The organism is Ruegeria sp. AD11(2025) (genome assembly GCF_056542405.1).
In genome coordinates this window covers 109,399-164,043 of the sequence record NZ_JBQFZU010000003.1, presented here as the reverse complement: position 1 = coordinate 164,043, position 54,645 = coordinate 109,399, and the positions used below count along the sequence as shown (strand labels likewise).

Annotated in this window: 61 protein-coding genes, 1 tRNA gene and 2 pseudogenes (2 of these 64 cut by a window edge); 30 read left to right on the top strand and 34 right to left on the bottom strand. The window is 58.7% G+C overall.

All coding sequences use genetic code 11. The features are described 5' to 3' along the window. Window positions 1–87, bottom strand: partial view of a hypothetical protein gene (locus tag ACR1XY_RS04290; RefSeq protein WP_480590202.1) — the 5' portion only. The gene continues 72 nt to the left of window position 1, outside the view; only the first 87 of its 159 coding nucleotides appear in the window; it begins with the start codon at window positions 85–87; the stop codon falls past the left edge of the window. A gap of 1 nt (window position 88) precedes the next feature. After that, a complete protein-coding gene (locus tag ACR1XY_RS04285; RefSeq protein ID WP_480590200.1) occupies window positions 89–805 on the bottom strand; it encodes a response regulator in 717 nt (238 codons plus the stop codon). Window positions 806–939: 134 nt separating this feature from the next. Between ACR1XY_RS04285 and mce the strand changes: the two genes are divergently transcribed. Both mce and ACR1XY_RS04275 read left to right on the top strand, forming a co-directional pair. After that, window positions 940–1,344, top strand: coding sequence for a methylmalonyl-CoA epimerase (gene mce / locus ACR1XY_RS04280; protein WP_170452613.1), 405 nt, complete (start codon window positions 940–942; stop codon window positions 1,342–1,344). Between the two features lie 16 nt (window positions 1,345–1,360). Beyond that, window positions 1,361–1,636 (top strand): DUF1467 family protein, encoded by a 276-nt coding sequence (locus ACR1XY_RS04275; protein WP_480590198.1) that lies wholly within the window; start codon window positions 1,361–1,363, stop codon window positions 1,634–1,636. A 3-nt stretch (window positions 1,637–1,639) separates the two neighbouring features. On the opposite strand, the gene ACR1XY_RS04270 is transcribed toward ACR1XY_RS04275, so the two are convergent. Together ACR1XY_RS04270 and ACR1XY_RS04265 are read right to left on the bottom strand one after the other, a co-directional pair. After that, on the bottom strand, window positions 1,640–2,335 hold the full coding sequence (locus ACR1XY_RS04270) for an EI24 domain-containing protein (protein WP_480590538.1): 696 nt from the start codon (window positions 2,333–2,335) through the stop codon (window positions 1,640–1,642). After that, a complete protein-coding gene (locus tag ACR1XY_RS04265; protein WP_480590196.1) occupies window positions 2,335–2,913 on the bottom strand; it encodes a nitroreductase family protein in 579 nt (192 codons plus the stop codon). The genes ACR1XY_RS04270 and ACR1XY_RS04265 overlap by 1 nt, the downstream gene beginning before the upstream one ends. A 137-nt stretch (window positions 2,914–3,050) precedes the next feature. Here ACR1XY_RS04265 and ACR1XY_RS04260 point away from each other — a divergent pair, with 137 nt between their 5' ends. Continuing rightward, window positions 3,051–3,326, top strand: a complete 276-nt coding sequence (locus tag ACR1XY_RS04260) for a DUF167 domain-containing protein (protein WP_480590194.1) — start codon at window positions 3,051–3,053, stop codon at window positions 3,324–3,326. On the opposite strand, the gene ACR1XY_RS04255 is transcribed toward ACR1XY_RS04260, so the two are convergent. After that, window positions 3,314–3,562 (bottom strand): hypothetical protein, encoded by a 249-nt coding sequence (locus ACR1XY_RS04255; RefSeq protein ID WP_480590536.1) that lies wholly within the window; start codon window positions 3,560–3,562, stop codon window positions 3,314–3,316. The genes ACR1XY_RS04260 and ACR1XY_RS04255 overlap by 13 nt on opposite strands. Before the next feature lie 123 nt (window positions 3,563–3,685). Between ACR1XY_RS04255 and ACR1XY_RS04250 the strand changes: the two genes are divergently transcribed. The 5 genes from ACR1XY_RS04250 (at window position 3,686) to ACR1XY_RS04230 (ending at window position 5,623) form a co-directional block, all read left to right on the top strand. Then, on the top strand, window positions 3,686–4,393 hold the full coding sequence (locus ACR1XY_RS04250) for a M48 family metallopeptidase (protein ID WP_480590192.1): 708 nt from the start codon (window positions 3,686–3,688) through the stop codon (window positions 4,391–4,393). After that, on the top strand, window positions 4,390–4,758 hold the full coding sequence (locus tag ACR1XY_RS04245) for a YigZ family protein (protein ID WP_480590190.1): 369 nt from the start codon (window positions 4,390–4,392) through the stop codon (window positions 4,756–4,758). The genes ACR1XY_RS04250 and ACR1XY_RS04245 overlap by 4 nt, the downstream gene beginning before the upstream one ends. Before the next feature lie 68 nt (window positions 4,759–4,826). Further along, the gene (locus tag ACR1XY_RS04240; RefSeq protein ID WP_480590188.1) at window positions 4,827–5,078 is read left to right on the top strand and encodes a DUF6455 family protein; all 252 of its coding nucleotides are present in this window, start codon (window positions 4,827–4,829) and stop codon (window positions 5,076–5,078) included. 15 nt (window positions 5,079–5,093) lie between these two features. Further along, window positions 5,094–5,366, top strand: coding sequence for a DUF6455 family protein (locus ACR1XY_RS04235; RefSeq protein WP_480590186.1), 273 nt, complete (start codon window positions 5,094–5,096; stop codon window positions 5,364–5,366). Continuing rightward, window positions 5,363–5,623, top strand: a complete 261-nt coding sequence (locus tag ACR1XY_RS04230; RefSeq protein WP_480590184.1) for a DUF6455 family protein — start codon at window positions 5,363–5,365, stop codon at window positions 5,621–5,623. The genes ACR1XY_RS04235 and ACR1XY_RS04230 overlap by 4 nt, the downstream gene beginning before the upstream one ends. On the opposite strand, the gene ACR1XY_RS04225 is transcribed toward ACR1XY_RS04230, so the two are convergent. Next, complete coding sequence (locus ACR1XY_RS04225) at window positions 5,624–5,866, bottom strand: CDGSH iron-sulfur domain-containing protein (protein WP_480590182.1); 243 nt, start codon at window positions 5,864–5,866, stop codon at window positions 5,624–5,626. It abuts the gene before it with no gap. Window positions 5,867–6,095: 229 nt separating this feature from the next. Here ACR1XY_RS04225 and ACR1XY_RS04220 point away from each other — a divergent pair, with 229 nt between their 5' ends. Continuing rightward, window positions 6,096–6,284 carry a hypothetical protein gene (locus ACR1XY_RS04220; RefSeq protein WP_170325890.1) on the top strand — a complete coding sequence of 63 codons (189 nt, stop codon included), beginning with the start codon at window positions 6,096–6,098 and terminating at the stop codon, window positions 6,282–6,284. Between the two features lie 131 nt (window positions 6,285–6,415). Next, window positions 6,416–6,772, top strand: a complete 357-nt coding sequence (locus ACR1XY_RS04215; RefSeq protein WP_480590180.1) for a diacylglycerol kinase — start codon at window positions 6,416–6,418, stop codon at window positions 6,770–6,772. 17 nt (window positions 6,773–6,789) lie between these two features. Here ACR1XY_RS04215 and ACR1XY_RS04210 read toward each other — a convergent pair whose 3' ends face one another. Both ACR1XY_RS04210 and rimO read right to left on the bottom strand, forming a co-directional pair. Next, the gene (locus ACR1XY_RS04210) at window positions 6,790–7,197 is read right to left on the bottom strand and encodes a hypothetical protein (RefSeq protein ID WP_480590178.1); all 408 of its coding nucleotides are present in this window, start codon (window positions 7,195–7,197) and stop codon (window positions 6,790–6,792) included. A 104-nt stretch (window positions 7,198–7,301) separates the two neighbouring features. Then, window positions 7,302–8,690 (bottom strand): 30S ribosomal protein S12 methylthiotransferase RimO, encoded by a 1,389-nt coding sequence (gene rimO, locus ACR1XY_RS04205; RefSeq protein WP_480590176.1) that lies wholly within the window; start codon window positions 8,688–8,690, stop codon window positions 7,302–7,304. 96 nt (window positions 8,691–8,786) lie between these two features. Between rimO and ACR1XY_RS04200 the strand changes: the two genes are divergently transcribed. Further along, window positions 8,787–10,742 carry an AsmA family protein gene (locus ACR1XY_RS04200; RefSeq protein ID WP_480590174.1) on the top strand — a complete coding sequence of 652 codons (1,956 nt, stop codon included), beginning with the start codon at window positions 8,787–8,789 and terminating at the stop codon, window positions 10,740–10,742. 37 nt (window positions 10,743–10,779) lie between these two features. On the opposite strand, the gene ACR1XY_RS04195 is transcribed toward ACR1XY_RS04200, so the two are convergent. The 4 genes from ACR1XY_RS04195 to ACR1XY_RS04180 are packed head-to-tail and all read right to left on the bottom strand — an operon-like array spanning window position 10,780 to window position 15,341. Continuing rightward, window positions 10,780–12,276, bottom strand: a complete 1,497-nt coding sequence (locus ACR1XY_RS04195; RefSeq protein ID WP_480590172.1) for a phosphomannomutase/phosphoglucomutase — start codon at window positions 12,274–12,276, stop codon at window positions 10,780–10,782. A gap of 14 nt (window positions 12,277–12,290) precedes the next feature. Further along, entirely contained in the window at window positions 12,291–13,124 is an 834-nt protein-coding gene (gene kdsA / locus ACR1XY_RS04190) for a 3-deoxy-8-phosphooctulonate synthase (RefSeq protein ID WP_480590170.1), read from the bottom strand. 5 nt (window positions 13,125–13,129) lie between these two features. Then, complete coding sequence (locus tag ACR1XY_RS04185) at window positions 13,130–14,704, bottom strand: KpsE/RkpR family capsule polysaccharide export protein (protein WP_480590168.1); 1,575 nt, start codon at window positions 14,702–14,704, stop codon at window positions 13,130–13,132. After that, window positions 14,682–15,341, bottom strand: a complete 660-nt coding sequence (locus ACR1XY_RS04180) for an ABC transporter ATP-binding protein (RefSeq protein WP_480590166.1) — start codon at window positions 15,339–15,341, stop codon at window positions 14,682–14,684. The genes ACR1XY_RS04185 and ACR1XY_RS04180 overlap by 23 nt, the downstream gene beginning before the upstream one ends. Window positions 15,342–15,569: 228 nt before the next feature. Between ACR1XY_RS04180 and ACR1XY_RS04175 the strand changes: the two genes are divergently transcribed. After that, a complete protein-coding gene (locus tag ACR1XY_RS04175) occupies window positions 15,570–16,157 on the top strand; it encodes a uracil-DNA glycosylase family protein (RefSeq protein WP_480590164.1) in 588 nt (195 codons plus the stop codon). After that, window positions 16,150–16,938: an SseB family protein gene (locus ACR1XY_RS04170; protein WP_480590162.1), complete on the top strand. Its 789-nt coding sequence runs from the start codon at window positions 16,150–16,152 to the stop codon at window positions 16,936–16,938. Before ACR1XY_RS04175 ends, ACR1XY_RS04170 begins: the two co-directional genes overlap by 8 nt. 40 nt (window positions 16,939–16,978) lie before the next feature. On the opposite strand, the gene yghU is transcribed toward ACR1XY_RS04170, so the two are convergent. Then, window positions 16,979–17,857, bottom strand: a complete 879-nt coding sequence (yghU, locus tag ACR1XY_RS04165; protein ID WP_480590160.1) for a glutathione-dependent disulfide-bond oxidoreductase — start codon at window positions 17,855–17,857, stop codon at window positions 16,979–16,981. A gap of 230 nt (window positions 17,858–18,087) precedes the next feature. Between yghU and ACR1XY_RS04160 the strand changes: the two genes are divergently transcribed. After that, window positions 18,088–18,606, top strand: a complete 519-nt coding sequence (locus ACR1XY_RS04160) for a YHS domain-containing (seleno)protein (RefSeq protein WP_480590158.1) — start codon at window positions 18,088–18,090, stop codon at window positions 18,604–18,606. 53 nt (window positions 18,607–18,659) lie between these two features. Here ACR1XY_RS04160 and ACR1XY_RS04155 read toward each other — a convergent pair whose 3' ends face one another. Both ACR1XY_RS04155 and metF read right to left on the bottom strand, forming a co-directional pair. Then, complete coding sequence (locus ACR1XY_RS04155; RefSeq protein ID WP_480590156.1) at window positions 18,660–19,313, bottom strand: DnaJ domain-containing protein; 654 nt, start codon at window positions 19,311–19,313, stop codon at window positions 18,660–18,662. A 215-nt stretch (window positions 19,314–19,528) separates the two neighbouring features. Continuing rightward, complete coding sequence (metF, locus tag ACR1XY_RS04150) at window positions 19,529–20,395, bottom strand: methylenetetrahydrofolate reductase [NAD(P)H] (protein ID WP_480590154.1); 867 nt, start codon at window positions 20,393–20,395, stop codon at window positions 19,529–19,531. Between the two features lie 94 nt (window positions 20,396–20,489). Here metF and ACR1XY_RS04145 point away from each other — a divergent pair, with 94 nt between their 5' ends. From ACR1XY_RS04145 to ACR1XY_RS04135, 3 genes and pseudogenes are all read left to right on the top strand, one after another. Continuing rightward, on the top strand, window positions 20,490–21,395 hold the full coding sequence (locus ACR1XY_RS04145) for a LysR family transcriptional regulator (protein ID WP_480590152.1): 906 nt from the start codon (window positions 20,490–20,492) through the stop codon (window positions 21,393–21,395). A 96-nt stretch (window positions 21,396–21,491) separates the two neighbouring features. Continuing rightward, window positions 21,492–22,277, top strand: a complete 786-nt coding sequence (locus ACR1XY_RS04140) for an inositol monophosphatase family protein (RefSeq protein ID WP_480590150.1) — start codon at window positions 21,492–21,494, stop codon at window positions 22,275–22,277. A 418-nt stretch (window positions 22,278–22,695) separates the two neighbouring features. Continuing rightward, window positions 22,696–23,660 (top strand): annotated as a pseudogene (locus ACR1XY_RS04135) (DDE-type integrase/transposase/recombinase). 480 nt (window positions 23,661–24,140) lie between these two features. Here the strand turns inward: ACR1XY_RS04135 and ACR1XY_RS04130 are convergent. After that, window positions 24,141–24,482 carry a hypothetical protein gene (locus tag ACR1XY_RS04130; protein WP_480590148.1) on the bottom strand — a complete coding sequence of 114 codons (342 nt, stop codon included), beginning with the start codon at window positions 24,480–24,482 and terminating at the stop codon, window positions 24,141–24,143. Between the two features lie 345 nt (window positions 24,483–24,827). Here ACR1XY_RS04130 and ACR1XY_RS04125 point away from each other — a divergent pair. Beyond that, window positions 24,828–25,001 (top strand): annotated as a pseudogene (locus tag ACR1XY_RS04125) (IclR family transcriptional regulator domain-containing protein); the annotation flags it as partial. A gap of 27 nt (window positions 25,002–25,028) precedes the next feature. On the opposite strand, the gene ACR1XY_RS04120 reads toward ACR1XY_RS04125, so the two are convergent. Then, on the bottom strand, window positions 25,029–25,772 hold the full coding sequence (locus tag ACR1XY_RS04120; RefSeq protein ID WP_480590146.1) for a rhomboid family intramembrane serine protease: 744 nt from the start codon (window positions 25,770–25,772) through the stop codon (window positions 25,029–25,031). A gap of 42 nt (window positions 25,773–25,814) precedes the next feature. Further along, the gene (gene putA / locus ACR1XY_RS04115; protein WP_480590144.1) at window positions 25,815–29,216 is read right to left on the bottom strand and encodes a bifunctional proline dehydrogenase/L-glutamate gamma-semialdehyde dehydrogenase PutA; all 3,402 of its coding nucleotides are present in this window, start codon (window positions 29,214–29,216) and stop codon (window positions 25,815–25,817) included. Between the two features lie 102 nt (window positions 29,217–29,318). Between putA and ACR1XY_RS04110 the strand changes: the two genes are divergently transcribed. After that, entirely contained in the window at window positions 29,319–29,807 is a 489-nt protein-coding gene (locus tag ACR1XY_RS04110) for an Lrp/AsnC family transcriptional regulator (protein WP_480590142.1), read from the top strand. Window positions 29,808–29,837: 30 nt separating this feature from the next. Further along, window positions 29,838–30,401, top strand: coding sequence for a tetratricopeptide repeat protein (locus tag ACR1XY_RS04105; RefSeq protein ID WP_480590140.1), 564 nt, complete (start codon window positions 29,838–29,840; stop codon window positions 30,399–30,401). 45 nt (window positions 30,402–30,446) lie between these two features. On the opposite strand, the gene ACR1XY_RS04100 is transcribed toward ACR1XY_RS04105, so the two are convergent. The 5 genes from ACR1XY_RS04100 to ACR1XY_RS04080 all read right to left on the bottom strand — a co-directional run bounded on the left by ACR1XY_RS04100 (window position 30,447) and on the right by ACR1XY_RS04080 (window position 34,564). Then, window positions 30,447–32,336 (bottom strand): PhoX family protein, encoded by a 1,890-nt coding sequence (locus tag ACR1XY_RS04100; protein WP_480590138.1) that lies wholly within the window; start codon window positions 32,334–32,336, stop codon window positions 30,447–30,449. A gap of 78 nt (window positions 32,337–32,414) precedes the next feature. Then, on the bottom strand, window positions 32,415–32,795 hold the full coding sequence (locus tag ACR1XY_RS04095; RefSeq protein ID WP_480590137.1) for a hypothetical protein: 381 nt from the start codon (window positions 32,793–32,795) through the stop codon (window positions 32,415–32,417). Window positions 32,796–33,107: 312 nt separating this feature from the next. Continuing rightward, complete coding sequence (locus tag ACR1XY_RS04090; protein ID WP_480590135.1) at window positions 33,108–33,530, bottom strand: hypothetical protein; 423 nt, start codon at window positions 33,528–33,530, stop codon at window positions 33,108–33,110. Window positions 33,531–33,677: 147 nt separating this feature from the next. Further along, window positions 33,678–33,971 (bottom strand): hypothetical protein, encoded by a 294-nt coding sequence (locus ACR1XY_RS04085; RefSeq protein WP_480590133.1) that lies wholly within the window; start codon window positions 33,969–33,971, stop codon window positions 33,678–33,680. Window positions 33,972–34,441: 470 nt separating this feature from the next. After that, on the bottom strand, window positions 34,442–34,564 hold the full coding sequence (locus ACR1XY_RS04080; protein ID WP_480590131.1) for a hypothetical protein: 123 nt from the start codon (window positions 34,562–34,564) through the stop codon (window positions 34,442–34,444). A 524-nt stretch (window positions 34,565–35,088) separates the two neighbouring features. On the opposite strand from ACR1XY_RS04080, the gene ACR1XY_RS04075 reads away from it, so the two are divergent. From ACR1XY_RS04075 to ACR1XY_RS04030, 10 genes are all read left to right on the top strand, one after another. Continuing rightward, window positions 35,089–35,262 (top strand): hypothetical protein, encoded by a 174-nt coding sequence (locus ACR1XY_RS04075; protein WP_480590129.1) that lies wholly within the window; start codon window positions 35,089–35,091, stop codon window positions 35,260–35,262. 48 nt (window positions 35,263–35,310) lie between these two features. Then, a complete protein-coding gene (locus ACR1XY_RS04070; RefSeq protein ID WP_480590128.1) occupies window positions 35,311–35,628 on the top strand; it encodes a hypothetical protein in 318 nt (105 codons plus the stop codon). Further along, entirely contained in the window at window positions 35,616–35,894 is a 279-nt protein-coding gene (locus ACR1XY_RS04065) for a GntR family transcriptional regulator (RefSeq protein WP_480590126.1), read from the top strand. The genes ACR1XY_RS04070 and ACR1XY_RS04065 overlap by 13 nt, the downstream gene beginning before the upstream one ends. A 118-nt stretch (window positions 35,895–36,012) precedes the next feature. Continuing rightward, complete coding sequence (locus tag ACR1XY_RS04060; RefSeq protein WP_480590124.1) at window positions 36,013–36,417, top strand: SIS domain-containing protein; 405 nt, start codon at window positions 36,013–36,015, stop codon at window positions 36,415–36,417. 165 nt (window positions 36,418–36,582) lie between these two features. Next, a complete protein-coding gene (locus ACR1XY_RS04055) occupies window positions 36,583–36,786 on the top strand; it encodes a hypothetical protein (protein ID WP_480590122.1) in 204 nt (67 codons plus the stop codon). Then, window positions 36,783–37,919, top strand: coding sequence for an N-acetylglucosamine-6-phosphate deacetylase (nagA, locus tag ACR1XY_RS04050; protein WP_480590120.1), 1,137 nt, complete (start codon window positions 36,783–36,785; stop codon window positions 37,917–37,919). Before ACR1XY_RS04055 ends, nagA begins: the two co-directional genes overlap by 4 nt. Window positions 37,920–38,025: 106 nt before the next feature. Then, window positions 38,026–38,100, top strand: a tRNA-Gly gene (locus tag ACR1XY_RS04045). A gap of 128 nt (window positions 38,101–38,228) precedes the next feature. After that, entirely contained in the window at window positions 38,229–40,049 is a 1,821-nt protein-coding gene (locus ACR1XY_RS04040) for an ABC transporter transmembrane domain-containing protein (protein ID WP_480590119.1), read from the top strand. A gap of 156 nt (window positions 40,050–40,205) precedes the next feature. After that, entirely contained in the window at window positions 40,206–42,095 is a 1,890-nt protein-coding gene (locus ACR1XY_RS04035; RefSeq protein ID WP_480590117.1) for an acyl-CoA synthetase, read from the top strand. A 13-nt stretch (window positions 42,096–42,108) separates the two neighbouring features. Beyond that, window positions 42,109–43,032: an alpha/beta hydrolase gene (locus ACR1XY_RS04030; protein ID WP_480590115.1), complete on the top strand. Its 924-nt coding sequence runs from the start codon at window positions 42,109–42,111 to the stop codon at window positions 43,030–43,032. A 4-nt stretch (window positions 43,033–43,036) separates the two neighbouring features. Here ACR1XY_RS04030 and ACR1XY_RS04025 read toward each other — a convergent pair whose 3' ends face one another. The 11 genes from ACR1XY_RS04025 to ACR1XY_RS03975 all read right to left on the bottom strand — a co-directional run. Continuing rightward, window positions 43,037–43,873: an alkaline phosphatase family protein gene (locus ACR1XY_RS04025; protein WP_480590113.1), complete on the bottom strand. Its 837-nt coding sequence runs from the start codon at window positions 43,871–43,873 to the stop codon at window positions 43,037–43,039. 142 nt (window positions 43,874–44,015) lie between these two features. Next, window positions 44,016–45,653: an ABC transporter ATP-binding protein gene (locus ACR1XY_RS04020; RefSeq protein ID WP_480590111.1), complete on the bottom strand. Its 1,638-nt coding sequence runs from the start codon at window positions 45,651–45,653 to the stop codon at window positions 44,016–44,018. After that, window positions 45,650–46,465 (bottom strand): ABC transporter permease, encoded by an 816-nt coding sequence (locus tag ACR1XY_RS04015; protein ID WP_170400626.1) that lies wholly within the window; start codon window positions 46,463–46,465, stop codon window positions 45,650–45,652. The genes ACR1XY_RS04020 and ACR1XY_RS04015 overlap by 4 nt, the downstream gene beginning before the upstream one ends. Next, window positions 46,465–47,421, bottom strand: a complete 957-nt coding sequence (locus tag ACR1XY_RS04010) for an ABC transporter permease (protein ID WP_480590109.1) — start codon at window positions 47,419–47,421, stop codon at window positions 46,465–46,467. Before ACR1XY_RS04010 ends, ACR1XY_RS04015 begins: the two co-directional genes overlap by 1 nt. Window positions 47,422–47,436: 15 nt before the next feature. Next, window positions 47,437–49,020: an ABC transporter substrate-binding protein gene (locus ACR1XY_RS04005; protein ID WP_480590107.1), complete on the bottom strand. Its 1,584-nt coding sequence runs from the start codon at window positions 49,018–49,020 to the stop codon at window positions 47,437–47,439. A 120-nt stretch (window positions 49,021–49,140) separates the two neighbouring features. Next, window positions 49,141–50,829 carry a CocE/NonD family hydrolase gene (locus ACR1XY_RS04000; protein WP_480590105.1) on the bottom strand — a complete coding sequence of 563 codons (1,689 nt, stop codon included), beginning with the start codon at window positions 50,827–50,829 and terminating at the stop codon, window positions 49,141–49,143. A gap of 51 nt (window positions 50,830–50,880) precedes the next feature. Beyond that, window positions 50,881–51,984 (bottom strand): glycerate kinase type-2 family protein, encoded by a 1,104-nt coding sequence (locus ACR1XY_RS03995; RefSeq protein ID WP_480590103.1) that lies wholly within the window; start codon window positions 51,982–51,984, stop codon window positions 50,881–50,883. Further along, a complete protein-coding gene (gene dtd, locus ACR1XY_RS03990; RefSeq protein ID WP_480590101.1) occupies window positions 51,984–52,421 on the bottom strand; it encodes a D-aminoacyl-tRNA deacylase in 438 nt (145 codons plus the stop codon). Before dtd ends, ACR1XY_RS03995 begins: the two co-directional genes overlap by 1 nt. Before the next feature lie 25 nt (window positions 52,422–52,446). Beyond that, entirely contained in the window at window positions 52,447–53,115 is a 669-nt protein-coding gene (locus tag ACR1XY_RS03985) for a nitroreductase (protein WP_480590099.1), read from the bottom strand. A 91-nt stretch (window positions 53,116–53,206) separates the two neighbouring features. Continuing rightward, the gene (locus ACR1XY_RS03980; protein WP_480590097.1) at window positions 53,207–54,298 is read right to left on the bottom strand and encodes a TFIIB-type zinc finger domain-containing protein; all 1,092 of its coding nucleotides are present in this window, start codon (window positions 54,296–54,298) and stop codon (window positions 53,207–53,209) included. A 35-nt stretch (window positions 54,299–54,333) separates the two neighbouring features. Next, window positions 54,334–54,645, bottom strand: the final stretch of a protein-coding gene (locus ACR1XY_RS03975; protein WP_480590095.1) for an SPFH domain-containing protein. Its footprint extends 837 nt past the window's final position; the window shows 312 of its 1,149 coding nt (coding positions 838–1,149); the start codon falls outside the window, past its right edge; the stop codon is at window positions 54,334–54,336.

The window sequence follows — 54,645 nt, the reverse complement described above, 5'->3', positions numbered from 1 at the left end:
CACACGAATACTCCGAGCTGTTGTTCTGGTCTGGTAATAGGCCCAGATGCTCAGGATCGCGGCGGTCAGAAAGTAAGCTGTCGCCATCTCAGATCGCCTCGCGCTGTTCCAGCCGCGCCTGAACGATGCCGGCAACCTGCGCGGCCAGAGCGGTAACGGGCGTACCGCCTGCACGCGATTCCGCCAGCTTTTGCGCCGCATCGGCCAGAATGGTGTCTTCGGCATCGCGGGCAACACCACGCAGGAATTGCGCCGCATAGTCCAATGTGCGGTGATCGTTTGGCCCGGCCAGCACGTCCGCGATATGGGCCATGTCGTCCTGATAAGCCATCGGGTCTGGGCGAATGACCTCATCCCGGACTGCGTGCAGGCTGTTGGGGCGGCGATCCTCGGGCAGGCTTTCCAGGATGAACTTCTGGAAGTGAGACAGTGATTTCAGAGGTTTGTGCAAGAAACCGTCTGCCCCGGCCTGCAACGCGGAGTCCTGCGCATCATCATCGCCGGACATCCCCAGAATGGCGCCGATCCGTGGGCTGGCCTCGGTCAGTTCAGCGATCAGTTCCGCGCCGGAGCCATCCGGCAGGCCGATATCAACCAGTATGACCGAAGGGCGGTATATCTGCAGATGCCGCCGTGCCGAGGTCAGGCAATCCGCGCGCCGGATGCGGGCACCGCTGTGCAGGCACATAAGCCGGATCGCGTCACAGGCATATCGGCTGTCTTCAACAACCAGGATGGTTTGACCCAGCAGAGGCCGCGTGGCCGTCGGCTGCGCGGGAGTGGCAAAGGGGCTCGAATCGTCCATGGCAGAACTCCTAATCAGCAGATGCCCCACGCTAGGAAGTTCTGGCTAACACGACGTTAACGGCAAATTGGCGCACTTGTTCTTTGGTCGAACAGCCCCCATAACCGCTGCAACGCAGAACGGAGGAGAGTTCCATGATTGGTCGTCTGAACCATGTCGCCATTGCCGTGCCCGACCTTGAGGCCGCATCCGAGCAGTACCGCAGCGCGCTGGGTGCCAAGGTTGGGGCACCGCAGGACGAACCAGATCATGGCGTGACCGTCGTGTTCATCGAACTGCCCAACACCAAGATCGAACTGCTGTATCCGCTGGGCGATGACAGCCCGATCAACGGCTTTCTGGAAAAGAACCCAGCCGGTGGCATTCACCATGTCTGCTATGAGGTCGAGGATATCATCGCCGCCCGCGACCATCTGAAGGAGTCCGGTGCCCGCGTTCTGGGGTCCGGAGAGCCCAAGATCGGCGCGCATGGCAAGCCGGTGCTATTCCTGCACCCTAAGGATTTCAACGGCTGCCTGGTCGAACTGGAACAGGTCTGACCCAAGCGAGGCTGTCATGACGATCACCGCTGCACTGGTCCTTTTTGCCGTCATCTGGTTCATGACGCTGTTGGTTGTGCTGCCGATCCGCATCAAGACCCAGGGTGATCTGGGGGACATCGTTCCGGGCACCCATGCAGGTGCGCCGGAAGTGCATCACATGAAGAAAAAGCTCTGGATCACCACCGGGATTTCGGTGGTGCTCTGGGCGATCATTGCCGGGATCATAATCTCGGGAGTGATTTCGGTGCGCGACTTTGACTGGCTGAACCAGCTTGAGCCGCGCGAGTAAGCATCAGGACGCAGGACCAGAAAGCTTGTGATAGATATGGGTGAAGGTGGCTGCCCCGAGGATCGGGATCACCAGATTGACCAGCGGCACCGACAGTGGAATAGCCATCAGGGTGCCAGCCAGCCAGATTGTGGGCGTGTGCTTGGCGCGTAGTTTGCGCGCGCCGTCCCGCCCGATCCGACGCATGGCGGCCAGTGTGAAGTATTCCCGACCCAACAGAAACCCGTTCATCGCCCAGAAAATGAACGGGGCCAGCGGCGTGAAGATTGCGTAGAGGATCAGCGCCAGTAGATTGGCGACGATCAGCACGCTCATGAACTCCGCTGCGTCGCGCATCCCTTCGCTGAACGGGATACCGGGCACTGCGGGCAGGGTGGGATAATGCTTATCCTCGACCGCCTGTGCGACCTCTTCCAGAAACATCGAGATGATGGCTGAGGCAACGGGCATCATCAGGAACACCGGCAGGATCAGCACCAAAAAGATGCCGGAATAGTTCAACACGTCGTTCAGCCAGGGTACGGCACCGATCCAGGGCAGCGAAATCTCATCCCCGGACAGCCAGTTTGTCAGCCAGATTGCACCGGCACAGGCTGCGATCAACAGCACAATCGTCAGACCAACACCGCGCAACAGGACGGCGCGGAACCTGGGGTCTCCGATCTGGCCAAGCGCTGCGAAGAACGCGTTGAAGATCATCATTCCGAGACCCACTCGGTCAGCGCTGCCATATCGGGGCGTGGACGTTCCGGTGGGGCTTTGCCTTCGGTGGCGATATGGATCAGGCCGGCGACACGTTCGTTGTTTTGCAGCCCGAAGGCCTGCCGGCAGAACTCGGCGTCATGGACCTGCCAGCCTGACAGCCAGTTCGCGCCCCAACCGGCCGCAAGGGCTGCATTCAGAAGCGCCAGACACACGGCACCGGCGGAATAGGTCTGTTCGATGGCCGGGACTTTTTCCGATGGCTTCTGGACCTCGATCACCGCCACGGCCAGATGGCCCATGTCGAACTGGCTGCGGGCTTTTGCGATATCCTCGGGGGCTTTGTCCAGCCGCGTGCCACAGTCCTGCGTCAGCGCCGACAGACGGTCCATTGCGCCCTTCTCGAGAACGATAAAACGCCACGGCTCCAACTTGCCGTGATCCGGGCTGCGTGCGGCGGCCGTCAAAAGGGGCAACAGCTCTTCGCGTGTTGGTGCAGGAGCGACCAGTGTCTTCGCAGGGCGCGACCGGCGCGATTGTAGAAATTCCAGGGCGGCCGGGTTTTTCAAGGACATATGTTAACTTCCTTTACATGGGCAATCTGTATCTGGTTAAGCGTCTGGCGCGTTTCAAGTGCAAACAGCTGGAGATGCGGGATCAATTCCATTCCCCGGTCCGCCGTGCAAGAGTGTTTGCGAGCAAGAGGAAAAAGATGGCAAAACCTAAACTGCGCGATGTGCCGGATTTAACCGCCCATGCCACTGCCGGCGCGGCAATTCCGGTCCGGGTGACGCCCAAAGCGGCAAAGGACAGCATTGCATTGGACAAGGGCGTCATCCGCATCACCGTGACCGCTACACCCGAAAACGGCAAAGCGAATGACGCCGTGCGTCAGATACTGGCCGTTGCCATGGGAGTTGCCCCGACCGATTTGACCCTGAAAAAGGGGCAGACCGCGCGGGACAAGTTGTTTGTCTATGCGTCCTGATCCGGTCTTTCGTGGATCTGATACACGCCCTCGGGCAGGTCCAGCGCGGCAGCCAGGTCGCGCACTTGTTCGGGCGACAGGGTTATCTTCTGAATCTGGTCCGTACGAGGGTCCAATTGCTCAAGCGTCACACATTCGGCGAAGCTGTTGATGACGACATCCTCTTGCAAAGGCTTGGGGCCTTCGTCCACCAGAGTAATGACTGTCGAGTCGAATTCATGCTCAATCGAAAACATGAAGCCAAAGTGCAGGGCGTTGGGCGGCAATGCAACCCGTTCTGCTGCATTGGCGCGGTGGCAGTCCCGCGCGGGCCGCGCTATGGTTTTGATAAACGGGATCGCCGTTTCAAAGGAATATGAATGCGCCGTCTGACCTATTTACTGTTTCCTCTGGTGCTGGCGGCCTGCAGCGCCGGTGTCCTGCGTGTGCAACCGGCGGCGGAATGGTCGCAGGATTCGGGTGAATTTCAGGTCGACGCGGCAACTTTTCAGCAGATCAGCCGCGCAGTTGGCAAAGAAGCCCGTGCCGAGTGCCTGCGTCAGGCCCGGGTCATCAACTGTGATTTCACGATTCTGGTCGATTTGAACCCGCGCGCTCCGGCAAACGCGTTTCAGACGCGGGACGACAAGGATCAGCCGGTGATTATCTTTACCCGCGCGATGATTCAGTCGGCGGAAAATGCCGACGAGTTGGCCTTTGTGATGGGGCATGAAGCGGCGCATCACGTGTTGGGGCATATCGACCGGCAATCGCAAAACGCGCAGGAAAGTGCTGCGATCTTCAACGATCTGGGCAAGCTGCATGGCGAGGATGGCGAAGACCTCGAACGTTCGCAGAAGCTGGGGGCCGAGGTCGGCGTGCAGGTGAACGTAAAAGCATTTGAACTGGAGGCGGATCAACTGGGAACGATCATCACCCACAACGCCGGGTACAATCCCTTGATCGGCGCAAAGTATTTCGACCGCCTTCCTGATCCGGGGGATAGGTTTCTGGGCACACATCCCCCAAATGCAGCGCGGGTTCAGATCGTTCAGGATACAGCAAGACAGTTGGGTCTGACACAATGACGTCTTTGACACGACTGGGCGTGATCCTGACGGACCGGGGATCCAAATATGCAGTGACGGGTGCACGCGTCAGAACGCGTGCGGATGTTGACGCGGCGTTGCAGGACCTCAAGTCGGACAAGGCCTATGCCAAGGCCACGCACAACACCTGGGCGGCTGTTTTGCCTACGGGTGCGCTCAAGGCGGATGACGGCGAAAGCGGCGCGGGCATGGTGATCCTGCGTATGTTGGAACGTGCAGGGATGGATGATCACGTGGTGATCGTCACCCGCTGGTATGGCGGAAAGAAGCTCGGTGGGGACCGTTTCCGCCGCGTGCAGGATGCCACCCGGGCCTATCTGGATCACATCGGAATGGGGTCTTGACCTGAGTCAAAGGCCCGTTTGGGGCGTTGAGCTATCCTGTTCTGGACGCGTGACAGAAAGGATCTTCGATGCCCAACCGAGAAGTTCTAAAACTCCATGCCGGTCTGGTGGACCGGATGGCCTCCAAACTGGGGGTGGATTTGCAAGAGGCGGCTATCGGTGGCGACGTGTCGATCGACCAGTTGTCCGACGCTGTACTGAATTGCTCGGACTGCCCGAACCCCGGTCATTGCCTACGTTTTCTGAACCAGCCCGCCTTGGTGACCCGAACGCCGGAGTACTGTCGTAACCAGGAACTGCTCGGTAAACTTGCCACCTAACTACCGGAGAACTCGATGCCGCATCTCGGAGAGATCATGACCCATCTGCGTCTTGTCCTGCATATGGGACGGTTGACCGGAACGGATATGGTCGAGGCGCACCAGAAAGGGCACCTGACCCAGCAGGACTGGGCGGAGATGATTCAATATTGTAGGGGCTGCAGTTGGGCCAACCGGTGCCCCGACTGGCTGGATCAACATGAAACCGTTGCTGGCGCTCCGCAAACCTGTAAGAACCGACAACGGTTTTCGGCGCTCAAAGCAAGACTAGTGCAGGAAAACGCATGAAACGGGTTGCTCTGGGAGATGTTGAGAAACACTTTTGGCTCAGCCGGTCTGTGGCGAGGTGTATGAATATCTCGCTGACCGAAGCAATGGCCGAAGGTCGGTTGTCACCGGATCGATACGCTGAATTGGTGACACGCTGCCGGGCATCGAACTGCAGTGGCCCATGCGCAATCTGGTTGTCTGAACAACAATCCGAGGCCCACGCGGCCCCGGATTTCTGCGCCAATGCCGATCTGTTGAACGCGCTGAAGTCCTGATCAGACCTTGGAGTGAGTCCCGTCGCACAGCGGTGGATTTGCGCTGTGTTTGCACCCACAGAAAAAGACCTTTTTGCTGCTGTCTGCGGTGTACTTGACCGGTTCGAAGCCGGTCCCCTTGTGCGATCCATCGCAAAATGGTTGCCGTTTGGATTGGCCGCACGCGCACCAGAAATAGCTTTTTCCTTCGGTTACCTCGACCGGGAAGGGGCCTTTTTGCGCGATGATGGGGCTGTCTGACATGGGGCTACTCCGTCTTTGGCTGATGTAATCCCAAGAGTGTAGACCGATGCGTAGAAAACGGTAGCTTTTGCTCATTAATTCGCTGTTTCTGAGGGGGTTACCAGCGTGGTTCCGCCTTTACTCACAAACCTGTGATTGAATTCGTTGCAATAATACCATCAAGGCCCTATTCTATACCCGGCCCCGAATTCTTGGGCAATATCAGGAAATTAATAGAGGAACGACGGACATGAAACTAAAATTTGCTGCCGTAGGTGCATTTGCCCTTGTTTTGGCTGCTTGCTCTCAGCAGGAAGAGCCGGCACCGGTATACATCACGCCTGAGTATGACAAATACGGCACGCCGAGCTGCCCGGCAGGGACCGAGTTGGCCACGACTGAAGCTGGTCAGACCGTCTGTAACCCGGTCGCTCAATAAGAACTTCGCGGGCGGCTTATTGCCAAAGCCGCCCGCACAAATATCAGCGACATGGCCGCCGTTGGGCGGTTTTTTCTTGTCTGCCGCGCACTATTCCGGTTTCTGTTTCAGCCATAAAAAGTCGAGGGCAGATGAGAACATTTTTTACCCGTCTCAAGGACCGCACCCGTTGGAGCTGGCAGGGCGTCGTCGCCACATGGCATGCAGAATACTCGTTCCGGTCGTGGGTCTGGGCGAACCTTGTGTCCGCAGCATTGGCGCTGTGGTTGCCGTTTGCCGATGGATTACGCGCATTGATACTGGCTTTGGGGCTGCTTGTTCTGGTGACCGAATTGCTCAACACCGCGATTGAGCGTGCCGTTGACCACACCTCAACCGATCACAGCGAACTGGCCGGTCAGGCAAAGGACGCAGCCAGCGCAGCAGTTGCCTTGACGGCTGTTGCCACAGGGGTGGCCTGGATAGTCGGGTTGGTCAGCCTTTTCTGAGGCAAGCCGCAGCTTTCCTACCAGCCAAAGCGGTAACCCCGCCGCTGAATGCCATAGTTTTGTGGAATGTGGTAAGGCGAGGTGTGTCTCTTTGGGAACCCTCGCGCCGAGCGGTGGTGTCGTTTCGTCGGTTTCAGGTAATACGCTTTGGGCTTGGTCTTTTGGTAGTAGACCTTGGGTTTCGCCTTGTGATGATAAATCTTGGCCTTAGGTTGATGAACCCTGGCCTTGGAATGGTAAGCCTTGGGCGCGCCATAGAATCTATGCACGTGGTGCTTGCTGCGAAGATGAAGGCTCAGCTGTTTGGAGCCGATGATAATGAACCCGCCCGAGCTGACGCTATCGGCAATGGCGGGCACAGGACAAAGCTGGGCGGCAAGGATCGCTGCTATGCATTTCAGGCCGAAGGGGCGCGGACAGGACATCGAACCCTCCTTCACACAAGGCGGAATGTCCTTTCATCATCCACGAATCGCGTTGTAAACGCCAATAAACTTGGCTCACGCTTTGTACAGACAGGGTGAATGGATCAGACCAGTTTGCCCCACAGGTCGTATTCGCCGGACTCATCGACCTCGACCGAGACGATATCGCCGGGTTTGAGGGTTTCAAAGCCTTCGTCGATGAACAGATTGCCATCAATTTCGGGCGCGTCCGACTTGGTCCGGCAGGTGGCGGACTCGTCATCGACCTCGTCCACGATTACATTGATCGTCCGGCCAACCTTTGCGGCCAGCTTGGCCTCAGAGATTGCTTGCGCCTTTTCCATGAACCTTTCCCAACGATCCTGCTTGACCTCGGTCGGAACGTGATCAGGCAAGTCGTTCGACCGCGCACCATCCACGTTTTCGTATTGGAAGCACCCCACACGATCCAGTTGCGCCTCGTCCATCCAGTCCAGAAGGGTCTGGAACTCGGCTTCGGTCTCGCCGGGATAGCCAACGATGAAGGTCGACCGCAAGGTGATGTCGGGGCAAGTCGCGCGCCACGCGGCGATTTCGTCCAGCGTCCTGGCGGCCGCAGCAGGGCGGGCCATGCGCTTTAGCACGTCCGGGTGGGCGTGCTGAAAGGGAATATCCAAATAGGGCAGGATGTTGCTGCCCGCATCCGCCATCAGCGGAATCAACTCGCGTACATGCGGGTAGGGGTAGACGTAATGCAACCGGACCCAGGCATCGAGTTGCCCAAGCTCACGCGCGAGATCCGTGATGTGGCTGCGCACCTCACGGTCTTTCCACGGGTTCACATCGTATTTGCGGTCGAGCCCATAGGCCGAGGTGTCCTGCGAGATCACCAGCAATTCACGCACGCCATTGTCGACCAGCTTTTCAGCCTCGCGCAGCACCGCATGAGCCGGACGGCTGACCAGTTTGCCGCGCATGTCCGGGATGATGCAGAACTTGCACTTGTGGTTACAGCCCTCGGAGATTTTTAGGTAGCTGTAATGGCGCGGGGTCAGTTGCACGCTGGCGGCGGGCAGCAGGTCCACGAAGGGGTCTGGGTCGGGTGGAACAGCGATGTGTACAGCATCCAGTACCTGTTCGTACTGATGTGGCCCCGTCACGGCCATGATACGGGGATGATGTTCGCGGATGTAATCCGGCTCGGCCCCCAGACATCCGGTCACGATGACCTTGCCGTTTTCCACTAAAGCTTCACCAATAGCATCCAGAGATTCAGCCTTTGCGCTGTCGAGGAACCCGCAAGTGTTCACAATCACGGCATCAGCCCCGGAGTAATCCGGCGAAATACCGTATCCTTCTGCCCGCAGGCGGGTCAGAATCCGCTCGCTATCGACCAGCGCCTTGGGGCAACCCAGTGACACCATACCAATGGTCGGCTGGTTCAGGCGCGGCGTGTCGGTGATCCGGGCAGTAGGTGCCAGGTCGGGGCGGAGGTTTGGAGGGTTCGAGCTCATGGCGCGGCATATAGTGGGGAAAGCTTCCCCTTGCAAATGGGGGCTAGGCTTTGAATGATCTTTTCAACGCATGCCCAATAAGCGGAGAGCAGAAAAATGAAGTGGCTGTTGCGCATTCTATTCCTGTTTGTGATCGCCTTCGGCCTTGTCATCGGCGTATTGTTGCTGATGCCGGGCGACAAGCTGGCCGCGATCCTGGTAGAACAGGTCAAAAAGGAGACGGGCCGCGAGTTGACCCTGTCCGGGGATGTTAACCTGTCTTTTTGGCCGGTTCTGGGGGTTGAGACCGGCCCTGTTACGTTCGGCAATGCGCCTTGGGCAGGGCCGGACCCGATGCTCAGTGCCGAAAGCCTGGCGGTTGGGGTTGATGCTGCCGGATTGTGGAATGGTGATTTCCGGATACGACGAGTCATTGCAGCCAAGCCGGTCCTACGGTTGGAACTGTCAGACGGGCGTGGGAATTGGGAGCTAAGCGCCCCAAGCCCTCAGCCGACCTCTGGTGGCGGCACTGCATCTTCCGAAGCGACTTCGCAAGGGGTGGTGACTCTGGACCGCTTGGAACTGACCAACGCGCGCCTTCTTTATATCGAGGATGGCACGACGACGTATGATTTTTCGAATGTTGATCTGTCTGCCAACTGGCCTGACCCAACGGCACCTATGATAATAGAGGCGCGGATGGCCGTTCCGGGCGGCAAGGTGAAGGTGAATTTGGAAATCCCGGATCTGCCCTCCTATGCCTCGGGCGCTGTAACGCCGCTGCAACTGGCCCTGACAGCGCCGGGAGGGGAGTTCGGGTTTGACGGCCGCGTCAACATTGCAGGTGAGATGGACGGCAATCTGGAGGTTAAGACCAAAAGTACAGAAAAGATGCTGGCCGCATTCGGGCAGGACGGTGTTGGTGTGCCACTGGGGTTGGGTCGTGCCGCCGATGTGTCAGGGCATATGACCTATACGGGTGATGGCCGGATATCGTTGCGAAATTTGGTGGCGCAGCTGGATCACAACCGATTCACCGGTGAGGCAGATATCGAGATTTCGGATCCACCCAAAATCACAGCACGGCTGAAGGGCGGCGATATCGACCTGTCCCGCTACAACGACGCACCTGCATCGACCGGGGGTGGATCCGGTAAGACTTCAACGCCGGAAAGCGGTTGGTCAACCGATCCAATCGATGCTTCAGCCTTGGCCTTGGCGAATGGAGAGATCCGCCTGACGGCTTCATCCATTGCCGTACCAGAGCTGACGTTGGGGCCAAGTGACCTGACGCTCAGCCTTGATCGGTCCCGGGCGGTGCTGCGGATGAGTCCGGCCACTATGTTTGCGGGTCAGGTGAACGGGCAGGTGGTTGCCAATAACAGGAACGGTCTGTCCGTCGGCGGTAAGCTGAACGCCCAAGGCATCGACCTGCAACAAGCCCTGTCCGCAGTGGCCGGGATAAACCGTTTGACGGGTGCAGCTTCAGGTGAGTTCGAGTTTTTGGGCGTCGGGCAGACCGAGGACCAAATTATGCGATCCCTCAGCGGCCAAGGTAGCCTGAATGTAGGACAGGGTGTAATTTCGGGCTTTGACCTGGACCGCCTGATGGGGCGGGGCAAGGGGGCCGGCGGGACGACGGTGTTCAACAGTCTGACAGCCAGCTTCATCATCGATCGGGGTATTCTGACCAATAATGACTTGTTGATGTCGCTGGATAATTTCAGGGCGGACGGAACCGGGCAGGTCAATATAGGGGCGCAAACGATTGACTATCTGTTCACGCCTACCGCTCTCAGGGCCAATTCCGGGCAGGGCCTGTCGGTACCGGTTCGTGTTGTAGGACCGTGGAGCGATCCGTCCATAAAGCCTGACCTGACCAAAGTGATCGAAGCCGCAGCCGAGGGGCAACTCAAGGATCTGGAAGACGATGCCAAGCAAAAGGTGCTGGACAAGGTCAGCGATGAACTGGGCACCGTGGTGACCGACACCGAAAGTGCCGAGGACGCTTTGAAAAACAAGTTGGAAGAAGAGGCCAGGAAAGGCCTGCTCAAACTATTGGGCGGAGACTAAAACGGGGCGCCCGCAGGCGCCCCAATTCTGTTTCGGATCAGATAGTCTGGTCGTAATCGCCGACGCCGGGTTCGGTACGGATCACGGCATCGATATCGGCGAAGATGGCACGCATTTCGTCTTCACTGTCGCTGCTTTCGCAGACCACAACTAGGTTGGGTGTGTTCGAAGACGCGCGCACCAGACCCCAGCTGCCATTGTCCAGAATGACCCGCGCGCCGTTGACGGTGACGACCTCCTTGATCGCGCGACCCGCAAACGCCTCGCCAGCGTCCGCCTTGGCGACCAGCTTGTCCACCAGTCGCTTGAGAATGTCGTACTTTTCGGTGTCGGCGGCATAGGGAGACATGGTCGGGGTCGACCAGGTTTTCGGAAGCGCCTTGCGCAGGTCCGACATGCTCTTGTCCGGATTGCGATCCATCAGCTTGCAGATTTCAACTGCGACCCGCATGCCGCAGTCGTAACCGCGCCCGATCGGCTCGGCCAGGAAATAATGTCCCGATTTCTCGAACCCGGCCAGAGCGTTGATTTCCTTGACCCGGCGCTTCATGTGGCTGTGACCGGTTTTCCAGTAGTCCGCCTTGACGCCATGCGCCTGCAACTCGGGGTCGCTGGCGAACAGGCCAGTCGATTTCACGTCGGCCACGAAGGTCGCGTTGGGATACAGCTTGGCCAGATCGCGGGCCATGATCACGCCGACCTTGTCGGCAAAAATCTCTTCACCCTCGTCATCCACCACGCCGCAGCGGTCGCCGTCACCATCAAACCCCAGCGCCAGATCGGCGTTGCTGGATTTCACGGTACCGGCCATGTCGTGCAACATCTCCATGGCTTCGGGGTTGGGGTTGTAGTTGGGGAAATTGTAATCCAGCCGGTTGTGGCTTGGCACCACTTCAACGCCCATCCGTTCGAAAATCTCAGGGGCAAAGGCCGAGGCCGTGCCGTTGCCGGTTGCGCATACAACCTTGAGCGGGCGGGACATCTTGAAGTCCCCGACCAGATCGGCGATGTAAGCCTCTTTCACGCCATCGACGAATTCGTACGAGCCGCCCTCGTGCGGAACACCTTCGCCGTTCAGAACGATATCGCGCAGTTCCGACATCTCGTCCGGGCCGTGGGTCAGAGGGCGGTCAAAGCCCATTTTGACGCCCGTCCAGCCGTTCGGGTTGTGGCTGGCCGTGACCATGGCGACCGCGGGCACATCCAGATGGAACTGCGCGAAATAAGCCATGGGGCTAAGCGCCGGGCCGATATCCTTGACCTGAATACCGGCCTGCATCAGGCCCAGGATCAGCGCGTTCTTGATCGCCAGAGAATAGTCGCGATAGTCGTTGCCGACTGCGATCACAGGCTCGATCCCGCGTCTGCGCATCTGTGTGCCCAGGCCCAGACCCAAAGCCGTCATGCCAGGCAGGTTGATCTCTTCGGGGTATTTCCAGCGGGCGTCGTATTCGCGAAATCCCGTAGGTTTGATCATCGCGTCGCGCAGAAAGCTCCAGGTGTTCGGGGTCACCTCGGGAATGGGTTTGGTCATACTATCGCTCTTAATTAAATCTGAATTGGGTTGGCTTTGGCCAATGCATCAAAGCGCATCAATGTGTCAATTAATTGAGGCATTTGGTCCAGATAGATCATGTTCGGACCATCGCAAGGCGCGTTGTCCGGGTCCTGATGCGTTTCCATGAACACAGCGCCAGTACCAACAGCCACCGCAGCCCGCGCCATGACCGGAGCGAACTCCCTCTGCCCACCGGACGAGCCGCCTTGCCCACCCGGTTGCTGCACCGAATGAGTGGCGTCCATCACCACCGGGTAACCTGTTTGGGCCATCTGCGGCAGCGAACGCATGTCGGCAACCAGCGTATTGTATCCAAACGACGAGCCGCGTTCCGTCAGCAGGATTTTCGTGTTCCCGGTGCTTTCGATCTTGGCCACGATGTTTGGCATTTCCCACGGGGCAAGAAACTGACCCTTCTTGACGTTTATCACAGCACCGGTGTTGCCCGCAGCCAGAAGCATATCGGTTTGGCGGCACAGGAAAGCAGGGATCTGCAGTACATCAACCGCATCGGCTACAATGGCGCACTGGGCCTCGGTGTGAACGTCGGTCAGAACCGGAATGCCCATCGTTTTACGAATGTCGTCCAGAACCTTCAGCCCGGCATCAATCCCCATACCGCGCGCGCCGGACAATGATGTCCGGTTGGCTTTGTCATAAGAGGCCTTGAAGACATACTGCGCACCGGCGGCATCGCAGGCCTCTTTCATTTTGCCGGCGATCATCTGGGCATGATCCGCGGTTTCAAGCTGGCAGGGACCGGCAATGATCGTCAGAGGCAGATCATTACCGACCGTGAGATCGGAGATTTTTACATGTTTCATGTGTCTTACGAGGATACCTGTTCACGAAGGACTGACGCGGTAAGCGAGATCATCAGGTAGATACCAGCAAACAACAGGAAAGCCAAAATCGTATTTTCGAACTTGCGCGGATAGGTCGGTTCTTCGCTGGCGACGGGGTTCACCGAAACAGTCAGGTAACGCACTTTGCGGTTTGCCTCGGTACGCGTGGTTTCCATCTGCTCCATTGCGGTTTGCAGCATCATATCGCGTGCCACAAGATCGGCCTGGGCCATCTGAATCCGTACACTCAATCGCGCCAAGGAGTTTTCGCCCGCCGAAACGTCCAGCATTTCTTCGTTCAGCTCAGCCAATACGACCTCAAGCCGTTTGATGTCCGCGCGGACACCGTCAACCTTGGCCTGGTTCGGCCGCAGGTTGTCCAGAAGGGCCGCCAGCTGCAGTTCCTTTTCCTGCAACTCGATTTCGATCGCATTGATCCGCGCCCGCAGGCCGGCCAGGACGTTTTCCGGGTCCAGCACTGCCCCCTGCAGCTGCAACTCGATCAATTGTTCCTGCGCTTTCCTACGTTCTTCCTGCGCCAGTTCAAATCCGGCCCGGGCATCGCGCATCTGGTCTTCGCGCTTCAATTCCGTCAAACCGTTGATGGTTTCCTCGGCGTAGGACAGCAGAAGAGAGGACAGCTCGACCGATATTTCCGGGCGTGGGGCCGCTACCTCCATACGGATGATGCCGTCACTTGGGTCATACCCGATGGTGATCATCCGTTTGTACAGTTTATAGGTATCCTCCAGCGTCGCGTTCTGAGGCAGGCGCTGAATCGGGTCTATCCACTCCTGCTTGAAAATCTCCGAGAAATTGGTGTCGTTCTCAAGCCGAACCAGCGCGTCTTTGGATTCCAGAAACTCCTGTGTGGCGACCGAGTCTTGCGCAGTGGCGTATTGGGTGCCTGCCAGGAACCCGCCAAAGGACGCGCCACCGCCATCTGCCTGCAGGATCGAAAAGGCCGAGTCGCTTGCGTACATCGGTGTCGCTACCCGGTAGAAATATACGCCGACGATCACGGTCGGAAGCAGAACAAACACCGCCAGCCGAGCAAAAAGCGCAAACAGTTTGCGTCTGCGTCGGCGTGCGATGTCCTTTTGGATTTCACCGATTTCCAGATTGCGCCGTTCCGCAGGGCTCAACTCGGGGCCCGGCAGGGTTTGGGGCGTTTCCTTGACCGTCTGCGGCAGCTGGATGGTGATTTTGTCCCTAGCCTTGTCTTCCACATCTTTTTTTTCGGCCGCCAAGTCCAGCAGATTGGCTCTCTCGAAGGGGTCGATGCCCTTTTGACGCAGCAGTCGCACCGCGTCGTAATCCGACGTCGCCGCAAGGCCGTTTTTCTGGGCCAGGCGCCGCGCTACACGCAGTTGCCGCCCGGTCAGGCCCTCGCGCTTGATCGCATCGATATCGGTCGAGGGCTGAGGATCATTTGCAACCTCAGGTGATTGTGTTGCTTTTCTGATGCGCGAAATAGCATCGGCACGCGCGGCCGCTGAGCTCGCGCCCTGACGGTCGCGTCGCCAGCGATATTTCTTAGCCTTGGGCTTGGTAGTCATATAGCTGTCGTGCCTCTTCCAAGGTTTCGAACATGTAAAGCTGGCCGTCCAGAAGAACGGCAGCCTGCTGTGCAAATTTCTCAAGAACGGTGGGGCTGTGCGATACAATGACCAGGGTCGTGGTGCGCAACCGCTCTTTCAATATGTCGCCCGCCTTTCGGTTGAATTCCACATCCGTTGTTGCCGGCATCCCTTCGTCAATCAGGTACATGTCGAAATCCAACGCCAACATCAGGGCAAATGTAAAGCGTGCCCGCATACCGGATGAATAGGTTCCAAGCGGTTGGTCGAAGTATTCACCCAGGCCACAGAGCCATTTACAATACGCTTCGACATAATCAGGGTCCATTCCATAGATTTTCGCGATGTAGCGGGCATTTTCCAGGGCGGAAAGTTTCTTTGCCACGCCGCCGGAGAACCCCATTGGGAACGAGATTCGGCAGGATTTGCGGATTACACCCTCGTCGGGTTTTTCCAGTCCGGCCATCATGTTGATCAGCGTGGTCTTGCCGGTGCCATTGGGGGCCAGAATGCCAATGGATCGGCCAAGCTCAATCCGGAACGAGACCCGGTCCAGGATCACCTTGCGGCGTGTCCCGGTCCAGAAGGACTTGCTGACATTCTCGAACTCAAGCATTCAAAGCCTGCTGCTCTTGCGTTTGTTGCACCGATCCGGCCGGTGAAGGAACGGAAAACTTACCGATCCATGTTGGCTACATTATGTCGAATTACGAAACAAATGATCAATGCGCGTGAAAGCGACCAATCGGCACTGTGACTAATGCATCGGTTGGACCGGGGCAACGCGTTGACTATCTTTCACTTCGACCGTCAACCAGTTTGATACAGGGAATCTTGCGATCTGATGAATTCGCTGCAGAAAGAGATTGAAGCCTGTCGCATCTGCGCGGACAGATTTCGGGCCACGCAAACCGCGCATGAACCGCGCCCAGTGGTCTGGTTTCGACACGGCACCCCGCTGCTGGTTGCAGGGCAGGCGCCAGGCGCGCGGGTCCATGCCTCGGGCCGTCCGTTCACCGACCCGTCCGGTGACCGCTTGCGCGACTGGCTGGGGATCGATGCGGCGGTGTTCTATGACCGTGCCCGTGTGTCGATCGTGCCGATGGCGTTCTGCTTTCCGGGGTATAACGAACGCAAAGCCGACCTGCCGCCTCCGCCGGTCTGTGGGCGAACGTGGCACAACAGGGTGATGGACGAGCTGGGGCAGGTACCGTTGACCATTCTGGTCGGTGGGCACGCGCACAAGTATCACCTTGGTGCACGCGGTTCGGTTACGGATACGGTGCAGCGCTGGCAAGACTATGCGCCGCAGGTCTTTCCCTTGCCTCATCCGTCCTGGCGGAATACGGCATGGTTGAAGAAAAACCCGTGGTTCGAGGCCGAACTGTTGCCGGTTCTGCGCGCGCGGGTGCAAGAGGTTCTGAATGACTGACACAACCGCCCTTGATACCGCCCACGCCGCTATGGAAGCCAATCGACAGGACGACGTAGCGCGGTTGCGCTTCTTCGAACGGCTCGCTGACAGCGAACTGTTTTTGTTGCTGGCCGAAGAGGCACAGGGTGAAAACATCACGCCCGAGCTGTTCGATGTCGCCGATGGCCGGTTCGTTCTGGCCTTCGACCGCGAGGACCGGCTGGCCCGCTTTGCCGAACGCCCGGTGCCCTACGTGGCGCTTTCGGGGCGGGTTCTGTCCGGGATGCTGGCGGGGCAGGAGGTCGGTCTTGGGCTGAACCTAGAGGTCGCGCCGTCCTCGATGCTGATCCCGGCCGAAGCGCTGGGCTGGCTGGCTACAACTCTGGAACATGCGCCGGAAGAGGTGCAGCAACGTCTGGCCGAATTCCTGCCTCCGACCGGCCTACCGGATGACTTGCTGAAAGCGCTGGACACGAAGCTGGCCACCGCCGCTGGCTTGGCCGAGGCCGCGTTTCTGGTTGGAACTATATCAGAGGATGGAGGCGCTGGCCATCTGCTGGGCATTGTCGGCGCGGTTGAGGGGGCCGAGCCTGCGCTGGCCAAAGCAGCTTCGGAGGCGCTGACCTTTTCCGGTATCGAGGCCGGGGCGATGGATGTCGGGTTCTTTGGCCCGCATGACCCCGCCGCGGCGGTATTGGCACGAGTCGGTCTGAAGTTTGACCTGCCGCAGCCCGAACAAAGGGTAGTTCAACAGATCACACCGGGCCGCGACCCGGACAAGCCGCCAATTCTGAAATAGGCAAACCCCGCAACCCGTTGGGTCGCGGGGCCGCGTGTTGTTATTCTGCGGCGGCTTCGAGTTTGTCCTGCGTGCGGGTTTCAAAGTCGCTGGCGTCGTGGCGCTCGTGCAGCTGAGTGTGCGGCTCACCAAACGCGCGGTTGACCATACGACCCCGCTGAACTGCAGGGCGCGCATCGACGGCCTTGGCCCAACGCATCACATTTTTATAGGACTCTACATCCAGGAACTCGGCCGCGCTGTACAGACGGCCCAGAACCAGCTGGCCATACCAGGGCCAGATCGCCATGTCAGCGATGGTATAGTCTTCACCCGCGATATAGGTGTTCTCGGCCAGTTGACGGTCCAGAACGTCCAGTTGACGCTTGGCTTCCATGGCGAAGCGGTTGATCGGGTATTCCCATTTCTCGGGCGCGTACGCGTAGAAGTGGCCGAACCCTCCGCCCAGATAGGGCGCGCTGCCCATCTGCCAGAAGACCCAGTTCATCACCTCAGTCCGCTTGTGGCCGGATTTCGGCAGGAAGGCGTCGAATTTCTCGGCCAGGTGGAACAGGATCGAAGCGCTTTCGAAAACGCGCACAGGCGCGTCACCCGAGCGATCCCACAGCGCGGGGATTTTCGAGTTCGGGTTCGCCTCGACAAAGCCCGAGCCGAACTGGTCGCCCTCGCCGATATTGATCAGCCATGCATTGTATTCAGCACCTTCATGACCCAGCGCCAACAGCTCCTCCAGCATGACGGTCACTTTGACACCATTCGGGGTCGCCAGCGAATACAACTGCAGCGGATGGCGTCCGACTGGCAGGTCCTTGTCATGGGTAGCACCAGCGATGGGGCGGTTAATATTGGCAAATTGGCCACCGCTTTCGCTATCCCATGTCCAGACTTCGGGGGGCGTATATGGGGATTGCTCGGTCATCTGTCGTCTTTCTCAGCAAAGTTCAAGTGAATTGTCCGTCCGCCATAACAGCTAATGTTGCAATGCCCCGAGTCCAACCCCGGATGTGAAAGAGGTTTTGTAACAATCGGGGGCGAACTTCTCACGTTTTTTCATCCGACCTCACAGCGGCGCGAGCAGGACTGCCCATCGGAGCGAAAATACCTATTCTCTCTGCAACGCCATACCCAAAGGACAAAAGGATTGACCCTATGAAACGCTTTGCCCTGACTTTCGCGACTGCTCTGACCCTTGCCGCTCCGGCTTTTGCCGGGGATCAATATGTGGACGGCACCGGCTTTGCCGTGTCAGGTTATGACGTAGTCGCCTATCGCGGACTGGATCAGGTGCCAGTTGGCCAGTCCCAGCCCGAAGCGGTGCGCGGCCATGCGGATATCACGGCGGATTACAACGGTGCGACCTGGGCGTTTTCGTCTCAAGAGAACCGCGACAAGTTCCTTGAAAACCCGGCTTATTACGCACCGCAATACGATGGCCACTGTGCCTATGGCGTCTCGAAAGGCGGTAAGGTTCCGGCGAACCCGAACCTGTGGCGGATCGTTGATGACAAACTGTACCTGAACATTACGGATGTTGTTGTCGGGTTCTGGGAAGAGGATGTCCCTGGGAATATCAATCTTGCTGAAGGAAACTGGCCGGGGATCGAAGCCGATGGCGCATCGACAAGCGTTATTCCAAAATTCACCTCGGAAGGTCCGGTTGCGAACTAAACCGACACTGGTCAAAGATAAGCCCGGTCTTCACAAGGCCGGGTTTTTTCCATTCAGCTGGCCAGCCAAAAGTCATCCCGCATTTGCTGATCCGCATCAAACTTGATGCGCACGCTTTTTGCTCCGGGGAATTTTCGTGCTGTGATCGTTTCCGGAACCACGACCTCACCCGCGCCGGAATCATTGGACTGAAAGCTTAGCACTTCGGTTTCCAATCGCCGGGCTGCAGCCAGAAACGAGGTCGGCAGCGCCACACGGTTCGACCCTTCCTGCACCGGGGTCGGAACGAAATAAGTCAGATGACGGCCATAGAAACCGACCGCATCAGGGACATGGTCCGCTTCTGCGATGCCGTGTGGGTCTGGGTTTGGATCGGCACCGTCCGGGCTGTGTGCCAGAGCGGTGTTAAGCAATACGCGACAGGCGTCTATGTCGGTGCTTTCCAGTTCGATCACGCGTTTGCGCAACTTCGGCCGTCGGGGCGCGCCGGCGGTTTTCCCTTTGGTGGTCAGTCCTTCGCGGCGCAGAAAGTCATACGCCTCTTTGGCACGTGCAAAACGGGTGCAGTCGCCATTTCTATGATCTGGATGAGCGCGAAATGCGATGTGGCGCCAGGCATCCCGGATATCGTCGGAACTTGCTGTCTGGTCCAATCCCAGAGCCGCCAATGCATCAGCGCGTGCATTTATCTTCTCAACTGGCTCCATGCCCAAGTAACTCTTTAAACAAACACAACAACCTCAGTTTGAGGAGGCGCAGGGTTTTGTCAAATTTTGCGAAAATTTATTGCGGCTCAAGGGACAGTTTGCCCCAGAGAAGACTATTGTTCTCGCATGAGCTGCGGCCGCCAAACGCGCCGCAATCCCACGAAAAAAGCCCGGAGCCTGAGCGGGATCCGGGCGAAGGTAACTAACAGGAAGACTCAGGCGACGTTCTGCAGTTCGGCCCGTGGCGTGATACCCAGCGCAAAGCACACGTCACGTGTCAGCTCTGGCCGGTTCAGCGTGTAGAAATGCAGTTTGTCCACGCCGCCATCGATCAGGTCGGAACACAGCTCAGTACACAGGGCGGTGGCCAGCAGATCTTCACGATCGTCGCGTACCGCCTTTTCAAAGGCGTGTTCGATCCAGTCGGGAATATGTGTCCCACACCGGCGCGCAAAGTTGCGGGCACCTTTCCAGTTCTCGATCGGCAGGATGCCGGGCACGATGGGCTTGTCGATGCCAGCCTTTTCGCAGGCGTCGCGGAACCGGAAATACGTCTCGGCTTCGAAGAAGAACTGAGTCAGTGCTTCGTCCGCACCGGCGTCCAGCTTGGCCTTGAGCCAGTCAACATCCGCCGCAAAATCACGCGCTTCCGGGTGCTTGTCGGGATATGCCCCAACGCGAATGCTGAACATCTCGGTTTCCGACAGCGCCTCGATCAATTCAACCGAATTGGCAAACCCTTCTGGGTGTGGTTGGAAGCGATCCTGGCCTTTGGGCGGGTCGCCTCGCAGGGCAACAATACTCTGTACTCCGGCTCGTGCGAAGGTATCCGCGATTTCAAGTGTCTCTTGGCGTGAAGCGTCAACGCAAGTCAGATGCGCGGCTACCTGCAGGCCAGACGACTTGTGCAGCGTCGCCACTGCCTCGCGCGTCAACTCTCGCGTTGTGCCCCCTGCACCATAGGTGACCGAGACAAAACGCGGCTCCAAAGGTGCCAGAGTCTGAACCGTGTCCCAGAGGCGGAACGACGCCTCAAGAGATTGCGGAGGGAAGAACTCGAATGAGATTTCTGGTTTTGTCATAGTTGCCTCACAGGTCCAAACTGAAACACTTGTGCCAGTTTCCGCATTGTGAGACAAACTCATATTACTCAAGAACAACATGAGTCACATTGCAATGCACATTGAATTTCGCCACCTGCGTACGATCAAAGCTATTCATGAATGCGGTGGCCTGGCCCGTGCGGCGGACCAGTTGAATATTACGCAATCGGCTTTAAGTCATCAAATCAAAGGGTTAGAGGATCAAGCCGGGGTCGAGTTGTTTCTGCGCCGGTCCAAGCCGATGAAGCTGTCGGCGGCAGGGTTGCGCCTGTTGCGGTTGGCGGAACAGATTCTGCCGCAGGTCGAAGCGACGCAGCAGGAGTTTTCGTCGCTGCGCGATGGCCGCACCGGGCGAATGCATATCGCTATCGAATGCCACGCCTGTTTTGAATGGCTGTTTCCGGTGCTGGAGTCCTTCCGTAAATCCTGGGGCGATGTAGATGTCGATATCCGTCCGGGCCTTGCTTTTGATGCGTTGCCCGCATTGCAGAAGGAAGAGGTCGATCTGGTCGTCTCATCCGATCCCGAGGATCTGCCGGGCGTCGAGTTCATCGAACTGTTCGACTATGACGCGGTTTTTGTTGCGGCTTCGTCGCATCCTTTGGCGCAGAAGGATTTCATTGAGGCCGAGGATTTCCGTGGCCAAACCCTGATCACCTATCCGGTCGAACGCACCCGTCTGGATATCTTCAGCCAGTTGCTGATCCCCGCACGGGTCGAACCTGCCGCGATCCGACAGGTCGAACTGACTGCGGTAATCCTGTTGCTGGTGGCGTCGAACCGGGGTGTTTCAGTGCTGCCCGATTGGGTCGTGCGCGAAGTAAAGTACAATTCCGACTACGTCACCCGCCCGCTGACAAAAGATGGAATCACCCGCAGGCTTTACGCTGCGGTGCGCACCGAAGATCTTGAAAAACCCTACGTGCAAAAGTTAATCGAACTGGCGGGAACCGAGGCGCGCAAACTACAGAAGCGATAGGTGCGAAATGCGGATCTGCTATGCGCATCATTCCTCTTGGCAAGGGCGCATTGCCCCAGTATACGCGCGGTTTGACCGAACAGGAGCCGTTGGACAATGGTAGGCAGTGCAAACCTCAACATCATGATCAAGGCCGCGCGTAAGGCGGGGCGTTCGTTGGTCAAGGATTTTCGCGAAGTCGAGAACCTTCAGGTGTCGATGAAAGGCGCGGGTGACTTTGTCTCCAAGGCAGATATTGCAGCCGAGGAAATCCTGAAAGAGGAACTGCTGGGCGCGCGGCCGACCTACGGCTGGCTGGCCGAAGAGGGCGGTTCCATCGCTGGCGAAGATCCGACCCGCCGCTGGATCGTTGACCCGCTGGACGGCACTACAAACTTCCTGCACGGCCTGCCGCATTGGGCGATCTCGATCGCGCTGGAGCACAAGGGCAAGATTGTCGCCGGTGTGATCTACGACGCCGCCAAGGACGAGATGTTCTTCGCTGAAAAAGGCGAAGGCGCATGGATGAACGACACCCGAATTCGTGTCTCGGGCCGTCATCGCATGATCGAATCGATCTTCTCGACTGGCCTGCCGTTTGGTGGCCGTTCGGACCTGCCTGCCACGCTGCAGGATCTGGCCCGCCTGATGCCCGTGTGCGCCGGTGTGCGCCGTTGGGGCGCTGCGGCGCTGGACATGGCCTATGTGGCCGCGGGTCGCTATGAAGGGTTCTGGGAACGTCGGTTGAACGCCTGGGACGTGGCTGCAGGGATCATCATCGTGAAAGAGGCCGGCGGCTTTGTGCAAGCCCTGAACTCTGAAGGCAGCGTGCTGGAGGATGGTGAGGTGATCTGTTCGAACGAACCGATCTTCGATCAGTTCTCCAAGGTGATCCGGGGCTAATACCCCGATATACCCGTTGAGCAAGCGCGCCCCGTTGGAGGTGCGCTTTTTCGTTTCAGAGTGTGGCGCGCAGCGCCGGGCCTGTCGCATCCGCAAAACGCGCGGCACCGGAGGCGATGGTTAGGCCCTTTAGCCCGACGCCGGTTCCATCAAACAGGATGATCTCACCCTAGCTTGTCCGTCCGGGGCGATCGCGGCCGATGACCGCGTCGGTGGGGTAACTTGCGCGGCCTTCAGGTCACCGCTGCCGACGACATGTTGTGCCTCGCTGATGGATATCGATTGGACGGCCTCGTCGGCGAATACAGAGGCGTGCGCCACTGGTGCGATGTCGACCATATGCTTGCCTTTTGTGCCGGTGCTTTAGCCTCCAAACTGAATTGGTCCACCGCTGTGTTTCGTAAACGGAGGACCAAGAATGGCAAACAAGCGACCGCAGCTCGAAGGGATTGTCTTGAAGGTAAGGCAAGTTGAGGTGCCGATAGGGCAGGATAAGTCCCGACTGGACGCGATCGGACAGATCGGAGTTGTGGATCAAACTTATTAACGCTGGTGTAAACAATATGGTGGAATGGGTGAAGATCAACTGATGGAACTGAAGTGCCTTCAGCTGGGGAATGACAGGTTGAGGTGATTGGATTTGAGACCGGCGCTCGACAAGTTGATCTTAAGGGAAGCTGCGAAGGGAAAATTCTGAGCCCCGCTCGTCGTCGCGCTTGCATCGATCATGTGCGCAGCCAGTTAAAAGAGTCTGAACGCAGGGCCTGCCATGTTATGGGGCAACATTGTTCGACAAAGGTGTATGTTCCAAGAGACCAAGCAGATGAGGATCGGTTGGTTGCCGATGCGATCGAGCCGGCGAGACAATATGGTTGCAATGGCTACCGTCGGATTACGGCCAGAGTATCGAAACTAAGTCTGGACACATGGTTTCGTTCATTGCCGGTCAGATGATGGGAAGGTGTTCCGCAATAAAAATGTCCTTGATGGACACAGCCGGGAATGTCTGGCGAACCAGTTGAAGCGCAGGCTGAACTCCACTGATGTAATTGATGTTCTTTCAGACCTGTTCATCCTGCGTGGCGCTCCCGCCTTCCTCCAGTCGGACAATGGCCCTGAATTCGTTGCACATGCTGTCCGAAATTGGATCGCCGCCGCCTGCGCAATGATCGCTTGCATAGAACCAGGGGCACTTCGGGAGAACGGATATTGCGTGACCATCTACAGATTGCTCGAGGCTCAATTTCTGATCGAATTATTAGGGAAACACATAGTAAAAAAATGCGAAGTGCATTGGGCTGCCGCCCACCGGCCCCTGAAACCGACATCCTGATAGAACTGAGGCCAATCACACACAAAAACCAGTTTGGACCACTCAGATGAGACCGCTCATTGAAGGCCCCGGCCTCCTGATAGTTCTCGCTTTTGAAGAATCGTTGCGCGCCGGTTAGCTCATCCGGATAGTCGGACCGCAGGGCAGGTGTGCGGTTGAAATGGGGTTCGATCCGCTCATTCGCCTCGTGAAATTAGGAGAGCGTCAGGCAGCCGACAGTGGTTAGCGCGTTCAAGATAAATCTCTTTTTTACGCCGCCCGGTTCGATAGGTTAGTTCAGATCGGCCATGGTCATTTTGATCCTAGCGAGGCCGGACAGCACCATAACGTCCGTCAGGTTGCCCAGATCGCAGATGCGGAAGGCCTTGCCATTCATCTCGCCCAGCCGGATGCTAAAACTGACGCCATCCGCGTTGAAGGCATATTCAGTCGGGTATTGCTGTTAAAGTCCTCAGGGTCGACGCAGAGAATTGCAAACCTGTCGCTAGAAGGAAGCCCTTTTGCGATGCCGGCAAAGCGATATCGATGCCCTAGTCATCATAGTCGAACGGCATTGAGGGAAGCGAGTTGGTGCAATCCACGAACAGGATCGCAGGTTCGACACTGGCATCCATCGCCCTGCGCTTCGCTGCCATGTCCGAGCGCACCCAGGGGACTGTTTCGTTATGGGTGACCAGGACTGCCTTGATCTCATGGTCCGTGTCTGCTGCCAGAGCATCGGCAAACTTCTCCGCCGGCGCTCTGCTGCTCCAGGGGCTCCCGATGATCCGCACGTCCAGACCGTGATGCTGGCACAGATTGATCAAAGGATGTATGTACATCCCATACCGTGCCATCAGAACCGCATCCTTGGGGCTGAGTGTGTCGGTCACCGCAGCCTCCCACTCACTCGTTCCGCTGGCAAGTAAAGTGATGACCTGATCCGTAGTTGTTTCAGAAATGTTTTTCTGTCCTCTAGCGGCGGTGAGAATGTCCCAACAAAATCCGGAGTGCAGAGGTCCTGGGTCTGAACGTGTATCGCCTGCCGCAGCCGGTTCGGGATGTCCGCCGGGCGCGCGTAAGACGATACTGGCTGCGATGAATCCGCATGCGGCCAGTATGTTCCTCAGTTCGGTCAATCCCGATCGTTTTATGGGCCGCAGGCAGATGCCAGGCTCGGACCTGACGGTGGATTTAGACAAGTTCGTGGCTGGGGATGGTCGTAGGACCACGAAGAACAGTACGAAGGAATGCTCGGTATCGGAGCCGTCATCAACAACGACCGTGCCGCACCCTGCGCCGGGATTTCCGTTTCTGGCCCGTCTGTCCGTATTCACGGGAACAGGGCACTGGAATTTGGCGCTTTGGTGAAAGATGCGGCGCAGGAAATCACGCGCTTCAGCGGCGGCTGAGTACCGTATCAAGCAAAGGGTTGCCCTTTATTTACGCGGTATCCGCGGGATACGGGATTGCGACAGTTTGTAATTGTGCTCGGGGTGGGGCGGGTGGCCGTGGGTACGGCTCCAATATGCCGGCCCACCGCGTTTCAACCAAAGCGGGATGCACAGGATCAGGCCGACAAGGAAGCCGCCGGTATGCGCCCAATAGGCGACGCCGCCTTCGTCCGGGTTGCTGGCGAAGCTGCCGACGAACTGGATGCCCAGCCAGATGCCCAGCATGATAAAGGCCGGAATTGTGAAGACCCGGAAATAGACGATCAGGATCAACAGGACGTCCACGCGGGCCTTCGGGAACAAAAGGAGATAGCCCCCCATCACTCCGGCGATAGCGCCTGACGCGCCAATCGTCGGCACCACCGAGGCCGGAGCGGTGATGACGTGGATCAACCCCGCGCCTACGCCGGCGACCAGATAGAACAGTAAGAAGGGCAGGTGGCCCATCTCGTCTTCGAGGTTGTCGCCGAAAATCCACAGAAACAGCATATTGCCCGCCAGATGCATCCAACCTCCGTGCAGGAACATCGAAGTCACGAGTGTTTCCAGCGCAAACCCGTCAGTGATCCGCGACGGGATGACCGCGTAGTCGAAATAGAGCCGACTTATCAGCCTCTCGTTACCCATGAACCCCACATAGCTGAGAAAAATCAGGATATTGGCCGCCATCAGAAGATAGACGACATATGGCGTACGCCCCGAGGGGTTATGGTCACGGATCGGAAACATGCGGCGACGCTGGGCTTTTCGCAGCCCAGCGTCAAGATACGGTTACGCCGCACCTCCCAACAGGGCGGCGTTACCGCCTGCGGCGGTAGTATCGACGCAGACGTGGCGCTCGCCCAATACGCGCGCGCGGTCAGGGTGCCCCGGGATCAGCGGCAGGATGGGACCGTTGCGGCGGGCCAAGCGACGTTCGATTTCACGCGCTGTGTCTTCGTCGCCCCACCAGAGTACACCTGAAAACCCGGTGGCGTTCTCGAGCGGGTGCAGATCCATCATGCCAGTTGCCTGGATGGCCGTGCCACCCAGAGATTTAACGGCCTCGGCTTGTGCTCGTGTCGCGTCCGGTCCCGGACCCATACATAGTAGGGGTGCACGAGGGGTTTCGCTCAGCCGGTTGGATTCGCCCGTCGGGCCGGGCAGGGACTGTGTGCGGATGGCGACGGGTTGGCCCTGCGGGGCGGGCAGGTCACCCATGGTACTGTCCCATTGCGCCGTGCTGTTCTGCCGATCCGGCGCGCAGAAGCGGGCCATGTAGTTCGGTCCACCCGCCTTGGGTCCGGTGCCCGACAACCCTTCGCCACCGAAGGGTTGCGAGCCGACGATAGCGCCGATCTGGTTGCGGTTGACATAGATGTTGCCCGCGTGGACAGCCTCGGTGATGTGCTGCACGCGGTCGTCGATGCGCGTGTGCAGGCCGAAGGTCAGCCCGTAGCCGGTGGCATTGATAGCGGCGATAACCTGATCGATCTCAGAGGCCTTGAACCGTGCCACATGCAGCACGGGGCCAAAGACCTCACGTTCAAGCCCGGCAATGCCGGAGATCTCGATCAAGGTAGGTGCGATGTAGGTGCCTTCGGGCGGTGTGTTCAGTTCTTTCAGAACCCGCCCTTCGGTGCGTGCTTTGGCAATGTGATCGGCAATACCCTTGCGCGCATCTTCATCAACCACCGGGCCACAATCGGTGGACAGCAGCCATGGATCACCAACCTGCAACGCCTCCATTGCGCCGGTCAGCATGGTCAGCAGACCGTTAGAGATATCCTCCTGCACATAGAGGCAGCGCAAGGCAGAGCACCTTTGGCCCGCCGATTGAAACGCGCTTTCTATGATGGACTGTACGGCCTGTTCGGGCAGCGCGGTACTGTCCACAATCATTGCGTTCAAACCGCCGGTTTCCGCGATCAGAGGCGTGCCGGGCCGCAGGTTTTCGGCCATGGCCTTGCGGATTTTCAGCGCCGTCGCGGTCGAGCCTGTGAAAGCCACCCCCGAAACCCGCGGATCCGAGGTCAGCGCCGCCCCAACGGACGGCCCACCCGGCAGCAATTGCAGCACATCGCGAGGGACGCCAGCCTCATGCAGCAACTGGACTGCACGGTGGGCAATCAGCGGTGTCTGCGGCGCAGGTTTGGCCAGCACGGCGTTGCCCGTAGCCAAAGCCGCCGAAATCTGGCCAGTAAAGATCGCCAGCGGAAAGTTCCACGGGCTGATGCAGGTGAACGTCCCCGCTGGTTCGGCCTGTGGGATGTTGGCCGCATAATAGCGCAGGAAATCGACCGCCTCGCGCAGTTCGGCCACCGCGTCGGGAACGGACTTGCCTGCCTCGCGGGCCAGCAGGGCGAACAACTCGCCGTAATGTGCTTCGTACAGACCAGCGGCGGCGTTCAGGATGCGCGCCCGGTCTTCGGCAGGGGCTTGCCACGGGCTGGCCGAAGCCAGGGCCAGTTCGACATCCTGTGCGCTGGCCGCAGCGACGGCACCGGGCCGGTCCTGCGGGTTTGCAGGATTGGTAACCGGCTGGTCTTCTCCGGGACGCGCATCTTCCGACAGTAGCGGTTGCGCGTACCAGTGATGGGCCCGGAATTCGTCCCGGGCTGCGTCGATCCGGTCGAGCGTCGGCGTATGGTGCAGGTCGAATCCCATGGAGTTCGGACGTTCGGGCTGAAACAGTTCAGGCCCGGTTGGCAGGCTGGGTTTCGGTTCCTGAATGGTAGCGAACGGGTCCGAAGCAACCTCTTCCGGCGGCACGGTCTCATCCACGATCTGGTTCACGAAAGACGAGTTCGCACCGTTTTCCAGCAGGCGCCGGACAAGATAGGCCAGAAGGTCACGGTGTGCCCCGACGGGCGCATAGATCCGGCAGCGGGTGTTGCTTTGGTCTTTTACGATCTGGTGCAAGGTTTCGCCCATCCCATGCAGGCGCTGAAACTCGAACGGCTGATCATTGGCCATATGCAGGATGGCACTGACCGTATGCGCGTTATGAGTGGCGAATTGCGGGTAGATTCGGTTGGTCATTCCCAACAGCTTGCGCGCATTGGCGATGTACGAGATGTCGGTCGCCTCTTTGCGGGTAAACACGGGGAAACCTGCGACGCCCTCGACTTGCGCGCGCTTGATTTCGGTGTCCCAATAGGCGCCTTTGACCAGTCGCACCATCAACTTGCGGTCATGGCGCTCCGCCATGTTATAGAGCGTATCCAGAACGATCCCGGCGCGCGGGCCGTAAGCCTGCACCACGATCCCGAACCCGTCCCACCTGGCAAGGGCGGGCTCGGCCATTACCTCTTCGATCACCTGCAGAGACAGCGACAGACGGTCGGCTTCCTCGGCATCGACGTTCAGACCCATTCCGGCCGCCTTGGCCAACAGGCAGAGCGCGCGCAGGCGGGGCACAAGCTCATCCATCACGCGCTGTTCCTGTGCGAGTTCATAGCGAGGGTGCAGCGCCGAAAGTTTTACTGAAATTCCGGGATTGGCGCGAATGTCATCATGGGTACACGCATCTGCAATGGCGGCAATCGCGCGCGAGTAAGACAGGTGATAGCGGGCGGCGTCGGCCTCGGTGCGTGCTGCCTCGCCCAGCATGTCGTAGGAATAGGTGTAGCCCTTGGCTTCCATCGCGTTGGCGCGGTCCATGGCAGATCGGATCGTCTCGCCTAGAACGAATTGGCGGCCCATCTCTTTCATCGCACGGCCTACGGCGGTGCGGATCACCGGCTCACCCAGTCTTTTGATCGCCCCGCGCAGAGCACTGACCGGCGAGGCTCTGCCCTCATCCAGTACCTTGCCCGTAAGCATCAGCGCCCAGGTCGATGCGTTCACCAGAGACGATGAGGACTGACCAAGATGCTTTCCCCAATCCGACGGCGCGATCTTGTCCTCGATCAGCGCGTCAATTGTGTCGGCATCCGGGACCCGCAGCAGCGCCTCGGCCAGACACATCAGCGCGACGCCTTCATCGGTGGACAGGCCATATTCAGCCAAAAACACCTCCATCATACCGGGTGAGGTGCTGGACCGGATATCGCGCACCAACTGCGCTGCCGCCGCGCAAATCGCGACGCGGTCGGGTTCGCTCAGTTCCGACTGTGCGATCAGGACATCCAGAATTTCGGACTGATCGGCATAGGTCTGGCTGTCGATATGGGTGCGCAGGCTGTGTGTCATGTATCCTCCGAGCTTTTGTTAAATATAGGATCGATTTTGCGGGATGATTGCCCTAATTTTGAGTTTAGAGAGGCGAATGGACTCAAATTTTGTGAGGTTTCGATGCAAATGAACCGCCCCGATCTGGACCGGTTTGACCGGGCGATCCTGACGATTCTGGCCGAGGACGGGCGTATCTCGGTCGCAGATCTGGCGCGACGCATCGGGTTGTCGAAATCCCCGACTCAAGCCCGCGTAAAAAGGCTTGAGGCCGAAGGGATCATCACCGGATATCGGGCTCTGCTGGATCCGATCCGTCTTGGGCTGGACCATGTCGCCTTTGTCGAGGTGCGCCTGACCGACACGCGCGAAAAGGCATTGGCCGAGTTCAACTCGGCGGTACGCAAGGTCGCCGAGATCGAGCAAGCCCATATGATCGCGTCGAATTTCGATTATCTGCTGAAAATCCGCACCGGTTCGATGTCGGAATATCGCGCCGTTCTGGCCGAGAAAATCTCCTCCCTGCCGCATGTGGCCAATACTTCTACTTTCGTGGCCATGGAGGCCGTTAAAGAAACCGGTGTATCAGGGGCCCTCGAAGGGATGGGTTGACGAAACGTTCGGTGGCGCCACCATTGGATCATGAAACAGATCGCTTTCACCTGCATCCTGTTGACCGTTTCTACACCCGCGCAAGCCGGGGAATGCCCGGCTGCACCAGATCACAGCGCGGGTGTCAGCGGAGTTATCGCGCAAATCCAGAAGGCCGAGACCGAGCAGGCCGCCCGAACCCTATCGAGCCAGTTGTGGGAGTTCTGGGCGGACGCGCCTGATGCAAGTTCACAACGGTTGCTGGACCGGGGAATGGCGCGTCTCAGGGCGTCGGACTTGCTGGGTGCGATCGAGGATTTCGACAAGCTGATCGCCTACTGCCCAACCTATGCCGAAGGGTATAACCAGCGCGCCTTTGCGTATTACCTCGGGCAGGATTTCGCCGCCGCCCTGCCCGATCTGGACAGGGCTATCGAACTATCGCCGAACCATGTGGCCGCGATCAGCGGGCGTGCGTTGACCTTGTTGGGACTAGAAAGGTTGGATGAGGCGCGAGAGACTTTGAATTATGCGCTGCAACTGAACCCGTGGCTGTCGGAACGCCATCTTTTGGGGCCGGGCGGTCCACTGGAGCCGCCCGGTCAGGATATCTGAGGAAAAACGCCCCGAACCGCTAGGTCGGAGGCGTTTTCGTATGGCTTACCCAACCAGACCGCTATCGGCGCGTTTGATCGTGATCACTGAGGAGCGAGGTGTGCCGCCATCGGGCCAGTTGCTGCCCGGGTGCTGGATACCGACAAACATGGTGCGCAGGTCACTGGACCATGCCAGACCGGTGACTTCGCAGCCATTCGGGCCGGTCATGAAGCGCGCGATCTCACCGGTGACCGGATCACCAACCAGCATCTGGTTGTTGCCGTGACCTGCAAAATCATCCTCGTTTTCGTCATTGCCGTCGGTCTGGATCCAGACCAGGCCGGTCGAGTCGATGGCCATGCCGTCGGGCGAATTGAACAGGTTGCCCTCGTTCACGTTCTGCGAACCGGCGCGATCGTCGGAATGCACGGTCGGGTTTCCGGCCATGACATACAGGTCCCAGTCAAAAGTTTCAGCGGCGTGGTCGTTATTCGCAGGGCGCCATCTCACGATCTGACCGTATTTGTTGGCCTCGCGCGGGTTAGGTCCGTTGACCGAGGTATCGTCACCCCCGGCATTCGGCTTGACGCCCCGGTTCTTGTTGTTGGTCAGGCAGCAGTATGCCTCGACCACGACCGGGCTGGAGGCGACCCATTCCGGACGATCCATGGTGGTGCCGCCGGCCTTGGATGCGGCCATTCGGGTAAAGATCGCGATCTCTGCGTCTTCCATGCCGGTTGTTTCCGGTGTCAGGGGCAACCACGCACCGGTCGCGTCATCATTGAACTTGGCGACGTAAAGCGTGCCATCGTTCAGCAGACTCTCGGTCTCGCCACCCGGCCGGTAGGTGCCGTTCGAGACAAACTTGTACAGGTATTCACCGCGCTCATCGTCGCCCATATAGACAACCACGCGGCCATCGGCAGCAAGTGTCACCTCGGCATTTTCGTGCTTGAAGCGGCCCAGACCGGTGTGCTTGACCGGTGTTTTGTCCGGCTTGGTCGGGTCAATTTCAACGATCCAGCCGGCGCGGTGCGGCTCATTCGGGTTTTTCGAGGTGTCGAAACGCGGATCAAAGAACTCGTAGCCGTTCCAGCTTTCGGCCTTGATACCGTACCGTGCCATGCCATCCGCGACCTTCTGATCATAGCTGGCATTCCCGTCAGACGAGCCGAAATAGCCATTAAAGTTCTCTTCGCAAGTCAGGTAAGTGCCCCAAGGTGTCTTGCCCGCACCACAGTTATTCATTGTCCCCAGCGATGTGGTCCCGGTCGGGTCGGCCTCGGTCTTCAGCAGATCGTGACCAGCCGCCGGGCCAACGATCTTCATGGGCGTGTTATGGTGGATGCGACGATTGAAGGGGCTGTCCTTGACAACTGACCAACCATCGGGGCCTTCGGTGATTTCCATGACGGTGACGCCCTGGATGTTTTGCAGCTTCAGAACGTCATCGGCATTGGCTGGCACGCCTTCATTCGCGGCGGGCAGGTTGATCTTGCGGTTCGGGTATTCGTGGTTGATCGCGATCAGTTCGTGACCCTGGAACGAGAACGTCTCCATTCCGTCGGTGTTTTCACCAAACACGCGGTCTGATTTCTCGATCGCACCACCGTCGGTCAGGTCATAACCATCGGCGTCGGAAAACAACGGGTCGCCCCAACGCATCAGCATTTTCCATTCGTACCCTTCCGGGACGTGCACGGTGCCGTCGGTTTGCGCTGCAATCGGAGTGAACGCAAAGCGCGAGGCGGTTTGCGCCTGCGCCGAGGTGGACCCCATCAGGCCCGCACCCATGGCCGCTGCACCCGAGCCAAAGGCCAACACGCCGCCCAGAAAACCACGCCGCGATATGGCGCTTTCAACAACGTGGTCAAAGTCGTTATCCTCTGGGCGGGGAAAGTGCAGCTCGTCCCAGTCGTCGGCAGACAAAGTGGTGGGGTCAACGTTGTTCATGGATGGCTCCTGGCGGTCATATGAAAAGTGTTGAATCGGATGTAGTGCGTCTTTGTGACAAGTTGTTGACAGCACTAGTTAGGACGCTGCTTGGGTCATCGGGAAAGGGGTTCTTTCAGGTTTATAAAACAAGCCAAAACCCACCCGCTGCATGGTGGATGAGGGCATCGGACAAAGATCGCCTTTACGCGTAGCCGCTCCTCGGCGCAGTTGTTGGTCTGCCGGGGCGATTCGATAGGCCTTGTAGGCCGAAATGCCGAATCTCAGTTCCTGACTTTCTACGATTGCGAGTTGACCGAACCGTTGTGCCGTTGCTGTATGGTCCCGCAACCTTGTGATGACGTTTGTGTATCTTCTCAGTTTTTCGGCGTGGTTTACGCAAACAGCCAACGGACCTTCATCGAACAGGAACAAGTCTTCGGGTTGGCTGCCGATGGTGTTCAGCCTTTCAGCAGCCATTTGGGCAGGAAGTTCCTCGACAGAGACCTCGGAAAACCGGCAACAAACTGGTTGGAGAGGTTGTTGTACAGCTCCGTCAGGTGCCGACCTGTGCCACCCGCCCGTCTTGTAGTACGACCAGCGTCATTAACTTGGTTCGGTCATGGGTGACACAAATCATGGGGATATCCAATGCTCAGTACTGGTTCGCAAATTCGATCCGCGTTCACACACAAAAGCTGGATTTGCCGCAGCCCGACAAAGACCACAAGTTTTCCGTCCTCGACCGTCAGGAATATGTCCTTCAGGACATGCACATTGCCGAAGCTTTTTTCACGTTTGTCCAGGCCAGAGTGGGCATGATTTGTACACTTGTAGAGAAACGGGTTGACCGGCGCGGGTACCTTCATCGCCGCCCAGACAAATGGAGAGGGATTGGACGGTGTCATTCCCATGGCGCGTCAAGTCGTTGGTTACAGAATTGGTGCGCAGAAAACAGGCCTGCTCGGCGTCACTCAGTTTCTGATGGTCGGGTTCATCGGGTATTTCGATGGTACGGTCTCTGTCGGTTTTGTGGATCAGCAATCTGCCGACCTTGGTATGGCTGTTGATATCGGTCGATGCGCCCTTATTGCTGACGGTGATTGAAACGGAACCGTTGGTCCAGGCAATACCTGTCACGAGAAATGCGGCCTCTGACATCACCAGGGACCTTCTGGCCTCGTACCGACCGACCGAGCTTTTATCGAAGGCCATCTGGAACGGGCCGCGCGTCGGTGATCTGGTTCATCGTGTCCACGTAATGCACTTTACATGCCGCGGCAGGCGAGGCGGTTTGCATCAACGCGTTTCGCAATTCCCGCTCCGGACTCGAGGATTGTTGATTCCGGTACAGGCGGAATATCAGGGTCTGCATAGATCGCATGCCTTGGCGATCAGGCGCATCCACGAGGGATGGTGGCGCAGGATATACCCTGCGACCGGCTTGCGGTTCAGCCAAATGGATGTTTCGACCATGCGCCGTGCACGCCATGTCGGAAAAATCTCAGCGGCTTTGAATTTCTTGGTGTCTTCGTTCATGCCGATACAGATTTCGGTGTTGTCCGAGAAACAACAGGTGACACCCGCATCGCGGATCAACGGCTTGAATGCGCCATACTGAAATCGGCCTTCGTATTGAAGCCCAAGATTTGCCACGACCCGGCGGGAAAGATTGCAGCCCGGTCCTTATCGGTCATTATTTTGCTAAGCGGTGAACAGCACCTGACGGCTTGCCTCGCCCTTCCATTCGTTCGGGCCGATGGCGGTGGAGATGGGTTCCGTTCTCAGTGATCTTGTCAAGTGCGGCAAAGAACTCATCCTCAGTGGTGCTGGGAACTTCACTGTGGATTTCGGCGAGGGCATTCCGGTAGATGAAACCGTGGATCGCCGAGGCCATCGGAACGCAGAAACTTACTGCGCATCATCTGTCTGTCACGCCAGTTTCGCCACGTCCGAGAGATTGCTCATCGCCTCGACCTCGGACAGATCGATCAGGTGGCCGCCCCAGACAGTGCCAGAAAGATTTAGAACGGGCGGCAGGTGATCAGGTCGCCGACCGAATCCGCGTCGCGTTTCGAGTTCAGAACGGCGTTGTATTCTGCCGGGGCCGAGGGGATGAACTGATCCTAGATGCCGGGGTGTTTGGCTTCGAATGCGGGGAGTATCTGGTCCTGCCGCGGGGTCAGGTCATCGTTGCGCCAGCTTCCGTTGGTCAACGTCAAGTCCTTGGCAAATGCGCTTGTGGCCATCTGGGTTGTGTCCAGCGAGGCCAGCATAAGGCTTCAGTGTGTCATTGTCCTTTGGATTTGCTTGTCGTTTTCAGTTTTGCGCCAGTACGGCGGACACAAGCCCGTCGGGTACTTGCAATCGCATACAGGCATCCGTGGGCGACAAGCCCTACGCGTCACGGACGTGGTGGCCTCAGCGATCTGCGACTCGGTCAACGCGCGCCATGCGCTGACCAGATTGCATGAGGTCAGCTATTTTTCGTCAAGGTGCAGGTGTCCAATTTGCGGGGGCATCAAGTGCCCCCGTTTGTTCGCCATAAGATATCTATGTGAGACCACCTGTCCTGGTTCTTCTTTCTCCTTGAAATTTTGGAACTATTTTTGCCAATTTTCGGGAAAAATAACTGTGGCTTTCGGGGCGTGTGAGCATTCTTAGTCTTAAAAGGTGTTGTAATGGTATTGTTCTGGCCGAGTCTTGAGATAGGGCGGAATTAGCGGTTGATGGCGGCGGAAGGCGCTGCCGGGTGGCTTGTGAGGCCAATGACATGAATCGTTGTGTTGAAGCCGGGGCCGCCAATGTCTCACCCAGTTTTGACAGGATGCTCGTGCATATTCGGGGCGGGCTTGATGCCTTGTCCCGGCAGATTGGGGCTGACATCGACGACCAGTACGTCTGGCCCGCATTGCTGGTCTTGCGGGTGTTGCCGGTGCCGCCCTAGCCTGGCGTTTAGGCGATACGCAGGGCCTGACCTGCGCGCGGGTCGAAAATGACTGCCCCGCCGCGGAAACTGTTGGCCGATCTGCGTGGTGCGGCGGGCCTCTCGTCTTTCGCCGGGTTTGCGAGGCCTGCGCAGATCGGTGGGGTTGCTACCGCAATCTCAGCTTCCGCACAGGCTGGTAACTCTGTTGCCGTAGAGGTTTTGCAAGCCATGGCCGATTGCATCGCCGAAACCGCGAAATGGCAGGGCTGGCAATCGGGTGAGGCGATCTGCCCGGCCGGTGGCGAAATCCCGGAAAAAGCCCGCTTTATGTCCAGTTGTGTCTCCGGCTGCAAGAGGGGCTCGATACCAGAGTGCTGGCTCTGAACGCCGTGCTGCCCTCGGAACGGGAACTGGTCAAGATCACCGATCTGTCACGGGTTACCGTGCGCAAAGCGATAAAGGACCTGGTTCAGAAGGGCGTGACTGAGCAGCGGCAGGGCTCGGGCTCGTTCTTTTGTGAGCGCGCGCTGCGGGTGGAGCAATCGCTGACGCATCTGACATCTTTTTCCGAGGGCATGTCGATTCGAGGTGCGCTACATCCTCGTAATGGCAGGAGCGCGGTGTCTTTACGCCCCCCCCGCAGAAGTTGAGGCGTTGAGCCTGAAAGACGGTGAACAGATTTTCCACATCCATCGCCTGCGTGAGGCTGAGTTGCTGCTGAACCTGCTCGCTGCCCCGGTCGGGCCGTCGGTCAGCTCGATCTAGGGTGTGGGTCTGCGGGTCAAGGGGCGTTGTGCCTGTCGGTGCCCGGTTGGGACAAAGCAAGGGTTTTTTAGGCATGACACGGTTCTTGAAATCCGGGGGCGGGTAATCGTCGCCATCACCAATGACGAAAGCTCGCGACTGGCCGGGATGACCGACGCGGTGCTGCCTGTGCACGAGGGGCCGGAACTGAGCGTGGCCGCGACCAAGACTATTGTCACCTCTTTGGTGGTTGGGCTTTGGTTGCAGGCAGAGATCAGGGGCGACAGTGAATTGTCCGGCGCGATCCAGTCCATACCGGGGCATTTGGCGCGGGCCGCGCCATGTGACTGGACGGAGGTGGCCGAGGCGATAACGGGTGTGTCGCTGTTTACGCTGGGCTGCGGTCCGTCCTTTGCGATGTCCAACTAGGCCGCGCTGAAAATCAAGAAAACCTTCCAGATTCAAGCCGGAAGTTATTCGGTCGCCGAAGCCTTGCATGGGCCGGGTTCGATCGCGGAAAAGGGGCTCCCCACTATTGTCTCCACTGCATGAGATGCGGCAGAACAGATTACAGCCGATGCTGCAGATACTCTCGTGGTCAAAGGGGCTGCGGTTTTTGCGTCAACCGACAAGGCGAAACGCGCTCAGAGCCTGCCGGTCACACGAACCGATCATTGGCTGACGGATCCCATTGCCACCATCACCTCTTTTTACGGTATGGTCGAGGCCGTGGCCCGCGCCGGTGGAACCGACCCTGACGCGCCGCGCCATCTGAGAAAGGTGACAGAGAAAGTATGACCTCAGGTTCAGTGACATTTCGCAATGGGGCCCTGTTTGATGGCGGGCGCCTGCATTTCGGCCAGGCGATTGTTTTTCGCGACGGTGCGCTGGCCGCGCTAGTGCCTGAGGAGCAGGCAACATCCGAAGGGCAGGTTATTGATCTGAACGGGGATATCCTATGCCCCGGGTATGTCGATCTGCAGGTCAATGGCGGCGATGGGGTGATGTTCAACGACGACCCCTCGGTCGGCACGATCCGACGAATTGCCGAGGCGCATCGCCGGTTGGGTGTGGCGTCCTTGCTGCCTACCCTGATTACAGACACGCCCGAGAAGACAAGGGCCGCCATCCAGGCCGCGATAGAGGCGGTGCATTCGGATGTTCCGGGCGTGGCCGGGCTGCACCTGGAGGGGCCGCACCTGTCCGCTGCGCGTAAGGGAGCACATGACGGGGCGCTGATCCGCCCGATGGAGGATGCAGTCGTGGCGGCCCTGATCGCGGCGGCGGGGGAACTGCCGTGCCTCATGGTGACCGTCGCGCCCGAATCCGTGTCCGAGCAACAGGTAAAGGTTTTATTCGATGCGGGTGTTCTGGTGTCGTTGGGCCATACCAACGCAGATTTCGCGACGTGCCAGCGTTATGCCATGGCAGGTGCGCGCTGTGTGACGCATCTGTTCAATGCCATGAGCCAACTGGGCAGCCGCGAACCGGGTCTGGTCGGTGCGGCACTGGCCAATGGCGGCTTGTCAGCGGGGCTGATCGCCGACGGTATCCATGTTCACCCCGAGGTGATGCGCGCTGCGTGGGCCGCTAAAACCGCGCCAGGTCAAATTTTTTTGGTCAGCGACGCGATGGCCGTTGCGGGCACGGATCAGAACGCGTTCGAACTGGAAGGCCGCCGAATTGCGCGGACAGATGGGCGGTTGACGCTTGAGGACGGAACACTGGCCGGGGCCGATCTGGACCTGACTACGGCCATCCGCAATCTTGTTACTCAGGTGGGGGTGCCACTGCAGGAGGCGCTGGTCGCTGCAACGACCTATCCGGCGTCACTGATCGGCCAAACGGCTGCGCAGCCGCTGCAATATGAGTCGATGATCCGGATTTCGTCTGATCTCGACACATGTGACTGGCTTCCGGCGCAGGCGTAGCACGGCCACTATTCACGGTTCGCCAAGGCTGTGCACAGAAATTGGAATCCACCGTCGAACGGCGCTTGACGGCGTCAGGCGCATCGCTTAAACCGACCTGCGCTGAGCGGGCGTCGTATACTGGCTATTACCTCAGCCTTCCAAGCTGATGAAGCGGGTTCGATTCCCGCCGCCCGCTCCAAGTCAGCCCTGAAATTCTGCGTCAAATGGCCCTGAGAAGGGATCAATTTGCGATGCGCAGCTTGACCCGGCGGTGCGCTGCCGCCAAGAAGCGGGCAAACGAACGCGAACATGAGTTAAGGGCCAAGCATGGCAAGAAGAGCCTCAGCCAGTCCAGCACAACAATCCGCACCGGGCGCCAGCGAAGAGCGCGCGGGCTCCAAGAAAATTGGCGTTCTGGCTTCACTCTGGCCGTTCATGCGGCCATACCGGTTGTTGATGATCGGTGCGACGCTGGCGCTGGTGTTGACCGCCAGCATGACGCTGACGCTGCCGCTGGCCGTGCGCCGCGTGGTCGATAATTTCCGTATCGAAGATGGAGAACTGCTGGATTGGTACTTTCTGGCGGCGCTAGGCATTGCCGCCGTATTGGCCGTAGGCACAGGCTTGCGCTATGCGCTGGTGACCCGTTTGGGGGAACGCGTGGTGGCCGATATCCGCAAGGCGGTGTTCGATCGCGTTATCGGCATGAGCCCCGAGTTTTATGAACGCATCATGACAGGAGAGGTTCTGAGCCGGATCACCACCGACACGACCCTGATTCAGTCGGTTTTGGGCTCGTCCGTCTCTATCGCGTTGCGGAACGTGCTGTTGTTCCTGGGCGGTCTGGTGCTGATGTTGCTGACTTCGGCCAAGCTGACCGGCATGGTGATGTTGCTGATCCCGATTGTGGTGGTGCCGATTCTGCTGCTGGGGCGGCGTCTGCGCGTGATCAGTCGGGAAAACCAGGACTGGATCGCGGCCTCGTCCGGCAACGCGGGCGAGGCGCTGAGCGCGGTGCAAACGGTGCAGGCCTTCACCCACGAGCAAGCCAGCCGCAAGCAGTTCGATGACATGACCGAGACCTCTTATACTGTCTCGCTGCGCCGAATTCAGACCCGCGCGGTTCTTACGGTCATCGTAATTTTTCTGGTGTTCACCGGCATCGTCGGCGTGCTGTGGATGGGTGCGAATGACGTTCGCAACGGCGTAATGACCGAAGGTGTTCTGATCCAGTTCGTGATCTACTCGATCATCATGGCGGGGTCCGTCGCAGCCCTGTCGGAAATCTGGAGCGAGTTGCAGCGCGCCGCCGGCGCGACCGAGCGTCTGGTCGAGCTGCTGAACACGCAGGACACGGTCAACGACCCGGCCAACCCGACCGCGCTGCCGTCGCCGGTTCGTGGCGAGATTCGATTTGACGATGTGATTTTCCGCTATCCGTCGCGCCCCGATGTCGTGGCGCTTGAGCATCTCACGCTTCAGGTCAACCCGGGTGAGACTGTAGCGTTTGTTGGCCCATCCGGGGCGGGTAAGACAACCGTCATCCAGATGATTCAACGGTTCTATGACCCGGCCTCGGGGCAGGTCAGGCTGGATGGCGTCGATTTGCGAGACATCGACCGGGCCGACTTCCGCCGCTATATGGCGCTGGTGCCGCAGGACCCGATCATCTTTGCCACCTCAGCGCGCGAAAACATCCGCTTTGGCCGTCTGGATGCCTCGGATGCCGAGGTCGAGGCCGCCGCCCGCGCCGCGGCTGCGCATGATTTTATCTCGGCGCTGCCCGAGGGCTATGACAGTTTCGTCGGTGAGCGCGGCGTGATGCTGTCGGGTGGGCAGAAACAGCGTATTGCCATCGCCCGCGCGATCCTGCGCGACGCGCCGGTTCTGCTGCTGGATGAGGCAACCTCGGCGCTGGATGCGGAAAGCGAACGTGCCGTTCAGGGGGCCGTAGATCAAATGCGCGCGGGCCGTACGACGCTGATCGTGGCACACCGGTTGGCGACGGTGAAAAAGGCCGACCGGATCGTGGTGATGGAGGCAGGTCAGATCGTGGCACAAGGTACCCATGACGATCTTGTGGCGCAGGATGGGCTCTATGCCCGTCTGGCGCGCCTGCAATTCACCGACGGATTGGCTGCCGAATAAAGTGACGCTGGGGCAAAACGACTAAGTCCGCAGCGTCATTCTACCTCTTTGCTGCCTTCACAGCTAATGCCTTTCTTGAACCTGCGTGGTTTTGCTTCCATCTTGGCGTGGATACGAAACCCGTGCGGGACACGGGAGAGATAAGGGAGGAACCACATGGCCTTTGTGGGTTTGGAAGACAAGGCGAGGATGGAGCAGGAAATGTCGTGGGAGGACCGCGATGTTCCGGTCACCTTCCACCAGTTGCTGTCGCGCACAGCAGACAAGTTCCCCAACAGCAACGCGATCAGTTTTCAGCTTTTGTCCGGCCCGACCGACAAGGCTGAGACGCTGACATGGTCCGAACTGCTGGGCAAGGTCAACCAGGCCGCCAATCTGTTCCGGTCGCTGGGTGTGGGCGAAAAGGACGTGGTCGCCTACGTGCTGCCCAATTGTAACGAGACGCTGATCACCATGATGGGCGGCGCGGTGGCCGGGATCGTCAACCCGATTAACCCGCTACTGGAACCCGAACAGATCGCCGCGATCCTGCGCGAGACCGGCGCCAAGGTGGTGGTGACGCTGAAATCCTTCCCCAAGACCGATGTGGCGCAAAAGGTCGAAGAGGCGGTGCGACACGCACCCAAGGTCAATACCATTCTTGAGATTGACCTCAACCGGTATCTGACACCGCCGAAATCCTGGCTCGTGCCTTTCCTGCGCCCCAAGATGGGTGACAAGGAACATCTGGCCCATGCGGATTATAAGAATTTCAATCAGGAGCTGGCCAAGCAACCCACGACGCTGACCTTCGAAGACAGCAAGGAAGACCGTGTTGCCTGTTACTTCCATACCGGCGGTACCACGGGTATGCCCAAAGTGGCGCAGCACAAGTATTCGGGTCTGATCTATAACGGCTGGCTTGGTCATACACTGCTGTTCTCGGACGAAGACGTCATCATGTGCCCGCTGCCCATGTTCCACGTGTTTGCCGTCCATGTGATCGTGATGGCGGCGGTGTCGTCGGGCGCGCATGTGGTCTTCCCGACCCCTGCCGGCTATCGTGGCGACGGCGTGTTCGATAATTTCTGGAAGCTGATCGAACGCTGGAAAGTGTCCTTCATCATCACCGTGCCCACAGCTATTGCCGCCAAGATGCAGCGCCCGGTGGACGCGGATATCTCAACCGTGAAAACAGCGTTCTCGGGCTCGGCTCCGCTGCCCGTCGAACTGTTCCGCCGCTTTGAAGAAGCCACGGGCGTGACCATCGTCGAAGGCTATGGTCTGACCGAGGCAACCTGTTTGGTGTCATGCAACCCGGTGGATGGGGAAAAGAAAATCGGCTCGATCGGGATTCCGTTCCCCTATACGGATGTCAAAATCCTACAAAACGGGCCGGACGGCCCCAAGGAATGCGATGCAGATGAGATTGGTGAGATCTGTATTTCGAATCCCGGTGTCTATGCGGGCAACACCTATACCGAGGTCGATAAGAATGTGGACCTCTATCATTTCGACAAATACCTGCGCACCGGTGACCTGGGCCGGTTTGACGAGGATGGGTATCTGTGGATTACGGGTCGTGCCAAGGATCTGATCATCCGTGGCGGACACAACATCGACCCGGCTGAGATCGAAGAGGCCCTGCTGGGTCACGACGCCGTCGCCTTTGCCGGGGCCATCGGCCAGCCCGACGCCTATTCCGGCGAAGTGCCTTGCGCTTTTGTCGAACTGGTCGACGGTGCCAGCGTGACCGAGAAGGAGCTGATGGAGTATTGCAGCGTGCATGTCCATGAGCGCGCGGCACAGCCCAAGCACATGACTATTCTGGACGAGCTGCCGAAAACCGCCGTGGGAAAGGTGTTCAAGCCTGAGCTTCGCAAACAGGCAATCACCCGCATCTATAACGGCGCGCTTGAAAAAGCCGAGTTGGATGCGCGCGTTGTCTCGGTGATCGACGATAAGAAACGCGGGCTTGTCGCGCAGCTTGACGCCAACGGTTCATCGGACGACGATGTCGGGAAAGTGCTGGGATCTTTCACCCGGCCATGGGAATGGGCTACCTGACCGCGGAGGGACAATGGATTATGAACGTCTGATCGATGAAGAAACCTGGGCGTTCATAAGGCGAACGGCTGAAAGCTATCCTGACAACGCGGTTGATCTAAAAATCGAAGATCAGCGCCGCGTCTATAACGAAATGTGTCAGGAATTTCGCCAACCCCGGCCTCCGGGTCTGGATGTGCAGGACGGGTCCGCTGATGGCGTGCCTGTCCGGGTTTATACCGCCGGAGATCCAACACGAACCGTCGTCTATTTTCATGGCGGTGGTTTTGTTGTCGGTGGGCTAGACAGCCACGACGACGTCTGCGCCGAGATTTGCACGCAGACCGGTTATCGGGTTGTTGCCGTCGACTACCGCCTTTGCCCCGAGCATGTGCATCCAGCGCAGTTTGAGGACAGCTGGACCGCTGTCAACTGGGTGGTCGCGGAATTCGAAGACCCTCTGGTTCTGGCTGGAGACAGCGCGGGGGGCAATCTTGCGGCTGCGGTTGCACATTATGGCCGCGGGCGGCTTGAGCATGTGCTGGGCCAGGTTCTGATTTACCCCGGATTGGGCGGAGATACTTCAGCGGGGTCTTACATCGAACACGCGCACGCCCCGCTATTGACGCTTGAGGAAATCAAGTTCTACGAGAAGATACGCTGTGGCGGCACGGTTCCGCACAATGACCCGACCTTTGCGCCCTTGTGCGATACGAATTTCTCGAACTTGCCACCGACCATTGTCGTGACGGCGGATTGTGATCCGTTACGCGATGACGGGCCGATCTATTGCGAGCAGATCACAGCAGCTGGAGGGCGAGCACAATGGATCAACGAACCCGGACTCGTGCATGGTTACCTGCGGGCGCGAACCTCGGTGAAGCGCGCCGCAGACAGTTTTGAACGGATTTCGATCGCTATCGAAGCGTTGGGCCAAGAGGTTTGGCCCTACGACTGATCCCCTATTTCAGGAATGACACGGCCTTCATCGTTTCGGCAATCGGTGCGCCCATGCGGTTCAAGATCGTGGGGGCCAACTGTAGCTGGTCGATCACAGCGTCCACCTCGGGGCCTTTGGCATCGCCAAAGTAATACAGCGCGGTTTCCTGCTGCAACGGGCTGCGTCCGCCGTGGTGGCCGCGCTCATCCTGGCCGTGGTCGGCGGTGACGATGACCTCGTAGCCCAACTGCCGCCAGCGGGGGATGAAGGGGGCCAGCATTTCGTCCGCAACGAAACAGGCGTGGTCCATCTCTGGACAGTCGTGGTGGAATCGGTGCCCCATACTGTCCAGTGTGCAGGTGTGCAGGATGCCGTAATCCAGACCGAAACGCAGGCAAAGGTTGGTCAGAGACGCGAACAGGTCCACATCACAGGGCGTCATCTGATTGGCATTGCCGTAGCCCGTCATGGAGTGGAACCGGCCGTGGTTGATGGTCTTGCTGTCGGGCTCGTCATATTCGACATCGCGGACGTAATCGAACGGGTGGCGGTTGAAGAATTGCGACCAATAGCTGTGGGTGACCGCGCCGGTCACGCCGCCGGCCTCACGCACTTGGCTGAAAACGTCCTTATGGCTGAGGCGGAAGACATTGCCATTGCCGGTACAGCCATGCTCCTGCGGTGTAACGCCGGTGTGGATCGAGGCATAGCAACTGGCCGAGGTCGACGGAAGCACCGAACGCAGTTTCCAGACCTGCGCCTCGCCACTGTCGACCCAGCCTTCGAGGTTGCCGAACAACCGGCGAAAGTTGCGCCACGGGACGCCGTCCAGAATGATGAGGAGGAGTTTGCGGTCCATATTCTGACCCTTTTCTTTAACACTTCAGGCGAGCCTAGGGGATTCGCAACGTATGGGCTGCCAATTCGCGCCCCGAATTGCAAAATCCCGACACCTGTTTGTGACACGTGCCGGGATTTCGAAGCTTTTATGGGGACGGGGATCAGTTCCCGGCGCTTTCCATTTTTCGGTGGGCGACCACCTCTTCCAGCCAGCCCAGATGCATCTCGGGCACCGAGCTGAGCAGCAGGTCGGTATAGTCGTCGAACGGTGGGCTCAGCACCTCGCTCTTAGACCCGTACCGCGCCACGCGGCCCTGATACATCACCGCGATGCTGTCACTGATTGCACGGACCGTCGCCAGATCGTGGGTGATGAACAGGTAAGCCACATCCTCGATCTGCTGCAGATCCAGCAACAGCTTGAGGATGCCGTCCGCCACCAGCGGGTCCAACGCCGAGGTGACCTCGTCACAGATGATCAACTTGGGCTTGGCCGCCAGCGACCGCGCGATACAGACACGCTGTTTCTGACCGCCAGACAGCTCTGCCGGATAGCGATCGATGAACTTTTCGCCCAGTTCGATCTCATCCAGCAACTCGATAACCCGCTTGCGCTTTTCGGACCCGCGCAGGTTGAAGTAGAACTCCAACGGGCGGCCGATGATTGTGCCAACGGTCTGACGCGGGTTCATCGCAGTGTCTGCCATTTGATAGATCATCTGCAGCTCACGCACGTCTTCGCGGGAACGCCCTTTCAAATCGCGGCTCAGCTTGCGTCCGTTAAAGGTGATCTCTCCATCGCGCGGGGGCAACAGGCCGGTGATCACACGAGCCAGCGTGGACTTGCCCGAGCCGGATTCACCCACGACCGCCAGTGTCTGCCCCGGATGAAGCTCGACATTGACGTTGTGCAGCACGTCGAAGTTCAGACCCTTGTAGCGCGCGGTGATACCATCAACGCTCAGCACCGGTTCCGGTGTGGGCTTTTTCTCTTCGTGCTCAATCGACCGCACCGAGACCAGCGCCTTGGTATAGTCTTCCTGCGGGTTGTTGATGATCTGATCGGTGTTGCCGTATTCGACCGTATTGCCCATCCGCAGCACCATGATGTCGTCGCTCACCTGCGCCACAACTGCCAGATCGTGGGTGATGTAAAGCGCGGCAACGCCGGTCGCTGCGATGGCTTCCTTGATAGCCATCAAAACATCGATCTGAGTGGTCACGTCCAAGGCTGTGGTGGGTTCGTCGAACACCACCAGATCAGGCTCGGGGCACAGTGCAAGCGCCGTCATGCAACGCTGCAACTGACCGCCCGAAACCTGGTGCGGGTAGCGATCACCGATATTGTCCGGGTCAGGCAGACCCAGCTTGGCGAACAGCTCACGCGCGCGGCCTTCGGCCTCTTTGCGGGAGAATTTCTTCTGTTCGACTGCCGCTTCGACCACCTGATCCATGATCCTTTTGGCCGGGTTGAACGACGCGGCGGCGGATTGGGACACATAGGTGACCTCACCCCCGCGCAGTTTGCGGATATCCCCATGAGATGTTTTGAGTATATCGCGCCCGTTCACCCAGACCTCGCCACCGGTGATTTTCACACCACCCCGTCCATAGGCCATCGAGGCCAGACCGATGGTGGATTTTCCGGCACCGGATTCGCCGATCAGACCCAGCACCTTGCCGCGTTCGAGGTCAAAACTGACCCCGTGCACGATCTCGATGTCATGGGGCTTTTCGCCCGGTGGATAGACGGTCGCGCCGATCTTGAGGTCGCGGACCTTGAGAAGGATATCACTCATCCCCGGCCTCCTTTCAGCGATGTGGTACGGTTCAGGACCCAGTCAGCCACAAGGTTGACCGAGATGGCCAGCGTCGCGATGGCCACAGCGGGGTACAGCGCCGCGCCGATGCCATAGACGATGCCGTCCTTGTTTTCCTTTACGATGCCGCCCCAGTCCGCCAGCGGTGGCTGAACGCCTAGGCCCAGAAACGACAGGGTCGAGATGAACAGGACCATGAAGATGAACCGCAGCCCGAATTCAGCGACCAGAGGCGACAGGGCGTTGGGCAGGATTTCCCGGAAGATGATCCAGCCGCGACCTTCACCGCGCAGTTTAGCGGCTTCGACATAGTCCATCACGTTGATGTCTACGGCGACAGATCGCGACAGGCGATAGGGACGCGTGGCGTCCAGCAGGCCCATTACAAGGATCAGGATCGGAACGGTCACCGGAACAATCGCCAAGATAACCAGCGCCAGAATCAGCGTCGGGATCGACATGACCAGATCAACCGCCCGGCTGAGCACCTGATCGGCCCAACCGCCCAGCACGGCCGCTAGCAGACCCAGAGAGGTGCCGGTGACAAAGCTGAGGATCGTGGCTGCTGCGGCGATAAAGATGGTCGTGCGGCCACCGTAGATCATGCGGGTCAATAGATCGCGCCCGATATTGTCGGTGCCCAGCAGGTGCTCGGCGCTTGAGGGTTCCCATACATCGCCGACCACTTCGGCCATGCCGTAGGGGGCAATCAGCGGTGCGGTGAATGCCACGAAGAAGTAAAGCCCGGTAAAAAACAGACCGATCATGGCCGAAATAGGAATATTCTTCATCATTTCGGATGCCTCAGTCTTGGGTTGGCCAGGATCGACACGATATCGGCCACCATGTTCAGCCCGATATAGACAGCGGCGAAGACGACACCGCAGGCCAGAACTACCGGCACGTCACGTTTGGTCACCGAATCCACCAAGTATTGCCCCATGCCGGGGTAGACGAACACCACCTCGACCACGACGACACCCACGACCAGATAGGCCAGGTTCAGCATCACGACGTTGACAATCGGGGAGATTGCGTTGGGAAAGGCATGACGTGCAATGACCTGAAAGTTCGACAGGCCCTTCAGTTCGGCTGTCTCGATATATGCCGACTGCATCAGGTTCAGGATTGCAGCACGGGTCATTCGCATCATCTGCGCCAGAACCACCAGAGTCAGCACGAAAGCCGGTAACGCGATGGTATAGAGCTTTTCCCCGAAGGACATTGAATCATTGATCATAGCAAGCGAAGAAAACCATCCCAGTTTCACCGAGATGAAGTAGATCACCAGGTAGCCGATTAGGAATTCTGGGATCGACACTGTTGTAAGCGTGACGGCAGAGATCAATTTGTCCGGCCAGCGGTCGCGGTACCGGACGGCCAGCAAGCCCAGAAAGATGGCAAGTGGAACTGAGACGACAGCCGCCACACAGGCCAGAAACAGCGTGTTCCCCAGTCGTTTTCCAATGCTTTCCGCGATATCGAGTTTGTTGGTCAGGGACTGACCCAGATCACCCTGAAGAATGCCGCCCAGCCACTCGAAGTAACGGGTCAGGGCGGGGCGGTTGAGGCCCATCTCTTCGCGCAGGTTTGCCAAAGATTCGGGGGTTGCGGATTGACCAAGGACGGCTTGCGCGGCGTCCCCTGGAAGAGCTTCGGTGAGGCCGAAAATCAGAGCCGATGCGCCGAAGAGAAGCAGGAGACCCAGCGCAAGGCGCTGGGAAACCAGTTTGATGATGGGATGCATTGTCCTTGGCCTGTATTAGGCAAACCACATTTTTCGTGTGGCCTGGCCACCCATCAGTTCATCATACGGATCCGGCTCCCAACCAGCCAGTTGGTCGCTGACACCGTCAATGAACTGGTTGAACATCGGACAAATCAGGCCGCCTTCTTCGTTAAGCAGTCGACCCATCTGAGAGTAGATCTCTTTCCGCTTGGCGGTGTCGAGCTCACCTTTCGCCTGATTCAGCATATCGTCGAACTCGGGCCGTTTCCAACGTGTGTCGTTCCAGTCGGCGGTCGAGAGATACGCTGTGGTATACATCTGATCCTGTACCGGACGGCCCGTCCAGTAAGAGGCGCAGAACGGTTGGACATTCCAGACCTCGGACCAGTAGCCATCACCCGGCACACGTTCGATCACAAGTGGGATACCGGCCTGATTTGCCGTCTGCTGGAAGAGCGCCGCAGCGTCAACTGCACCCGGGAATGCAACATCCGAGGTGCGCAGAACGATCGGTGATCCGTCGTGGCCGGACTTCTTGTAATGTTCGGCCGCCTTTTCAAGATCGAACGGGCGCTGTGGGATTGTATCGTCAAACAGCGGGTAAGCCGCATTGATCGGCATGTCGTTGCCAACAGACCCATAACCCTGCAGGATCTTTTCAACCAGCTCTTCGCGGTTGATCGCATATTTCAGAGCCAGCCGCAGGTCGAGATTGTCGAACGGAGCGGTATCCGAATGCATGATGAATACGTAATGTCCGCGACCAGTCGTGGGCTGCACGCTCAGACCCGGAGCGCGGCCCAGAAGGCCAGCGACCTTGGGCTCAACCCGGTTGATCAGGTGAACCTGACCGGACTGAAGCGCCGCGGTACGTGCGGTTGCATCGTTGATGGCAATAATTTCGACACTGTCAAAATGGCCGTCATCCGCCCAGTAATTGTCGAACTTCGTGTAAACGTGACGCACACCCGGCTCGTTTACTTCCATCTTGTATGGCCCTGTGCCGATACCCGCGCCCGGATTATCGAGGCCACCGTCCGGCTGAATGATCAGGTGGTAGTCTGCCATGAGGTAAGGCAAATCAGCATTTGGGCTGTTCAACGTGACTGAGAACACGTCGCCGTCTGTCTTCATCGACTCGATCTCTTTCATGATGCCCAGGGCACCGGATTTAGAGTTCTCGTCCGAATGGCGTTGCATTGTTTTTAGCACGTCTTCGCTAGTCAGCGTCTTGCCGTTGTGAAATTCAACGCCGGGACGAATTTTGAAGTTCCAAACCTTGGCATCCGCGCTGGCTTCCACGCTTTCGGCCAGACGTGATTCAATCGAACCGTCCGGCGCTACAACCACCAGCGTGTCACCGAATTGGCGACCGTTGAGCGCGGGCACTTGGCTGGCGTAAGTTGCGGGGTCCAGCGAGTTCGTCGATTCGCCACCGACAGAGCCAATCTTCACGTCGCCGCCCTGTTTCGGGCCAGCCGCGCGCGCGGCGTCTGCAAATATGGTGCTGGCCATGGCTGCAGAAACACCCAAAGCCGCTGCTTTCCCCATGAATTCGCGGCGGGTGAGCTTGCCAGCTGTGACCTGTTTGGTCATGTGAGTGATTTGTTCGTTCATTATGGTCTCCCAGTTGATTGGATTGTTGCCCTTTTGGGCTTTTTATTGACGCATGAGTCAAAGTAGGCGGAATTCGGTCGGACGGGCAAGAACAAATGTCTGACACTTGAGCGACCCGCATCACATTTGGTCACGAGGTACGGTATCCCCCAATTGCTTAGTCGAAACTAGTTTTTCGGCCTCAAAAGCATCCATGCGGGCCTTGAGGAAAAAGGAATTCAAATCCGCCCACATCTCGCAGGAGGTCTCTTTGCGCAGGTCGATACCGTTCCGGCTGATTTCTTGTGTCCATTTGCAATATCCCCGAGCAGAGAGGGGATCATCCGGGTGAATTGTCCAGCGTTCATACGCCGTTCCACCATGTGTCAGGCTGTGGTTATTGTTGGTGACCAGACCAAAATCATCCTCGATGATCAGGTGGGTTTCGCCCGAGTTCATGTCCATTTCCACCCGCCGCGAATTGTTCGGCGCACGCAGGGATGACTGACCCAAGGCCGGGGCCGACTCGGGCGGCGGAAACGTGTGTTCGTCATCAACGGACGGGCGTTGCGGTATGGTGATGTCACCTTGCGTCAGGTGCAGTTCGGTACGTTCTGGCGACGGCCAGATCAGCGGCAAATATGCGCTGGAGATTGCGACTCGCAGCCTGTGCCCCTTGGGCACGCGATAGGCAATGTGATCCAGTTTCAGCGCAACGTCATACACGGCGCCTGGTGTCGGCGGCGTTGGTTCCGCATGGCTGTCGCGATGCGACAGGTTCAGCACACCATAGGTAATGCGTGTCGAAGCCCCATCCGGGTGCACATGGTTCAGCCGGACAGCAATCTGTGCCTGCGGGCGGTCGGCGCTCAGACGCAGGCGGATGCGCGGCGCGCCCACGATGTCCATGTCTTCAGCCAGCGATGCGCCATCGAAACAGGCCGAAAGCGCATCTTCCGAGCGCTGATCTCCGTGCATGTCAGGACCCAGCCAGATGGCGCAATACTCTCCACCCTCCATGCCGCAGGTTTGCGGGGACTGCACCCGAATGTCCAGTGGGCCGTCCTGCCCCAAACCGGCATCGGACAAGCCCAGCGTCAGGCCGGGCAGGTGGGACGTGGCGCCATCAGCCTCGGCTATCCAGCGCCCCGGCCGTTCGTTGTATCCGCGCTGCGGCCGCACGCCATCCATCAGATAGGCACGAAAATCCGGGTCGTTTTCGACGCCGGTATCGACACCTTTCAGCCAGTGATCCCACCAGCGCAGAGCTTCCTGCAGGATTCCGATCCGCGGTTCGGGCACCGCGAAATGTGGGTATTTATGCACCCAGCGCACAACGATCCCTTTGACCGGGGCTTTCAGCTGCTCGGCCAACAAAGGCACTGTGTTCTTATAGGCATCCCCCCAGCCACCGATGGCTAGGTTCGCCGCCTGAAGCGCGTTGAACCCGCCCCAACTGATCCCCATCATTCCAACCGAGTTTGTGCACCAGCGCTGCTGCGCCAGCCAATTGATCGTTGCGACGGCATCGTCAAGTTCTTGCTGGGTGTATTCGTTCTCCATCAGCCCTTCGCTGTCGCCATTGCCGCGCATGTCGACGCGGATGCAGGCACAACCGCGCTCGGTGAACCACGGATGAGTCAGCGCGTCGCGCACTGTCGTTCCATCGCGCTTGCGATAGAGCAGGAATTCCAGAATGGCAGGGACGGGGTTGTCCGTTGCATCCGTCGGACGCCAGACGCGCGCGGACAAGCGGCAACCATCACGCATCTCAATGCCGACGTCGGGATGGTCTTCGATGGTGCGTAGCGCGTTGGCTGGCGGCGTCATTTCAACACTGTCCGGGGGAATTGCAAATCAGGTTGGGTCAAAATCGTCAGTTCAATCGCGGATTGCGACAAGCAGATCCATTACGTTCGTTCCCGTCGGCCCCGTCACCAGCAATGCGCCTGCGTGATCCAGATAGCTGCCACTATCGGCCTGCTGCAGAGCCTGTTCCGCGCCTTCCCCCCAAGTGGCGCCGTCAATGATCGCTCCGGCCGCATCGGTTGGGCCGTCTGTGCCATCTGTTCCACCCACGACCACGGTGAGTCCCTCGGTTCCGGCAATCTCACGGGCCAGTGCCAGCGCCAGCCCCTGATTTCGCCCACCGCGCCCCGGGTTCTCGGGCAGGACAACCGTCGGCTCTCCGCCAAAGACCATGACGCCGCTTGGCATGGATCGGATACGCGCGCCCAGAGATTTGGCGACGTTCAGAAAGTCGTCGTGCAGGCATTCTTCGTTGGAAAGAACCGTCAGGCCTTCGTCCTGCGCCAATTCCGTAGCGGCCGCGCGAGCATGTGCATTTGACGCCACGATCTGCGTTGTTGCCTCAAAGTCGTAGCTCTCCGGCAACGCTCCGATCCCCGAGCCGACAACATTCAGGTCATCCCCGGGCACATCCGAGATCGCCAGAACGGTCGCTGTTTCTCCTTTGAAATGAGACAGCAGGCCACCGCCTTTGATCTGCGATAGCTTGCGACGTTCAGCGTTCATGGCTGTGATGTCCAGCCCTTCGGCCAGCAGCTTCTTGTTCAGCTGTTCAAGATCGGACAGGGTTTTGCCCGGCAGCAAATCCTCGGCCAGCGAGGATGCCCCACCGGAAACCAGCAAGAGCAGATGCGAGCCGGGCTGCATGGCTTCGACCGCTTCACGAAGGGCTTGACCGCCCTGAAGGCTGCGACTGTCGGGAACGGGATGAGAAGCCTCGATCACCGTGACGTGATCCGGCAGGTCGCGCCCGTGGTCGTCCTTGGTGACCACAAGTGCCGGGCACGGGCCGAAATGCTCTAACGCAGCGCGTGCCATGGCCGCTGCGGGTTTGCCCACTGCCAGAATCTGGTCGGGTGCGGGGACATCGTGCAGCACTTTGCTGGTTGCAGCGTGGCCGCCCACTGCATCGACGCCGGCCTGCCAGATGCGAATTGCCTGTTCTTTTTTGTCCATCAGCTTTCCATCCAAATTGTGACCGGTCCGTCGTTGACCAACTCTACCGCCATGTCCGCCCCGAATTCACCGGTTTCGACCGGCACGCCATGCGCCACAAGTCGCTGGGCAAAAACCTCATACAGGTGCTTGCCAAGATCCGGTGCGGCGGCTTCCGAAAAGCCCGGCCTGTTGCCGCGCGTTGTATCGGCGGATAGCGTGAACTGGCTGATAACCAAGGCGGATCCTTCGATATCTTTCACCGAGAGATTCATTTTCCCTGCGTCATCCTTGAAAATTCGCAGTTTTGAAACCTTGGCAGCCAGTTGATCCGCCTTGTTCTCGTCATCGCCTTGCATTGCGCAGACCAGGATCATCAGCCCGGGCCCGATCTGGCCGATAACCTGACCGGCCACCGATACGCTGGCGCGTGAAACTCGTTGTACTACTGCGCGCAAATTTATTCTCCGCTAAATGCGTTAGTTATCCGACCCATTCGACGATCTCACTCAGATCGGCGCGATCGGTGCGAAAGCCATTGGCTGGATGGTCCTTATCTGCATAGCCAAAAGAAATCGCGCATAAAATCACCCGGTCATCCGGGATGTCGAAATAGCGGCGTAGGAACGGGCTGTAAGTGGCCACCGCTGCTTGTGGGATCGTGGCCACGCCCCGAGCCTGAGCAGCCAGTGAAAACGCTGTAACGAACCCGCCGCAATCCAGCGCGTCATAAGCCCCAAGCTCTTTCGGGCTGGTGATGATGGCACAATGCGGTGCGCCGAACAGAGAGAAATTCTCCATCATCTGCTGGGTCGAGGCCGCGCGGTCGCCGCGCTCCACGCCCACTGCCTCATACAATGCCCAGCCGCACGCGCGACGGCGGTCCTGATAGACCCCAGTGTAGGAGGTCGGAAACGGCAGGTCCGGGGCAGGTGTGCCTGTAGTCGCTTCTTTCTGCAGTGCCGCTCGAAACCGGTCGGTTTCTTCGCCGCTGGTGAGGATCACGTGCCACGGTTGGGCATTGCACCAGCTGGGTACACGCGCGGCGCTGGTCAGGATTTGTTCGATCTGCTCCTTCGGAACCGGGTCGGGAAGGAATGCCCGACACGAATATCGTGCTGTCAGCAAGTGGTTCAGATCGGATAGTTTCACACAAGCCTCCCCGCTCGGCGTTGACGCGTCGCAGAGTGGCGTCTGATCAAGCGGAGTTCAAGCGCCAACAATTGCGGATTTCGAGGACGCCTTACCCTTGTTGGCCGGTGGCCATCAGATATCCGACGCCAGCCGCCACAAGCATACCCAGAATAACGGCGATAGTGATCTTGATGGCTGACCAGGGGCGCTCCCCCTGAACGCGGCCGGTTTGTCCGTTGACGACGAAACGATACGTCTGACCGCGATATTTGTAGGCCGCCATCCACACCGGCAGAAGGATGTGCTTGAAAGTCACATCCCGTACATCCGTGTCGATTGCATGTATCCGCTGGCGATCGCCACCGATGTCAAAGCGCACGTCCCGCTCGATAACCCGCGCCATATACCCGCGCGCTTCGGAGTATCCTTCCTGCAATTCGACCGTATAGGCTTCGGCCCGAAACCCAGCCAGGTATTCAGGCTGATAGGGCTCCAACGCTGGCAGGTCCCAGGGTTCCAGCGCGTCGGTGTAGCTTTTGGGCAAAGACCGTGAGGCCAGCACAAGCACGTCGTCAAAAAACCGCTTCACCCGTCCGGATTTCGGAGACCACCGCACCTTGGGTACCTGCTGCTGCACGCGCTTGCCGTCACGCATGACAGTTCGGGTCTCATAGTAGACGGTGCCGCGCTCTCCGCGATAACTGGATTGCGTGTCGGCATCAAAGGTCCAGTAGGGTACATAGATGCCCTGCATCTTGCGACCTTTGCGGGCGTAATCCTTCAGCCCGTTCGGTGCAAACCACAGCCGTCCCAACCAGTCGCCCATCGCCTTCTGCGCCGCGCGTTCATCCAGCGCAAAGGGTAGCACGCCGCGCGGTTTGATGTGCCGGTTGACCCCCGTATCGGTCACAACCGGTGTCGCACAGAACGGACATTCAGCCGCGTGTGTGGCAGGATCGAACTCGACCTGAGCCGCGCAGTTGGGGCAGGACAAAACCCGCGTTTCCTCGATCTCACTGTCCGGAAGCCGATCCGCAATGGCCGCATCGAAGTTCAACTCTTTCAGGCTGCCACCGCCCCAGGGGCCGGCGCCGATTGCCTCGGAATGCCCGCAGTGGTCACAAGTCAGGCTGCCGTCACCGGGGTTGAAACGGTAGTCCGCACCGCATTGTTCGCAAGGGAATCTGTGTTCTTCGGTCATCGTGCCACCCTATTCTTGCGCTGACGCCTGAAAGGTTAGGCTCCCGGCGGCGGCGGTGGCAGGATGGTAAACAACTGCGCCAGCTCCTGTACATCTCCGGCCTTTTTCCAGCCATCCTGACCGGCGGTCCAGACATAGGTGTCGCGGGTGATTTCCCCGCCCGTTGCCATACGTCCCATCTTGGCCTTCGAGAAGGGTCCGCTTGTCTGCCCATCGACCGCGATATGCCACACGTGCTCAACTGGCGGAGGAGGGGGCGGTGCCGCATGCGCTGCCGGTTGCGGAGCAGCGGGGGCGGAACTGCCCCATGGGCCGCTCGGTTGACCCGCTGCCATGTTTGCCATCTG

Coding starts and splice junctions, on each gene's coding strand:
- ACR1XY_RS04160 (WP_480590158.1), top strand. CDS start 18,088: ATGAAACGCTTTGCCCTGACTTTCGCGACTGCTCTGACCCTTGCCGCT.
- yghU (WP_480590160.1), bottom strand. CDS start 17,857: ATGACCGAGCAATCCCCATATACGCCCCCCGAAGTCTGGACATGGGAT.
- ACR1XY_RS04285 (WP_480590200.1), bottom strand. CDS start 805: ATGGACGATTCGAGCCCCTTTGCCACTCCCGCGCAGCCGACGGCCACG.
- ACR1XY_RS04010 (WP_480590109.1), bottom strand. CDS start 47,421: ATGCATCCCATCATCAAACTGGTTTCCCAGCGCCTTGCGCTGGGTCTC.
- ACR1XY_RS04265 (WP_480590196.1), bottom strand. CDS start 2,913: ATGTCCTTGAAAAACCCGGCCGCCCTGGAATTTCTACAATCGCGCCGG.
- ACR1XY_RS04270 (WP_480590538.1), bottom strand. CDS start 2,335: ATGATCTTCAACGCGTTCTTCGCAGCGCTTGGCCAGATCGGAGACCCC.
- metF (WP_480590154.1), bottom strand. CDS start 20,395: ATGACAAAACCAGAAATCTCATTCGAGTTCTTCCCTCCGCAATCTCTT.
- ACR1XY_RS04250 (WP_480590192.1), top strand. CDS start 3,686: ATGCGCCGTCTGACCTATTTACTGTTTCCTCTGGTGCTGGCGGCCTGC.
- ACR1XY_RS04210 (WP_480590178.1), bottom strand. CDS start 7,197: ATGTCCTGTCCGCGCCCCTTCGGCCTGAAATGCATAGCAGCGATCCTT.
- ACR1XY_RS04095 (WP_480590137.1), bottom strand. CDS start 32,795: ATGGCTGCTGAAAGGCTGAACACCATCGGCAGCCAACCCGAAGACTTG.
- ACR1XY_RS04040 (WP_480590119.1), top strand. CDS start 38,229: ATGGCAAGAAGAGCCTCAGCCAGTCCAGCACAACAATCCGCACCGGGC.
- ACR1XY_RS04175 (WP_480590164.1), top strand. CDS start 15,570: ATGAATTCGCTGCAGAAAGAGATTGAAGCCTGTCGCATCTGCGCGGAC.
- ACR1XY_RS04255 (WP_480590536.1), bottom strand. CDS start 3,562: ATGTTTTCGATTGAGCATGAATTCGACTCGACAGTCATTACTCTGGTG.
- ACR1XY_RS04215 (WP_480590180.1), top strand. CDS start 6,416: ATGAGAACATTTTTTACCCGTCTCAAGGACCGCACCCGTTGGAGCTGG.
- ACR1XY_RS04070 (WP_480590128.1), top strand. CDS start 35,311: ATGACTGCCCCGCCGCGGAAACTGTTGGCCGATCTGCGTGGTGCGGCG.
- ACR1XY_RS04005 (WP_480590107.1), bottom strand. CDS start 49,020: ATGAACGAACAAATCACTCACATGACCAAACAGGTCACAGCTGGCAAG.
- ACR1XY_RS04275 (WP_480590198.1), top strand. CDS start 1,361: ATGACGATCACCGCTGCACTGGTCCTTTTTGCCGTCATCTGGTTCATG.
- ACR1XY_RS04025 (WP_480590113.1), bottom strand. CDS start 43,873: ATGGACCGCAAACTCCTCCTCATCATTCTGGACGGCGTCCCGTGGCGC.
- putA (WP_480590144.1), bottom strand. CDS start 29,216: ATGACACACAGCCTGCGCACCCATATCGACAGCCAGACCTATGCCGAT.
- ACR1XY_RS04195 (WP_480590172.1), bottom strand. CDS start 12,276: ATGACCAAACCCATTCCCGAGGTGACCCCGAACACCTGGAGCTTTCTG.
- ACR1XY_RS04180 (WP_480590166.1), bottom strand. CDS start 15,341: ATGCTTGAGTTCGAGAATGTCAGCAAGTCCTTCTGGACCGGGACACGC.
- ACR1XY_RS04260 (WP_480590194.1), top strand. CDS start 3,051: ATGGCAAAACCTAAACTGCGCGATGTGCCGGATTTAACCGCCCATGCC.
- ACR1XY_RS04000 (WP_480590105.1), bottom strand. CDS start 50,829: ATGACGCCGCCAGCCAACGCGCTACGCACCATCGAAGACCATCCCGAC.
- ACR1XY_RS04155 (WP_480590156.1), bottom strand. CDS start 19,313: ATGGAGCCAGTTGAGAAGATAAATGCACGCGCTGATGCATTGGCGGCT.
- nagA (WP_480590120.1), top strand. CDS start 36,783: ATGACCTCAGGTTCAGTGACATTTCGCAATGGGGCCCTGTTTGATGGC.
- ACR1XY_RS04015 (WP_170400626.1), bottom strand. CDS start 46,465: ATGAAGAATATTCCTATTTCGGCCATGATCGGTCTGTTTTTTACCGGG.
- ACR1XY_RS04110 (WP_480590142.1), top strand. CDS start 29,319: ATGCAAATGAACCGCCCCGATCTGGACCGGTTTGACCGGGCGATCCTG.
- rimO (WP_480590176.1), bottom strand. CDS start 8,690: ATGAGCTCGAACCCTCCAAACCTCCGCCCCGACCTGGCACCTACTGCC.
- ACR1XY_RS04035 (WP_480590117.1), top strand. CDS start 40,206: ATGGCCTTTGTGGGTTTGGAAGACAAGGCGAGGATGGAGCAGGAAATG.
- ACR1XY_RS04020 (WP_480590111.1), bottom strand. CDS start 45,653: ATGAGTGATATCCTTCTCAAGGTCCGCGACCTCAAGATCGGCGCGACC.
- ACR1XY_RS04170 (WP_480590162.1), top strand. CDS start 16,150: ATGACTGACACAACCGCCCTTGATACCGCCCACGCCGCTATGGAAGCC.
- ACR1XY_RS04240 (WP_480590188.1), top strand. CDS start 4,827: ATGCCCAACCGAGAAGTTCTAAAACTCCATGCCGGTCTGGTGGACCGG.
- ACR1XY_RS03995 (WP_480590103.1), bottom strand. CDS start 51,984: ATGGACAAAAAAGAACAGGCAATTCGCATCTGGCAGGCCGGCGTCGAT.
- ACR1XY_RS04245 (WP_480590190.1), top strand. CDS start 4,390: ATGACGTCTTTGACACGACTGGGCGTGATCCTGACGGACCGGGGATCC.
- ACR1XY_RS04100 (WP_480590138.1), bottom strand. CDS start 32,336: ATGAACAACGTTGACCCCACCACTTTGTCTGCCGACGACTGGGACGAG.
- ACR1XY_RS04200 (WP_480590174.1), top strand. CDS start 8,787: ATGAAGTGGCTGTTGCGCATTCTATTCCTGTTTGTGATCGCCTTCGGC.
- ACR1XY_RS04140 (WP_480590150.1), top strand. CDS start 21,492: ATGGTAGGCAGTGCAAACCTCAACATCATGATCAAGGCCGCGCGTAAG.
- kdsA (WP_480590170.1), bottom strand. CDS start 13,124: ATGAAACATGTAAAAATCTCCGATCTCACGGTCGGTAATGATCTGCCT.
- ACR1XY_RS04105 (WP_480590140.1), top strand. CDS start 29,838: ATGAAACAGATCGCTTTCACCTGCATCCTGTTGACCGTTTCTACACCC.
- mce (WP_170452613.1), top strand. CDS start 940: ATGATTGGTCGTCTGAACCATGTCGCCATTGCCGTGCCCGACCTTGAG.
- ACR1XY_RS04235 (WP_480590186.1), top strand. CDS start 5,094: ATGCCGCATCTCGGAGAGATCATGACCCATCTGCGTCTTGTCCTGCAT.
- ACR1XY_RS04075 (WP_480590129.1), top strand. CDS start 35,089: ATGAATCGTTGTGTTGAAGCCGGGGCCGCCAATGTCTCACCCAGTTTT.
- ACR1XY_RS04120 (WP_480590146.1), bottom strand. CDS start 25,772: ATGTTTCCGATCCGTGACCATAACCCCTCGGGGCGTACGCCATATGTC.
- ACR1XY_RS04090 (WP_480590135.1), bottom strand. CDS start 33,530: ATGGCCTTCGATAAAAGCTCGGTCGGTCGGTACGAGGCCAGAAGGTCC.
- ACR1XY_RS04080 (WP_480590131.1), bottom strand. CDS start 34,564: ATGGCCACAAGCGCATTTGCCAAGGACTTGACGTTGACCAACGGAAGC.
- ACR1XY_RS04030 (WP_480590115.1), top strand. CDS start 42,109: ATGGATTATGAACGTCTGATCGATGAAGAAACCTGGGCGTTCATAAGG.
- ACR1XY_RS03980 (WP_480590097.1), bottom strand. CDS start 54,298: ATGACCGAAGAACACAGATTCCCTTGCGAACAATGCGGTGCGGACTAC.
- ACR1XY_RS04220 (WP_170325890.1), top strand. CDS start 6,096: ATGAAACTAAAATTTGCTGCCGTAGGTGCATTTGCCCTTGTTTTGGCT.
- ACR1XY_RS04230 (WP_480590184.1), top strand. CDS start 5,363: ATGAAACGGGTTGCTCTGGGAGATGTTGAGAAACACTTTTGGCTCAGC.
- ACR1XY_RS04185 (WP_480590168.1), bottom strand. CDS start 14,704: ATGACTACCAAGCCCAAGGCTAAGAAATATCGCTGGCGACGCGACCGT.
- ACR1XY_RS04225 (WP_480590182.1), bottom strand. CDS start 5,866: ATGTCAGACAGCCCCATCATCGCGCAAAAAGGCCCCTTCCCGGTCGAG.
- ACR1XY_RS04145 (WP_480590152.1), top strand. CDS start 20,490: ATGCACATTGAATTTCGCCACCTGCGTACGATCAAAGCTATTCATGAA.